This window comes from Collinsella sp. AF36-3AT, assembly GCF_003475205.1.
GTDB lineage: Bacteria > Actinomycetota > Coriobacteriia > Coriobacteriales > Coriobacteriaceae > Collinsella > Collinsella aerofaciens_AF.
The window spans coordinates 1-57,671 of record NZ_QROZ01000002.1 but is presented as its reverse complement, the minus strand read 5'-3'; the positions used below and the strand labels follow the sequence as shown (position 1 = coordinate 57,671).

General features: G+C 62.0%; 47 protein-coding genes, 1 tRNA gene and 1 pseudogene (1 of these 49 running past the window's edge). 22 read left to right on the top strand and 27 right to left on the bottom strand.

Going from position 1 to position 57,671, the window contains the following annotated elements:
- Nucleotides 1-271, bottom strand: partial view of an ATP-binding protein gene (locus DW003_RS02685; protein ID WP_118387399.1) — the beginning only. 1,136 nt of this gene lie to the left of the window's left edge; the window shows 271 of its 1,407 coding nt (coding positions 1-271); its start codon is at nt 269-271; its stop codon lies off the left edge, out of view.
- A 184-nt stretch (nt 272-455) separates the two neighbouring features.
- Between DW003_RS02685 and DW003_RS02680 the strand changes: the two genes are divergently transcribed.
- Nucleotides 456-929, top strand: coding sequence for a hypothetical protein (locus DW003_RS02680; protein WP_118387397.1), 474 nt, complete (start codon nt 456-458; stop codon nt 927-929).
- Between the two features lie 21 nt (nt 930-950).
- On the opposite strand, the gene dnaX is transcribed toward DW003_RS02680, so the two are convergent.
- Nucleotides 951-3,413, bottom strand: a complete 2,463-nt coding sequence (gene dnaX, locus DW003_RS02675; protein ID WP_158573170.1) for a DNA polymerase III subunit gamma/tau — start codon at nt 3,411-3,413, stop codon at nt 951-953.
- A gap of 115 nt (nt 3,414-3,528) precedes the next feature.
- Here dnaX and DW003_RS02670 point away from each other — a divergent pair, with 115 nt between their 5' ends.
- From DW003_RS02670 to pknB, 7 genes are all read left to right on the top strand, one after another.
- Nucleotides 3,529-4,245 carry a hypothetical protein gene (locus tag DW003_RS02670; protein WP_147352174.1) on the top strand — a complete coding sequence of 239 codons (717 nt, stop codon included), beginning with the start codon at nt 3,529-3,531 and terminating at the stop codon, nt 4,243-4,245.
- Between the two features lie 144 nt (nt 4,246-4,389).
- On the top strand, nt 4,390-6,243 hold the full coding sequence (locus tag DW003_RS02665; RefSeq protein WP_117655891.1) for a serine/threonine-protein kinase: 1,854 nt from the start codon (nt 4,390-4,392) through the stop codon (nt 6,241-6,243).
- A complete protein-coding gene (locus tag DW003_RS02660) occupies nt 6,240-7,253 on the top strand; it encodes an FhaA domain-containing protein (protein WP_035136732.1) in 1,014 nt (337 codons plus the stop codon). The genes DW003_RS02665 and DW003_RS02660 overlap by 4 nt, the downstream gene beginning before the upstream one ends.
- 6 nt (nt 7,254-7,259) lie before the next feature.
- Entirely contained in the window at nt 7,260-7,676 is a 417-nt protein-coding gene (locus DW003_RS02655; protein ID WP_006235180.1) for an FHA domain-containing protein, read from the top strand.
- A complete protein-coding gene (locus DW003_RS02650) occupies nt 7,673-9,607 on the top strand; it encodes a Stp1/IreP family PP2C-type Ser/Thr phosphatase (protein ID WP_118387392.1) in 1,935 nt (644 codons plus the stop codon). The genes DW003_RS02655 and DW003_RS02650 overlap by 4 nt, the downstream gene beginning before the upstream one ends.
- Before the next feature lie 16 nt (nt 9,608-9,623).
- Entirely contained in the window at nt 9,624-12,494 is a 2,871-nt protein-coding gene (locus DW003_RS02645; protein WP_117773735.1) for an FtsW/RodA/SpoVE family cell cycle protein, read from the top strand.
- A 132-nt stretch (nt 12,495-12,626) separates the two neighbouring features.
- Complete coding sequence (gene pknB / locus DW003_RS02640; protein ID WP_118387390.1) at nt 12,627-14,588, top strand: Stk1 family PASTA domain-containing Ser/Thr kinase; 1,962 nt, start codon at nt 12,627-12,629, stop codon at nt 14,586-14,588.
- 405 nt (nt 14,589-14,993) lie between these two features.
- Here the strand turns inward: pknB and DW003_RS02635 are convergent.
- The 7 genes from DW003_RS02635 to DW003_RS02605 form a co-directional block, all read right to left on the bottom strand.
- A tRNA-Arg gene (locus DW003_RS02635) sits at nt 14,994-15,069 on the bottom strand.
- A gap of 305 nt (nt 15,070-15,374) precedes the next feature.
- Nucleotides 15,375-15,773 (bottom strand): DUF956 family protein, encoded by a 399-nt coding sequence (locus DW003_RS02630; protein ID WP_006235193.1) that lies wholly within the window; start codon nt 15,771-15,773, stop codon nt 15,375-15,377.
- 120 nt (nt 15,774-15,893) lie between these two features.
- Nucleotides 15,894-16,814, bottom strand: a complete 921-nt coding sequence (locus tag DW003_RS02625) for a PTS system mannose/fructose/sorbose family transporter subunit IID (RefSeq protein WP_117564942.1) — start codon at nt 16,812-16,814, stop codon at nt 15,894-15,896.
- A gap of 16 nt (nt 16,815-16,830) precedes the next feature.
- Complete coding sequence (locus tag DW003_RS02620) at nt 16,831-17,649, bottom strand: PTS mannose/fructose/sorbose transporter subunit IIC (RefSeq protein ID WP_089573274.1); 819 nt, start codon at nt 17,647-17,649, stop codon at nt 16,831-16,833.
- 18 nt (nt 17,650-17,667) lie between these two features.
- Nucleotides 17,668-18,657 carry a PTS sugar transporter subunit IIB gene (locus tag DW003_RS02615; RefSeq protein ID WP_117637934.1) on the bottom strand — a complete coding sequence of 330 codons (990 nt, stop codon included), beginning with the start codon at nt 18,655-18,657 and terminating at the stop codon, nt 17,668-17,670.
- 377 nt (nt 18,658-19,034) lie between these two features.
- Entirely contained in the window at nt 19,035-19,463 is a 429-nt protein-coding gene (locus tag DW003_RS02610; protein ID WP_117637935.1) for a hydrogenase maturation nickel metallochaperone HypA, read from the bottom strand.
- A 96-nt stretch (nt 19,464-19,559) separates the two neighbouring features.
- The gene (locus DW003_RS02605) at nt 19,560-22,337 is read right to left on the bottom strand and encodes an FAD-dependent oxidoreductase (RefSeq protein WP_187361883.1); all 2,778 of its coding nucleotides are present in this window, start codon (nt 22,335-22,337) and stop codon (nt 19,560-19,562) included.
- A 189-nt stretch (nt 22,338-22,526) separates the two neighbouring features.
- Here DW003_RS02605 and DW003_RS02600 point away from each other — a divergent pair, with 189 nt between their 5' ends.
- From DW003_RS02600 to DW003_RS02590, 3 genes are all read left to right on the top strand, one after another.
- Nucleotides 22,527-23,189, top strand: a complete 663-nt coding sequence (locus tag DW003_RS02600; RefSeq protein ID WP_118387388.1) for a TetR/AcrR family transcriptional regulator — start codon at nt 22,527-22,529, stop codon at nt 23,187-23,189.
- Between the two features lie 63 nt (nt 23,190-23,252).
- The gene (locus DW003_RS02595) at nt 23,253-24,260 is read left to right on the top strand and encodes a DUF5692 family protein (RefSeq protein ID WP_035136631.1); all 1,008 of its coding nucleotides are present in this window, start codon (nt 23,253-23,255) and stop codon (nt 24,258-24,260) included.
- Between the two features lie 237 nt (nt 24,261-24,497).
- The gene (locus DW003_RS02590; RefSeq protein ID WP_147352173.1) at nt 24,498-25,994 is read left to right on the top strand and encodes a hypothetical protein; all 1,497 of its coding nucleotides are present in this window, start codon (nt 24,498-24,500) and stop codon (nt 25,992-25,994) included.
- A gap of 73 nt (nt 25,995-26,067) precedes the next feature.
- On the opposite strand, the gene DW003_RS02585 is transcribed toward DW003_RS02590, so the two are convergent.
- From DW003_RS02585 to DW003_RS02570, 4 genes are all read right to left on the bottom strand, one after another.
- Nucleotides 26,068-27,420 (bottom strand): ATP-binding protein, encoded by a 1,353-nt coding sequence (locus DW003_RS02585; protein ID WP_118387384.1) that lies wholly within the window; start codon nt 27,418-27,420, stop codon nt 26,068-26,070.
- Nucleotides 27,421-27,712: 292 nt separating this feature from the next.
- The gene (locus tag DW003_RS02580; protein ID WP_232049598.1) at nt 27,713-27,907 is read right to left on the bottom strand and encodes a hypothetical protein; all 195 of its coding nucleotides are present in this window, start codon (nt 27,905-27,907) and stop codon (nt 27,713-27,715) included.
- Between the two features lie 130 nt (nt 27,908-28,037).
- Nucleotides 28,038-30,665, bottom strand: a complete 2,628-nt coding sequence (gene clpB, locus DW003_RS02575; protein ID WP_118258689.1) for an ATP-dependent chaperone ClpB — start codon at nt 30,663-30,665, stop codon at nt 28,038-28,040.
- A gap of 286 nt (nt 30,666-30,951) precedes the next feature.
- Nucleotides 30,952-31,623, bottom strand: a complete 672-nt coding sequence (locus tag DW003_RS02570; RefSeq protein ID WP_147329350.1) for a hypothetical protein — start codon at nt 31,621-31,623, stop codon at nt 30,952-30,954.
- 234 nt (nt 31,624-31,857) lie between these two features.
- On the opposite strand from DW003_RS02570, the gene DW003_RS02565 reads away from it, so the two are divergent.
- The gene (locus DW003_RS02565; protein ID WP_117583635.1) at nt 31,858-32,526 is read left to right on the top strand and encodes a hypothetical protein; all 669 of its coding nucleotides are present in this window, start codon (nt 31,858-31,860) and stop codon (nt 32,524-32,526) included.
- A gap of 272 nt (nt 32,527-32,798) precedes the next feature.
- Here the strand turns inward: DW003_RS02565 and DW003_RS02560 are convergent, their stop codons facing one another.
- The 5 genes from DW003_RS02560 to dnaK form a co-directional block, all read right to left on the bottom strand.
- Nucleotides 32,799-35,099 (bottom strand): hydratase, encoded by a 2,301-nt coding sequence (locus DW003_RS02560; protein WP_118387382.1) that lies wholly within the window; start codon nt 35,097-35,099, stop codon nt 32,799-32,801.
- Nucleotides 35,100-35,369: 270 nt separating this feature from the next.
- Nucleotides 35,370-35,786, bottom strand: a complete 417-nt coding sequence (locus tag DW003_RS02555; protein ID WP_055250809.1) for a heat shock protein transcriptional repressor HspR — start codon at nt 35,784-35,786, stop codon at nt 35,370-35,372.
- Nucleotides 35,787-35,858: 72 nt separating this feature from the next.
- On the bottom strand, nt 35,859-36,824 hold the full coding sequence (locus DW003_RS02550) for a DnaJ C-terminal domain-containing protein (protein WP_055285310.1): 966 nt from the start codon (nt 36,822-36,824) through the stop codon (nt 35,859-35,861).
- A 108-nt stretch (nt 36,825-36,932) separates the two neighbouring features.
- The gene (locus DW003_RS02545) at nt 36,933-37,775 is read right to left on the bottom strand and encodes a nucleotide exchange factor GrpE (RefSeq protein ID WP_118387380.1); all 843 of its coding nucleotides are present in this window, start codon (nt 37,773-37,775) and stop codon (nt 36,933-36,935) included.
- Between the two features lie 2 nt (nt 37,776-37,777).
- On the bottom strand, nt 37,778-39,670 hold the full coding sequence (dnaK, locus tag DW003_RS02540) for a molecular chaperone DnaK (protein ID WP_118387378.1): 1,893 nt from the start codon (nt 39,668-39,670) through the stop codon (nt 37,778-37,780).
- A 658-nt stretch (nt 39,671-40,328) separates the two neighbouring features.
- On the opposite strand from dnaK, the gene DW003_RS02535 reads away from it, so the two are divergent.
- Complete coding sequence (locus DW003_RS02535) at nt 40,329-40,514, top strand: DUF362 domain-containing protein (protein WP_006235216.1); 186 nt, start codon at nt 40,329-40,331, stop codon at nt 40,512-40,514.
- 91 nt (nt 40,515-40,605) lie between these two features.
- Here DW003_RS02535 and DW003_RS02530 read toward each other — a convergent pair whose 3' ends face one another.
- The 7 genes and pseudogenes from DW003_RS02530 to DW003_RS02500 form a co-directional block, all read right to left on the bottom strand.
- A complete protein-coding gene (locus DW003_RS02530; RefSeq protein ID WP_118387377.1) occupies nt 40,606-41,151 on the bottom strand; it encodes a transcription repressor NadR in 546 nt (181 codons plus the stop codon).
- Nucleotides 41,151-42,011, bottom strand: coding sequence for a carboxylating nicotinate-nucleotide diphosphorylase (gene nadC / locus DW003_RS02525; RefSeq protein WP_118387375.1), 861 nt, complete (start codon nt 42,009-42,011; stop codon nt 41,151-41,153). Before nadC ends, DW003_RS02530 begins: the two co-directional genes overlap by 1 nt.
- Before the next feature lie 3 nt (nt 42,012-42,014).
- A complete protein-coding gene (locus DW003_RS02520) occupies nt 42,015-43,391 on the bottom strand; it encodes an L-aspartate oxidase (RefSeq protein ID WP_233545469.1) in 1,377 nt (458 codons plus the stop codon).
- Nucleotides 43,392-43,447: 56 nt separating this feature from the next.
- Complete coding sequence (gene nadA / locus DW003_RS02515; RefSeq protein ID WP_118387373.1) at nt 43,448-44,473, bottom strand: quinolinate synthase NadA; 1,026 nt, start codon at nt 44,471-44,473, stop codon at nt 43,448-43,450.
- 978 nt (nt 44,474-45,451) lie between these two features.
- Nucleotides 45,452-46,420: an IS3 family transposase gene (locus tag DW003_RS02505; protein ID WP_158550933.1), complete on the bottom strand. Its 969-nt coding sequence runs from the start codon at nt 46,418-46,420 to the stop codon at nt 45,452-45,454.
- A pseudogene (locus tag DW003_RS10095) lies at nt 46,321-46,548 on the bottom strand (transposase); the annotation flags it as partial. The pseudogene DW003_RS10095 and the gene DW003_RS02505, both read right to left, overlap by 100 nt.
- A gap of 82 nt (nt 46,549-46,630) precedes the next feature.
- Nucleotides 46,631-47,737, bottom strand: coding sequence for a hypothetical protein (locus tag DW003_RS02500; RefSeq protein ID WP_233545465.1), 1,107 nt, complete (start codon nt 47,735-47,737; stop codon nt 46,631-46,633).
- A 187-nt stretch (nt 47,738-47,924) separates the two neighbouring features.
- On the opposite strand from DW003_RS02500, the gene DW003_RS02495 reads away from it, so the two are divergent.
- Entirely contained in the window at nt 47,925-48,452 is a 528-nt protein-coding gene (locus tag DW003_RS02495) for a GHKL domain-containing protein (RefSeq protein ID WP_117843688.1), read from the top strand.
- An 18-nt stretch (nt 48,453-48,470) separates the two neighbouring features.
- On the opposite strand, the gene DW003_RS02490 is transcribed toward DW003_RS02495, so the two are convergent.
- Nucleotides 48,471-49,046 (bottom strand): hypothetical protein, encoded by a 576-nt coding sequence (locus tag DW003_RS02490; protein ID WP_117564541.1) that lies wholly within the window; start codon nt 49,044-49,046, stop codon nt 48,471-48,473.
- Between the two features lie 136 nt (nt 49,047-49,182).
- Between DW003_RS02490 and trxA the strand changes: the two genes are divergently transcribed.
- The 8 genes from trxA to DW003_RS02450 all read left to right on the top strand — a co-directional run bounded on the left by trxA (nt 49,183) and on the right by DW003_RS02450 (nt 56,419).
- Nucleotides 49,183-49,503, top strand: a complete 321-nt coding sequence (gene trxA, locus DW003_RS02485) for a thioredoxin (protein ID WP_117564566.1) — start codon at nt 49,183-49,185, stop codon at nt 49,501-49,503.
- A gap of 221 nt (nt 49,504-49,724) precedes the next feature.
- The gene (locus DW003_RS02480) at nt 49,725-49,973 is read left to right on the top strand and encodes a hypothetical protein (protein ID WP_118080198.1); all 249 of its coding nucleotides are present in this window, start codon (nt 49,725-49,727) and stop codon (nt 49,971-49,973) included.
- 1 nt (nt 49,974) lies between these two features.
- Nucleotides 49,975-50,487: a nickel-responsive transcriptional regulator NikR gene (gene nikR, locus DW003_RS02475; RefSeq protein ID WP_199580128.1), complete on the top strand. Its 513-nt coding sequence runs from the start codon at nt 49,975-49,977 to the stop codon at nt 50,485-50,487.
- Nucleotides 50,488-50,589: 102 nt separating this feature from the next.
- Nucleotides 50,590-53,058: a carbamoyltransferase HypF gene (gene hypF, locus DW003_RS02470; protein ID WP_118387369.1), complete on the top strand. Its 2,469-nt coding sequence runs from the start codon at nt 50,590-50,592 to the stop codon at nt 53,056-53,058.
- Nucleotides 53,059-53,189: 131 nt separating this feature from the next.
- A complete protein-coding gene (locus DW003_RS02465) occupies nt 53,190-53,450 on the top strand; it encodes a HypC/HybG/HupF family hydrogenase formation chaperone (protein WP_118288916.1) in 261 nt (86 codons plus the stop codon).
- The gene (hypD, locus tag DW003_RS02460; protein WP_233545463.1) at nt 53,450-54,562 is read left to right on the top strand and encodes a hydrogenase formation protein HypD; all 1,113 of its coding nucleotides are present in this window, start codon (nt 53,450-53,452) and stop codon (nt 54,560-54,562) included. Before DW003_RS02465 ends, hypD begins: the two co-directional genes overlap by 1 nt.
- Nucleotides 54,563-54,610: 48 nt before the next feature.
- A complete protein-coding gene (gene hypE, locus DW003_RS02455; protein ID WP_118387367.1) occupies nt 54,611-55,645 on the top strand; it encodes a hydrogenase expression/formation protein HypE in 1,035 nt (344 codons plus the stop codon).
- A 105-nt stretch (nt 55,646-55,750) separates the two neighbouring features.
- The gene (locus DW003_RS02450) at nt 55,751-56,419 is read left to right on the top strand and encodes an HAD family hydrolase (protein WP_118387365.1); all 669 of its coding nucleotides are present in this window, start codon (nt 55,751-55,753) and stop codon (nt 56,417-56,419) included.
- Nucleotides 56,420-56,894: 475 nt separating this feature from the next.
- Here the strand turns inward: DW003_RS02450 and DW003_RS02445 are convergent, their stop codons facing one another.
- Nucleotides 56,895-57,452, bottom strand: a complete 558-nt coding sequence (locus DW003_RS02445) for a hypothetical protein (RefSeq protein WP_118387363.1) — start codon at nt 57,450-57,452, stop codon at nt 56,895-56,897.
- Nucleotides 57,453-57,671: the final 219 nt, after the last annotated feature.

Here is a 57,671-nt window from a genome sequence, read left to right as displayed (position 1 = left end):
TGAAGGAAAGCGCGTCAGTCCAGGATGAGAACCCGCCAATCGATGTGGGGAGATTGAAAAAGCTGGCGATAGCGCGATTAAAATCCGCAAGGTTGTCGGCATCGCTTTGCTCGAGAGCGGTAAACGAGAGCGTCCTTTTGCCGCGGCAGAACTCGTTAATCAGCGTCGTCTTTCCCACGCGCCGACGACCGTACACGACGGCCATCTGAAATGAACGCCGCTCATAAAGGGATTCAAGTTTTGCAAGCTCTGCTTCGCGTCCGACAAACATTATGCACTCCCGAATTATGCAATGTTGAATAATTCACACTTGCATAATATCTCAAGCTAAATCTAGTTGAGCAGGAATCAGACAATTTATCCGCACGGCTAAATGCCAAGCCGCTGCTCGAGGCGGTGCGCATGGCGGCGGGGTATAATTTGATTGTCATAGATGACAATTTGGAGGTGCCCTCGTGAATGTCCCAGCCGTACTCCAAAACATCCGCTCAAAACACCCCGTTGCATATTTGGCTCTCTATCTCTTTGCCGGCTGGGTATTACTGGTTATCATCACCCATGCCATAGCCTTTGGAGCAGAACTGCTGGTAGCCGGCTCGGACCAGCCCGTCGTCAAATGGGAGACGACCGATGAGTGCGCCGACGGAACCCGAACCATTTACTACAACAGCCCGTCCCTCTACCAAGAGTTCAAGGTCAAGATAAAGGACTCCAAGATTGTCGATGCCGAACTGGGCGACTATTCGGCAATCGGAGCAAGCGTCAGCTCCGAACAAGTCGAGCACACGGACAGCCATGCGACGTATCGTATCGACCTCAGCATCCTAGGCCGACCGTCACGCGCCTGTCTGCTCGAATGCGATATACGCGGCACCACACTACACATGTCCGAAATACAGATGCGCCCGGGCAAGGGGTTCTCTTCCTGAGCAGTATACCCGCCCGTACAGCTACTCCACCGGTTTGAAGATGGTGGACTGGCCGAAGACGCTACGGATGAGGGCTTTGGCCTCGTCCTCGGTCTGCGGGATGCTTGGGGCTGCGCCTTGATGGCCGAAGGGGCTGCCCGCGCCGGGGTTGGACTCCCAGGGAGCCGCAGGAGCGTCCTCCTCTTTGGGGGCAGCTGCAGCGGGCTTGGGCGCGGACGCCGCACCCGGCACGTCGAACGGGGGCAGATCGTCCCCGCCGGCATCGGCAGCAAAACCGCCGACCATGACATCGTCGTAGGGAACCTGCTCGGATTCCCACGGCGCAGACGGCGCGGCGGGCTGAGCCTTGGGAGCGGACGCGCGCTCGGGCGCTCGGGGTGCGGGCTCGGTCGGGAGCTTGCCCGTGGCAGGAGCGCCGGCGGGGTTGTCGGAGCGCAGCCAGGGGGCCTTAGCCAGGTCGGATGACTTGGGCGCAGGCGCGGCGGCGGGCTTAGGCCCGGGGACCGGGGCAGCCGGTTTGGGCGCAACGGGTTCAGGCGCCGACGGGGTCGGTGCCATCACCGGCGTCGCTTGCTGCTGCGGAGCGCTGGCGCTCGAGGATACAGGGGCCGCCGAGGACACGGGTTGCGGGTCCGCAGATACCGCAGCCCGTGCAGATGGAGAATGCTCCTCATGTTGAGGAGCCGGCGTGCCACCCCCATCCAGGACATAGTCGACGGTACGACGACCGAAGACCGCACTGACTGTCGGCAGGACCACCGACTGCGTGTCGGCGCGTCCGAGCATCTTGATGGCAAAGGTCGAGCCCGCGGGGAACGAGACCGTGAGCTTGGAGCCGTCGTCGGCCGTGGCGCGGGCGTTGAGCAAAAGTCCCGCGTAGGAGGCCTGACGAGCCTTGACGCGCTCGACAACCTCGGCCCATTTGCGCTGGAGCTCGCCGGCATCCTCAACCGCAGGGGTCTCGGCGGCGCCGGCGGCAGCAACCTGAGCGGCAGTGTTGGGCTTGGACACCGGCACGGTCGATGCCGCAGGCGCGGGAGCCGCAACGGGTTGAGGTGCAGGCGTTACAGGTTTGGGCGCCGACGCAGGAGCCGCGGACTTGGGCGCAGACTGAGCCGCCGGAGCGGCAGCACCACGGTCCCAAGGCATACCGCCCTGATGCGCGGACGTAGCAGCGGGGGCGGCAGTCGCCGCGGGAGTAGCGGCTCGGGCACCCGAGATCAGCGTCGGCTGCTGAGCAGCAACGGGTACGGACGCCGCAGGCACGGCGGCCTGAGCAGCAGCCACGCTCGCCGGAACGGCAGCGTTGGCAACCATGGCCTCCAAGCGAGCCACGCGCTCAGCCAAAGCTTCGATCGTTAAATCGGCCTCGGGACGCGTCAGGCGGGTGCAGGCGATCTCGAGCACCAGGCGCACGTCGCTCGCGCCCCTCATCTCCAAGGCGGCATCGTCGAGCACCGTCAGCACGCGGGCCAAACGATCGGCAGGATGCTCGCCAAAGGCAGCGGCCTCGGCAGCAAGCGCCTCGGCCTGCTCGGAGCCGCCCTCAAACAGCTCGGCACGGGCACCGGCAACGCAGGCAACGTACACGTCACGCACATGCGCCACCAGGTCGCGCGTCAGTTCCAGCAGGTCGTTTCCTTCCTCGACCTGCGCACGAATCAGTCCATAGAGCTCGGCAACATCGCGATCGGCAATGGCGCGGGAAAACTCGCCCAGAATCTGGTCCGAAACCTCGCCTAAAAGCGAGCGGGCGTCGTCCGCATGCACAGAACCGTTGCCAAAGACGCTCAGCTGCTCCAGCGTGGACAACGCGTCGCGCATGCCGCCCTTGGCATGACGCGCCACGATAGCCAGCGCCTCGTCGTCGTAATCGAAACCCTCCTGCTCGCACACGTATGCCAGGCGATGCTCAATATCCTCGTTGCCGATGCGATGGAAATCGAAACGCTGGCAGCGCGAGAGGATGGTCTCCAGAATCTTTTGCGGGTCGGTGGTGCACAACACAAAGATCACGTGCGCCGGCGGCTCCTCGAGCGTCTTGAGCAGCGCGTTGAACGCCGCCGTCGTGAGCATGTGGACCTCGTCGATGATATAGATCTTGTACTTGCCACGCACCGGGGCAAAGTTGACGGAGTTGATGATTTCCTCGCGCACATTGTCCACACCCGTGCGGGAGGCGGCATCGAGCTCGTAGACATCGGGGTGGTTACCCTCGGCAATGAGCTCGCACTCCTCGCAAGTACCGTCGGGCATGCAGCCGCTTGCACCCTCGGCGCGCGCCGCCTCGGCATTGCGGCACAGCAGCGCCTTGGCCAGAATGCGCGCCATAGTGGTCTTGCCCGTGCCGCGCGGTCCGCAGAACAGGTAGGCGTGGGACAGGCGCCCCTCGGTGATGGCGTGCTCGAGCGTCGAGACGATATGTTGCTGGCCCACCACGGAGTCGAAGGTGAGCGGGCGATACTTTCGATACAACGATTCCATGGGTGCTCCCCCGGGTATACTGAGTCTTGTTGCCGCGACGGCCATGCGGTCGCACGGCATACTGCATTCATAATAACCCGTACGGCGAGCCCGCCGCGATAGGAGTCCAAAGAGCATGGCAGACGCAGAGAGCAACCTCGTTCCCTCCGAAGCAGCCGACCAGGTCGAGGTCGCGCTTGAGGCGCAGGCAGCAGCCGATGACGGCATCCTGTACCTCAACGAGTATCAGTACGAAAACGACCTGGTCACCGATTTCGCCCGCCTGGTCGCCTCGCCCAGACGCCGCGGCTCCCTGTATGTCGCCGCTGCAATTGCCGCGCTGCTGGGTGTTGGCATGCTGGTGGCCGGCGGCAACTGGATCAAGTTCGGCGTCGTCCTCATCGTGTTCGGTGCTTTTTTGGCCTGGTGGAGCAAAAACCTGCACCACACGCTCGCCCGCGATTTTATCGATGCCGTCGAGGCCGACGAGTCCATGGGTGGCCGCTATCGCCGCGTCGCCGCCAACGAGGACGGCCTGATGGTCTGGGGCAAGAGCGGCAAGTCGCAGTTCTTCCCGTTTGAGAAGCTCGACCACGTACTCGATGGCGAGCGCATCTTTGTGGCCATGTTCGCCGACCAGGGCGTGGCGATCCCTAAGGACACCTTTGTGCGTGGCGATGCCGAGCAGTTTGGCTCCTTCCTTAAGGCGCGCATCAACAAAAAACTCCGCATCGAGACCAAACGCAAGAAGATGAAGGCCGAGAAGGCCGCCGCCGAGGCCAAGCAGGGCGACAAGCCCCAGGAGACCAAAGGCAAGCAGCGCAAGCAGAAGAAGAACAAGAAGAAGCGCTAAGACCAAACCAGACAGACAGCCTCGCATCCCGCCATCCTCCCCATGCACCCGAGCGTGCTACACTAGCAGCATCTATGCCACCGCGAATGGCTCGGCCCCACGCCCGCCGCTCGCAAACGAACTTTAAACGCACGAGGGTTGGCCATGCCGCTTTTCTCGCAACATACCGCCCGGTTCTCGCCGGACGTTCCTTTGGAGGGCACCAGCTCTCGCGAGCTGCTCAAGCGGTACCAGCCGCTCGAGACACTTGCGACCGGCGGTTTTGGCTCCATCGAGATTTGCCGCGACACGCACCTGCGCCGCCGCGTCGCCATTAAGCGCATCCCCCTTATCAACGGCGCCGGCATGCCCGCCAGCGACATCATGGATGTCCTGCGCGAGGCGCACACTGCCGCCATGCTTCAACATCCCAATATCGTGCAGGTCATCGACTTTACGCATGACACCGCCTATGCCTACCTGGTCATGGAGTATGTCGACGGTATGTCGCTGGCCGAGTTTTTGCATCGCGTGGACGGCCACTCGCTCACCTTTGACGAGGCCGCGGCCATTGCCGATGCCCTGGGCCAGGCGCTCACCTTCGCCCATAGCAATGGCGTACTCCACCTGGACATTAAGCCCGCCAACGTGCTCATCGACCACTCGGGCAATGTAAAGCTCACCGACTTTGGCATGGCGCGACTGTCGTCCGCCGGTGGCTTTGGCGGCTCGCGCGGCGGCACCATCGGCTACATGCCGCCCGAGCAGCTCGATATCGAGACCGGCACGGTCGACGAACGCGCCGATGTCTTTGCCCTTGCCTGCGTTATCTATGAGGGCTTGTGCGGCAGCGCTCCCTTTATGGCGGCCACGCCCGCCGACTCGCTCGACCGCATCATCGGCGGCGCCACCTATCCCAGCGAGCTGATACCACACTTTCCCCCGGGAGCCGAGGCCGCGCTCATGAGCGCGCTCTCCCCCATGCCGCAGGACCGCCCCAACAGCATCGAGGCATTTTGCGACCAACTCCTTGCCGGTCTGGGCAGCGTGCGCGAGGGCCGTCGCAGTCTGGAGCAAATGGTTGGCGAGCTTTCGGATGACGAGCAGGAGCTCGACGATATCGAGCCGTCGTACTACGAGGACGACGCCATCGAGGTCGACCCCGCGCTCGGCTGGGCGGGCACGCGCTGGAGCCATGCGCGCGACTACACCATGCACGCTATCTCGGCGCTAACGTGCGGCGCCTTTAGCTTTTTGCTGATGCAAACGGCCGGGGTCGCGGCGCTTCCCGGCCTAGTCATTGCGGCTATCGCGATCGGAGCGGCGGCTGGCCTGGCCCCCCAGATCGGCTCGGCCATCTCGGCTGTGGGCTTTTTGGTGCTCATGGCCAACGCCACCATGCAGGCGCAGGGCATCCTGTCGATGTTGCCCGTCGCGGTGATCTTTGCCGCTGCCATGTCCGGTTGGTGGATCGCCTGGGGTCGCACCGAGGCTGCCGCGAGCGCCGCGCTCACCTGTGCACTCGCGCTTGGCTGTCTGACTGGCAATACCTTCCTGGCAGCTGGGGTCGCCGCCGGCGTCGCGTCATTTTGGCTCGGCCCGGCAAGCGCCGCCGCGGCAACGGGCATGGGCGTGCTTTTTGCCCGTCTGGCGACGGTCGCGCTTTCAGCCGGAGGCGTGCTGGGGCTCGGTAACGTTGCCGCAGCGCTGGAAGACCCGCTCCTTTGGGCTGCCTTTGTGCTGGTCGCGACAACTGCCGCAGCGTCATCTGCACTGCTCAATGCCCATGCCAAGCGTGCCGACCAGGGCTCAAACCTTGCCGCAATCGCCGCCATCGCCGTCACCGGCATCGGCTGCGCAGCGGCATCCTGTCTTGCACACCATATGGAAATTGCCAGCCTTGCAGCCGCGGTCGCCGCCAAGGCGGCAGTTGCGGGAACCCTATCCTCTATAATCGTTGGGATATGCCTATATTTGCTCGGATACCAAAGAACCTATACGGAGAGTGATCTTTCGTGAACTTCCTGAACATCTTCGAGGACCACGTGGCCGGCATCTTCGGTGCCACCCGTGCCCCGTTCTCCTTTAAGAAGCTTGCCAAGCAGGCCGCTCGCGACATGGAGGATCAGACTCTGGTGATTAACGGCGTCAACACGGCGCCGGCACTCTATACCATCCTGATCGCCGCCGACGACGATCCCATGCTCGCCCCGTTCTACCCCGAGCTTTCGCGCGAGGTCCGCGAGTTTGTGAAAGCGCAGGCCGAAAAGCGCCGCTATGTCTTTGTCGGCGAGCCCCTCGTGCGCTTTATGATCGATCCGCAGCTGCGCGCCGGCAAGTTCTCGGTCTTTGCCGAGAACGTCGATGCCCCCACGCTCGGCCGCCTGTACGAAGAAGAGCGCGCCTATCAAAACGGCCTGGGCCAGAACAACTCCGCGGCAAGCCGTGCCGCCAGCGCCCCGCGCGCCGGCCAGCAGCAGTTTGCTGCCCCGCAGCAGCAGCGCCCCGCCGCCATGCCCCAGCAGCAGCCGACGCCTCGCGCCGCCGCTCCCGACCCGCTTGCCGTGGCAGACCCCTTCGCGCCTAGCGTCCCCGACCCCGCCGCCGCACCCATCCCGGTGCCGCAGACCGTCTCGCGCGACGCGCTTGCCGGCATGGGCGGAGCCGCCGCGACCGGTGCCGCCGTGGGCCTAGGCGCCGCAGCCGGCATCGCCTCCAACATGGCGAGCACTCGCGCCCCACAGCGCCCGCTCGCCCAGCTCGTCGACGTCGTGAGCGGCGAGAGCCATAGCATCACCTCCGCACAGGTGACTATCGGTCGCGAGCGCTCAGTTTCCGATATTGCCCTGCGCGACCCCAACGTGTCGCGCCGCCACGCCCAGCTCACCTTTACGGGCTCGGATTGGTCGATCGAGGACCTCAATTCCACCAACGGCACGCTCGTCAACAACCGCCGCATTACGCGCTGCCCGCTGCGCAACGGCGATCTGCTGACGTTTGGCCTGAGCACCTTTGAATTTAGGGGATAGTCTCTTATGAACATCGATATCGTCCTTTTTGCAGGCCGCATCGTCCTGGTCGCCCTGCTCTATATCTTCCTGTTCGCCGTCATGAAGACCGGCGTGGGGCTTGTGCGCGGACAGCGCCGCGACTCGGCTATCTGGACGATCGATGTGGACAAGGGTCCGCGCGGTATCCGCGGCATCCACGTAGACATGCTCGGCCCCGTCATCGTCGGTCGCTCGCCGTCTTCGGACATCTGCATCAACGAACCATTCGTCTCGGCCTCGCATGCGCGCTTTTCGCTGCAGGGCCCGGCGCTCATCATCGAGGACCTCAACTCGCTTAACGGCACGCTCGTCAACGGCCGCCAGCTTGTGGAGCCCGCAACGCTGCGCGAGGGCGACGAAGTCCAGATTGGCGATGTGGTCATGAAGGTGAACCGTCGATGAACGACGAGGAGAACAAGTCCGCGACTATGACCGAGGCACCGGCTGCCGCTACAGCTGCGCCGGCCCACGCCGCTCCGGCGGGCTCCGCACCCGTGGAACCCGAGGACACCGTGTTCTCCCTGCCTCTTTCGCATGTAACGCATGATATTTCGGATCTCGCCGATAACGAGGACGAAGAGGATGCCGTAGCGGCGCCCATCGGCGCACATGCTGCGGACCAGCCCACAGCGCCCGAAGCAACCTCGGCGCCGGCTCACTTTGCAGAGCCCGTCGCCGCGGCAATCAACGAGAGCGCTGCGGTGTTTGCGGCACCCGAGCCCGCCGCGCCGGCGTTTCCCATAGCCCCGGCATCCGAGGTTGCGCCCGCGTCTACGCCGGCGCCCGAGGCGGGGCCATCCCCCGAGGACGGCCCTGCACCCACGGCCCCGCAGCCTGCGCCCGCAAGCGAGTCCGATGCCGTGGCCGAGCCCGCCGCCCAGTCGCAAAGCACACCCGCGCCGTCGCACTTTGCGACGCCCGAGCCCATAGACGCCAGCCCGCAAGACGACGAGTCGACCGCCTGCGCGTCCGAAGAGCCCGGCTCCCCGGACACCGGCGATTCCGAATCAAACGCCGAGACCGACACTGTCTCTCCCGGTGACACAGCCGAGATCGACGTTGCCGCCGTTGAGGCCAAGCTCAAAGACCCCGGCTCGACCATGAGCTTTGAGCCCCTGACCGAGGAGCGCATCGAGACCGACTCGACCTATGATGCCGGCACCACCACGCAACTCATGTGGGGCGCCCGCTCTGACGTTGGCTGCGTACGCCCGCACAATGAGGATTCCTACCTGGTGCAGTCGCCGCTCTTTTGCGTATGCGACGGCATGGGCGGTCACGCCGCCGGCGAGGTAGCCTCTTCCATCGCCGTCGAGACTATTGCCAAGACGGCCCCGCAGTCCGCCGACGCAGCACGCCTGGCCGCAGCCGTCGAGGCAGCCAACGCCGCCGTAATCGAGGCCGCCTTGAATGGCCTGGGCAAGCCCGGCATGGGCTGCACAGCCACTTGCGCCTATATCGAAAACGACACGCTCGCCATCGCCCACGTGGGTGACTCTCGCGCCTACCTGCTCCACGAGGGCACGCTCATCCGCGTGACCCGCGACCACTCCTACGTGGAGGAGCTCGTGGACGCCGGCGAGATTACGGCAGACGAGGCTCGCGTCCACCCCAACCGCTCGGTCATCACCCGTGCGCTGGGCTCGGACCCCGCCATGTATGCCGACCACTTCACTCTGCATATCGAGGAAGGCGACCGCCTGATCCTTTGCTCTGACGGCCTTTCGAGCATGATTCCCGATAGCGATATCGAGAACATCGCCACGCAGTCCTCAACCGCGCAAATCTGCGTCGACAACCTAGTGGACGCGGCGCTTGCCGCCGGCGGCCACGACAACGTGACCGTAGTAGTCGTTGACCTGGTTGACGATGGCGTTATGCGCGAGGCGCAACGCGTGCGTCGCCGCAACATTACTATCGCCGCCATCCTGGCCCTCGTCTTTGTGCTGGCAGCTGGCATCTGGGCCTACACGGGTGTCACCGGCTCGTACTACCTGGGTACCCACCAGGGCAATGTCGCCGTCTGGCGCGGCCTGCCCGGCAAGCCGCTCGGACTCAAGCTTCACTGGCTCGAAAGCGAAACCAGTATTAAGCTGTCCGACCTGCCCGAAGACACGCAAAACCGCCTCAAGGCGGGCATTCCGCAAACAAGTGTCGACGATGCGCAGGACACGATATCCAAGTACCGCCACCAGATCGACGAGGAGCAGACCCGCCAGGTGATCGACGCGCAAACGATTCGCGACAACACCAATCAGGGATCGACCTCCGAATCAGATTCCGAGAAAACCGCCGAACAGTCCGCCGAGGCCGAAGCCTCCGAAAAGAACTAGAAAGGGAGTGCCGCTTATGAGTCGCCGCAACACCGAGCTGCTCTTGCTCATCGCCTCGGCGTTCCCCGTCATCCTACTGTATGCGATGTACGTCCTCACCGCGGGCGCTGCCATCTCCTTTGAGACGCTCGCCGTACCGATCGGCCTCTTTGCCGCCTTTGCCGCGGCCCACATTGCCGTGCGCATCTTGGCGCCCGGTGCCGACCCCGCTATCCTGCCCATTGTCTTTGTGCTTTCGGGCATCGGCATCACGTTCGTGACGCGTCTCGCCCCCGCTCTCGCCATCTCACAGCTCATCATCCTGTTTGTCTCGGTGGCGCTCATGGTGGGAACGCTCGCGTTGGTTAAGAACCTCGACGTAGTCATGCGCTACAAGTACACCTTTGGCATTATCGGCATCATTCTGCTGATGCTGCCTATCTTTATCGGCACCACGATCTCGGGCTCCAAGCTGTGGATTCGCATCGCGGGCTTTACCATCCAGCCCGGCGAGTTCGCCAAAGTCTTTATCGTGCTGTTCCTGGCCGGGTACCTGGCCGAGAACCGCGAGCTGCTCTCCATCTCCAACCGCAAGATCCTAGGCTTTAAGATCCCTCGCCTGCGACTGCTGCTGCCGCTGTTTGCCGTGTGGGGCGTGTGCCTACTCGTTGTCGTCTTCGAACGCGACCTGGGTTCGGCCGTGCTGTTCTACACCATCTTCTTGCTGATGCTCTACGTTGCCACGGGGCGCTTTTCGTATGTCGTTATCGGCCTTGCGCTCTTAGCCGTCGGAGCCGTGGGCGCCTACAAGTTCCTGTCTCACGTTCAGGTGCGTTTCCAGGTTTGGGTCGATCCGTTTAAGGACGCCCAGGGCCAGGGCTACCAGATCGTCCAGTCACTCTTCTCGCTTGCCGATGGCGGTCTGGTCGGCGTTGGCATCGGCAACGGCATGGCCAACAACATCCCTGTCGTCGAGTCCGACTTTATCTTCTCGGCTATCGGCGAGGAGATGGGCCTCTTGGGCGGCGGCGCCGTGCTCATCCTGTTTATGCTCTTTGCCGTTCGCGGCCTGACCACAGCTGCCCGCGCTAAATCCGACCTCGCCGCCTTTAGCGCCACGGGCCTTACGGCCGCCATCAGCTTCCAGGCCTTCTTGATCGTGGGCGGCGTTACCCGCCTGATCCCGCTAACCGGCGTCACCCTGCCCTTTATGAGCCAGGGCGGTTCCTCGCTGCTGGCAAGCTTTATCATCGTCGCGCTCCTGCTGCGCGCCGGTGACGAAGCGACCGGACGCGAGGCCGAGCTTACCGGCACCGGCACCATGGCCGCCATCACCGATGATCAGGTCGCATCTGCCGCCGCCCCGACGGGCACGCGCTTTGCCACCTCGTCTTCCTACGGTAGCGGCAGTCATTCCGTCGGCTCGCGCATGCGCCGTCGCCTGCTCGACACGCCTGAATCCGGCGTGCTCGGCCGCGTTGCGCTCGCCAACCGTCTAACCCGTGCGGTGCTCGCCTTTACGGCGCTGTTCGCCATCCTTATCGGCAACCTCACCTATGTCCAGGTCATTAAGGCCAAGGACTATCAGGACATGCCGACCAACAACCACACCATCGCCCGCTCCAAGTACATCCAGCGCGGTTCCATCATCACGTCCGACGGCGTGACGCTGGCCGAGTCGCTGCAGCAGGAGGACGGCACCTACGTACGCTCCTACCCCAACGGCAACCTGGCAGCGCACGTGGTTGGCTACGTGAGCCAGCAGTATGGCACCACCGCCATCGAGAGCGTCATGAACGACACGCTCACCGGCTCCAAGGATTACTCCAGCTGGAACAACGCCATCGCGTCGCTCGCGGGCCAGACCCAGCCGGGCAACACCGCCAAGCTCACCATTGACTCGCGTATCCAGACGGCGGCCGAGCAGGCGCTCAAGGGCTTTAAGGGCGCTGTAGTGGTCATCGACCCGCGTACCGGCGCGGTGCTCGCATGTGCCAGCTCGCCCACCTACGACAACACCAACATCGACGCCCTGCTGCAGGCGGGCGGCGGCGAGGACGGCTCTATGTACAATCGCGCCATGGACGCGCTGTACACGCCGGGCTCCACGTTTAAGGTCGTTACGCTTTCCGCGGCACTCGAGACCGGCACCGCCAGCCTTACCAGCACCTACCAGGCGCCCGGCTCCATGGACATCGGCAACGCGCCGGTCACCAACTATGCCAACGAGAGCTACGGCACCATCAGCCTGCAGCAGGCCTTTGCCGTGTCTTCCAACGTCGTCTTTGGCCAGGTGGCAAACGAAGTTGGCGCAAACACGCTCGTGCAGTTTGCCAACGCCTTTGGCTACGGCCAAAAGCTCGGCCAGGACCTGACCTCCGCGGCCTCCATCATGGCCGACCCGTCGCTCATGACCGAGTGGGAGACCGCCTGGGCCGGCGCCGGCCAGCCTGTCGGCATGGACCACACGCCCGGGCCGCAGACCACCGTCATGCAAAACGCCGTGATTGCCGCCGCCATCGCTAACAGTGGCGTGGTCATGGACCCGTACTTTGTAGCCCAGGTACTCGCCCCGGACGGAACTGTGGTCAAGACCACGCAGTCCCGCTCGCTGGGTCAGGCCGTCAGCTCCGCCACGGCCGACCAGGTCAAGCAGGCCATGCTCGCCGTCGTCCAGTCCGGTACCGGCACCGATGCCCAGGTCCCCGGCGTCAAGGTCGCCGGCAAGACCGGCTCGGCCGAGACCGGCGGCACCAACGTCAACTCGATGTTCGTTGGCTTTGCGCCTTACGATTCACCCACGGTCGCCATCTCGGTGGCCTTGGAGGATTACGACAAGCATGACGTCAAGGCCGCCAAGATCGCCGGTATCGTCCTGACCGCGGCGCTTGCCGCACAGGGAGCGTGATGTCCATGATCGAATCGGACACCCGAGGCGCGCCGCGGCCGAAGAGTTAGCGGCAACGCGCCACACGGCCCCAGCGGCCACATCGTAGGTACTACACACATCGTTGAGCGAATAGTTATGTTAGGAGCAGGAATGGAACAGAGGGTCCTCGGGGGAAGATACCTCCTCAAGGATAAGGTGGGGACAGGCGGCATGGCGACCGTCTTCCGTGCGCAGGACCAGGTCCTCGACCGCACGGTAGCCGTCAAGATCATGCTGCCGCAGTATGCTGGCGACGCAACCTTCGCCGCACGCTTTAAGCAGGAGGCCCAGGCAGCAGCCGGTCTCTCCTCCCCCTATATCGTGGGCGTCTACGATTGGGGCAAGGACGGCGACACCTATTACATCGTCATGGAGTACCTGCGCGGCACCGACCTTAAGAGCGGCATCAAGAGCCACGGCGCCCTCGACCCCAAGAAGGTCGCCCAGATCGGCTCGCAGATCAGCTCCGCGCTTTCGGTCGCCCACAAGCACGAGATCATCCACCGCGACATCAAGCCGCAGAACATCATGGTGCTGCCCGACGGCAACATCAAGGTGATGGACTTTGGCATCGCGCGCGCCAAGAACAGCCACCTCACGCAAGACAACAACGTGCTGGGAACCGCCCACTACGTCAGTCCCGAGCAGACCCGTGGTCAGGACCTCGGCCCCACCTCGGATATCTACTCGCTGGGCGTCGTGATGTACGAGTGCGCCACCGGCCGCGTGCCCTTTGACGGTGATGACGCCATCTCGGTCGCACTCAAGCAGGTCAACGAGCTGCCTATTCCGCCGAGCCAGATCAACTCCGGTGTCGACGCCGACCTTGAGCGCATCATCCTCAAGTGCATGGAGAAGGACCCGGCAAACCGCTTCCAGACCGCCGACGAGCTGCGTCAGGTGCTCAACAGCTACCTGTCGGGCCGTGCCGTCAACATCTCGGAGCCCACGCGCATCATCGGTGCACCCGGTGAGCTGGGCGCCACCAAGACTCGCGAGCTTTCCGATCAGACGCGCGCCATGGTACGTCCCGTCTCGGGCGTGAGCGGCCAGAATACCGCCCGTAGCTCGGTTTCGGGCTCCACCGGCTCCTACGAGGTCGAAAAGCCCAAATCCAACAAGAACAAGATCATCGCCGCCGTGGTGGCAGCCGTTGCCGTCATCGGTATCGTGGTGGCCTTTGCCACAGGACTCTTTGGCGGCGAGCAGGTCACCGTGCCCGATGTGCTGGGCAAGGACCAGCAGACTGCCGTCGAGCAGATCAAGGAAGCCGGCCTCGAGGTCGGCACCATCGACCAAAGCTACAACGACGATATCGACGAGGGCAAGGTCGCCGAGCAGACGCCCAACGGCAAAACCAAGAAGGCCAAGGGCACCAAGGTGAACCTGGTAATCTCCAAGGGCCCCAAGCCCTCCGAGAAGGTTGAGGTTCCCCGGCTTGTCGGCCTGACCAAGGACCAGGCAGAAGCCGCGCTGGCAAGCGTTGGCCTGAAGGGCAACGCCTCCGAGGAGGCCAACGAGGCCGATGAGGGCCAGGTCTTTGAGCAGGGCACCGAACCCGGTAAGGAAGTCGAGAAGGGCACGACCATCTCGTACAAGGTCTCCAGCGGTCCTGACACCACCTCCGTCCCCGATCTGACCGACATGACCGAGGCCCAGGCGCGCAACGCCCTCGATATGGCAGGCTTTGGCGTCGACGTGAGCTACCAGGAGAACGATTCGGTTACCGAGGGCACCGTGATTAGCTGGAACCCCAGCGGCAAGCAGAAGCCTGGCGCCACGATTACCGTCGTCATTGCCAAGAAGTCCGGCAAGGCCAGCGTTCCGGGCAACCTGTACGGCAAGAGCATCTCCGCCGCCGTCACCGCGCTCAACAACGCCGGGTTCTACAACATCGCATTCTGCGATCAGAACGGCAACCCCGTGAGCGGCAACGAAAACGCCACCGTTACGGGCGTCTCCCCCACCGGCAAGCAGTCTACCGACAGCACGATTACGCTGACGGTCGCACTTTCTGGCTCGGGTTCGGGTTCGGGCTCGGGCACGGGCGACGATTCCGGTACGGCCAACTAGTCGCCACCCCACCGCCCATTACGGCTCTCGCCGCAAACATATTCACTCACAGGCGCCCGCTTGCTCCCCCAGCAAGCGGGCGCTTCGTTTTTGACATGGCATGAACCAGAAGAGCCCGGCACCGTGGCGGTGTACCGGGCTCGATCAATCTCTGGTGCCCCCGGGCGAATTCAACCCCCCCCCGCGGGAAATTGGTGACGCGGGTGTCGACGGCTCGAACCCTGCCCTTAGACCAGAAGAGCCCGGCACCGTGGTGGTACCGGGCTCGACAAATCTCTGGTGCCCCCGGGCGGATTCGAAAACTCCCCCCGCGGGGAAATTGGTGACGCGGGTGTCGACGGTCCGAATCCTGCCCTTAGACCAGAAGAGCCCGGCACCATAGCGGTACCGGGCTCGATATTCCTCTGGTGCCCCCGGGCGGATTCGAACCGTCGACACCCGCTTTAGGAGAGCGGTGCTCTATCCCCTGAGCTACGGAGGCATGTTGTATTAGTGTAGCAGATTTACGCCGCTGTAATGCAGCGTATACCCACTCTTCGAAGTTGCGGTGGAACAGCCCTCCGGAAAGTGCGTCCCACTATCCAGGCAAATTCTGGGTCAGACTTTCCCCATGGGACCTCGCTGGGAAACTGTGTCCCAGAATTTCGACTCGAAACGGGACACGGTTTCCCAAACGGGCCCGTTCCGGAAACTACATCCCGCAATCGGCACTCGAACCGGGATGCACTTTCCCGATCGAGCCTCATGGGAAACCGCGTCCCACTTTAGGGGGGCGCTCTTTAATGGCTAGTTGCCTTTGTGGAAGAGGTTTTTGATAACGGAGGGGATGCTCTTGGCGCCCTTAGCCGTCACATCGATAAAGTCAGGCGAACGCACGAGCTTATCCTCGTCGACGTACTTGCGGACCGCGCGCAACGTCTCTTTGTCGTCGCGCGTCGAAAACGTAAAGTGACCGTTGTCCTTGGTGAAGATGGCAAAACGCGTAATCTTCTTGGTGCCGCGCAAAACCTCGGCGGCAATATAGTCGACCTCGTCCCACGGGATTTGGATATAATCCTCGGGATTACGCTCGTTATAGTACTCAAACGCCTTATTGCCCACCATCACGTTACCGTGACTGGTAAGCCCCATCAGGCAGGTTGCCGGCGTTGCCAGATCGACCGTGCTGTTCTGAGATTGCGCCATACGCGCCTCGCCCTCCAATAAAAACAATCGGACCGCATCCAGTGTACCCACCGGGTGCGGTCCGTTTCAATGGCTCAAAAGCCCTTGCCTAGCAACTCTCGGTCTTAAGCCGAAGCGTGCTTACATGAAGCCGCAGACGCGACCGATGATGCCGACGGCGAAGAGAGCCAGGATGATGACGATCGGGCTGACCTTCTTCTTGAGGAGCTTGCAGACCAGAAGGGTCAGGCACACGGCGGCAAGGCCGGGGATGAGCTGATCGAGGTTGGCCTGAAGCGTGGTGACCTTCACCGGGTCGAGTGCGTTGGCACCGACAGAGCTGTACATCGTCAATGCCTGCTTGATGCCCTCAGAACCGGCGGGCAGGTTGGCCCAGTCGATATAGGCGCCAGCGGACTGCGTGACCTTGGAGACGACCGGGGTGAAGGAGATGGACACCCAGCGCTCGACCAGGGCGCCGATGATGAACATACCCAGGATGGAAGCACCCTCGGTGACCTTGCCCATCAGACCGCCGGAGAGGTCCTTGGCGATGGAGGAGCCGACCTTGTAGCCAAACTCCTGCGTGTACCACAGGAAGGCGTAACGGATGATGTTCCACGCGAAGAAGAACAGCAGCGGACCGGCGATGCTGCCGGACAGGGCCAGGGAAGCGCCCAGTGCACCCAGAATCGGGCGAAGGGTGAACCAGAAGGCGGGGTCGCCGACGCCGGCGAGCGGGCCCATCATACCGACCTTGACGCCCTGAATGGCGACGTCGTCAATCGGAGCACCGTTGGCGCGCTCCTCCTCGAGGGCGAGGGTAACGCCAATGACGGGGGCGGAAACATAGGGGTGGGTGTTATAGAACTCCAGGTGGCGCTTAAGAGCGGCAATCTGGTCATCCTTGCTGGTGTAGAGCTTCTTGATCGCAGGGATCATTGCGAAGCACCAGCCGCCGTTCTGCATACGCTCGTAGTTCCACGAGCCCTGAAGGAACTGATGACGGAAGCAAACCTTCTTACGGTCAGCCTTGGTGAGCTGAATCTTGTTCTCTGCCATATGTATCACTCCCCTCCTACTCGTAATCGTTCAGAATGTCGCCGAGCGGGTCACCGGAGCCACCGCCCATGCCGCCACCCTGCTTGGCCAGATCCTTAAGGCCAAGGTAGATGAGGGCAAGGGAGATGCCGATGAGGCCAAGGGCGATCAGCGTGAGCTGAGGGATGGCAGCAAGGACAAAGCCGAGGATGAAGAACGGCCAGGTCTCCTTGGTGGCCATCATGTTGATGACCATGGCGTAACCGACGGAAGCGACCATGCCGCCGCCGACAGCCATGCCGCCGGACAGCCAATCGGGCATAGCGTTAAGCGCGTTGGTAACAGCCTCGGCCGGGATGATGCACAGAAGTACTGCCGGGATGGCGATACGAACACCCTGCATGAGGATGCCGGCGTACTGCCAACGCTCGATGCCGGCGAAGTCGCCCTTCTCGGCGCAGGCGTCCATGCCGTGAACCATAGCGGTAGCCAGGGTACGGCAGATCATGGTCAGGAACAGACCAGCGACCGACAGCGGGACGGCGACGGCGATGGCGGCGGTAACGGCCTTGGCCGAATCGGTGGCGCCACCGTTGAGGGCGAGCACCATGATGATCGAAGAAGCGACCGAGGCCAGAGCGGCGTCAGGCGCGACGGCGGCGCCGACGTTAGCCCAGCCAAGGGCCATCATCTGGAGCGAACCGCCCAGGAGGATGCCCTCCTGAAGGTGACCGGTTACGAGACCGATAAGCGTGCATGCCACGAGCGGCTGATGGAACTGGAACTCATCCAGAATGCCTTCCATACCGGCAAGCAACGCGACAATCGCAACAAGCAGAATAGTGATTGCAGACATGTATCGGACCCTCCTTTACTATGCTTGAGCGGCCAGTTCGGCCTTTGCTTTCTTCAACATGGCGTCGAGATCCTCGGAGGAATCCGAAGGAACCTTGCGGACCTCGAACTTGACGCCCTTGGCCTTGAGAGCCTCGATGGTCTTGACATCGTCATCGCCCATAGCGACAGCGTTGGTGACGACGACCTTGCCCTTGGAGTGGGCCATGGAACCGATGTTGGCTTCCTTGATGTCGACGCCGGCCTCGATGGCCCTGAGCAGATCCTGCGGGTTCTCGAAAAGCAGCATGGCCTTGGTGTCACCAAAGCGCGTGTCCTTGACGACCTCGGCCATCTTCTTGATGGGCACGACGTTGGCATGAACTCCCGGAGGGGCAGCCTGCTCGATCATGGTCTTGCGGAGCTCGTCGTGAGCAACGCCGTCGGAAACCACGATGATGCGGTTGGGGTTGATCTGCTTGGTCCACGTGGTGGCCACCTGACCATGAAGCAGACGGGTGTCGATACGGACGTGGGCGATCTTGATGTGCCCGTCGCCGATGACCGTTCCCGGAGGGATGGCGCCTGCAGGAGCAGCGGCGGCCGCAGCCGGCTTCTTCTCCTCGGGCTCCAGAGACTCGGGCTTGACGCGCACGCCGGCCTTAGCCTCAGTCACGAGATGTTTTGCGATCGCATGTGCAGTGTTCTTTGCGTCAAAGCGCTGCGAATATGCCTCGATGAGCATAGGCAGGTTGACACCGGTGACGATAGCCCAGGAATCATGGCCCTCGATGAGACCGCTGATCTGGTTGAAGGGCGTGCCGCCCCACAGATCAACGAGGAAGAGCACCTGCTCCTGGTCCTCGAAGGAAGCGACTGCTTCCTCGACCTTGGCACGGAAGTCGTCGGGGCCCATGCTCGGCTCGAGCGAGACCACGGCTACAGACGGCTGATCGCCAAAGACCATCGAGCCCGTCTGCTTGATTCCAGCCGCCAAGTCACCATGGCTAGCAAGAACAATACTTACCATCACATAACCTCCTTTTTGTCTACGTATTTCCTACACGACAATAATGGAGTATACCTGTTCGCCTTGTGGATTTATAGCTAAATTCGCAAACGGTTGCATTATTTGTTTAAACGTCTAAGTTTGTTACAAATTGATTACGTTGCTGATTTACAGCTCATTGCCTACTAAAACGTGATTTCCCAATTACTTCCACAGATATATACAGACACGCTGTTCATTAACGCCGCTTTTAGGTTAATCCCAATGCGCCTGCGTGCCGCTATTTTGTTTAAACAGACATAACTTGACTAATTGTATAACTTATGCTCTAGCGCAAGTAGTCGTTGGGGACGTTCTTAAACGACTAGTCAAACAAGAACGTCCCCAACGACTAGGGGCTAGACGATGTGGAGAGGGTTAGCGGCGTCGACGGCGTCGGGGGCGTCAGAGGGGCCGTCGGGGGCAGCGTCTGCCGGGTCCTCGTCGGGGGTCTCGATCTGCTTGATCATGACCTCTTGGCCCTGGAGCAAATAGGTATCGCCACTGCCGCAATGGGGGCAGGTCTTGCCGTGCTCGACTGTCGCATAGTCGCGGCCGCACGCCTCGCAATGCGTCACGGCCTCGACGGGCTCCACGATAAGCTCCGCGCCCTGCGTGATGGACTTTTTATCTGCCGCCCAGCGCCAAGCGTCGAGCAGCAAGTCGGGAACGACGCCCGAGACCTCGCCCAGCAGCAGCGTGACGCTCGAAACGCGACGCACGCCATTGGCGCGCGCCACGTTCTCAACATCGCGAATAATGTGATAAACGATTCCCAATTCATGCAAGGTAGAAACCTTTCAACAACGGTTGATGCGATGCAAACTCAAAGCAAGGGGACGGCGAAATCTAGTCTGCGCCGTCCCCTTACCCGCCATGGTTACCTATTTACGACCGAACTTGATTTTGATTGCACGCTTTAAAGCATACTTGCCAAGGCTCGGGAGCTTTTGCTCGTATTTGACCATCGTGGAGCACTCGGGGCGATCGCGATCCAGATGGATGGCATCGAACGCGCACTTGGTGGTGCACAGGCCGCAGCCGATGCACTTGTTGGGGTCGACGATTGAGGCACCGCAGCCAAGGCAACGGGCGGTCTCGGCGCGCACCTGCTCTTCGGTAAAGGTCTCGACGTACTCGCTGAAGGGCGCGGCCTTCTCGCGCTCGTGGTCCACGTGGGCAACCTCACGGCTCGCGTTGTCATAGCTCTCGATCACGACATCGTCGCGGTCGAGCGCGGCGTAGCGGCGCTGGTTGCGGCCGATGGTGAGCGTGGAGCCCGGCTGCACAAAGCGGTGGATGGACACCGCAGCCTCGTGACCGGCGGCGATAGCGTCGATGGCGAAGCTGGGACCGGTGTAGACGTCACCACCCACAAAGATGTCGGGTTCGGCGGTCTGGTAGGTCTGGGGATCGGCAAGGGCACCCTGACCACGGCCAAGCTCCACCTTGGAGCCAGCCAGCAGGTCGCCCCACACGATGGACTGGCCGATGGACATGACGACACGGTCAGCATCGACACGGCGTAGATCGTTCTCGTCGTACTCGGGCGCAAAACGGCCTTCGTCGTCAAAGACACGCGTGCAGCGCTTGAAGGTGATACCGCACACACGACCGGCCTCGTCCAGGTGGACCTCCTTGGGACCCCAACCGCAGCTGATGTGCGCGCCGTCCTCGATGGCCTCGCGACGCTCTTCCTCGCTGGCGGGCATCTGTGCCTCGCTCTCCAGGCAGAACATCTCAACGTGCTCGGAACCCAGACGGCAGGCGTTGCGGGCAACGTCGATGGCCACGTTGCCGCCGCCCACCACGATGGTGCGGCCGGGCAGCGCGTCAATCTTGCCGCTGTTGACCTCGCGCAAAAAGTCGACGGCCACGGTCACACCCTCGGCGTCCTCGCCCGGAATGTCGGCAAGGCGGCCGCCCTGGCAGCCAATAGCCACGTAGAAGGCCTTAAAACCCTGCGTGCGCAGCTCATCGAGCGTCACGTCACGGCCGACTTCCACGCCATAGCGGAACTCGGCACCCATCAGGCGAATGATCTCGACCTCGGCCTCGATAACATCCTTCTGCAGCTTAAAGCTGGGAATGCCGTAGGTGAGCATGCCACCCGGGCGCTCGTTTTTCTCGAACACGACGGGCTTGTAGCCCTTCTCGGCAAGATAGAAAGCGCAGGACAGACCGGCCGGGCCGGCACCGATGATGGCAATCTTCTGGTCGAAGCCGCCAGCGCGCGTCGGCGTCACCACGGGCGGGACGTAGCGGGTCGCAGCGTCCAGATCGCGCTGGGCGATAAACTTCTTGACTTCGTCGATAGCCACGGCGGCGTCCACACGACCGCGGGTGCAGGCATCCTCACAGCGGCGGTTGCACACACGGCCGCAGATAGCGGGCAGCGGGTTCTCGCGCTTGATGAGTGCCAGTGCCTCGTCATAGCGGCCCTGCGCCGCGAGCTTCAGATAGCCCTGAACGGCAACGTGCGCGGGGCAGGCCGTCTTGCAGGGCGCCGTGCCGGACTCATGCGTCTCGATGCGGTTGTCGTTGCGGTAGTTGGGCGACCACTTGGTGTGGTCCCACTTGGTGGCATCGGGCAGCTCCTGGCGCGGATACTCGGGCACCTTGCCGCCGGCCTTTTTGCTGCAGAGCTTCTGGCCGAGCTTGGCGGCACCGGCCGGGCACACCTCAACGCAGCGACCGCAGGCCACGCACTTGTCCTTCTCGACCTTGGCGACATAGGCCGAGCGCGACAGGTTGGGCGTGTTGAACAGCTGCGAGGTGCGCAGGGCGTAGCACACGTTGACGTTGCAGTTGCAGATGGCGAAGATTTTGTTCTCACCGTCAATGTTGGTGATCTGGTGCACAAAGCCGTTGTCCTCGGCCTGGCGCAGGATGTCGTAAACCTCGTCGCGGGTCACGTAATGGCCACGATCGGTCTCGACCACGTAGTCGGCCATATCGCCCACGGCGATGCACCAATCGGCCGGGTCGTCGGCGCAGCCCTCACCCATCACGCGACGGCTCGCGCGGCAGCTGCAGGTGCTAGCGGCATACTTACCCTCGTATTTGTCGAGCCAATGCTCGATATGCTCAATAGGCACCGAGGTGCTTGCGGCGTCGATGGCCTTCTCGACCGGAATGACGTGCATGCCGATACCGGCGCCTCCGGGCGGCACCATCGGCGTGGCGCGGGACAGCGGCCCCTTGGACGCCTGCTCAAAGAACTTGGCATAGACCGGATGCTCCTCGAGCTGGCTCACGCGCATGTTGAGGAACTCGGCGGAACCCGGCACCAGCATGGGCAGTACCCACTGCTTGGCGCGCTCGGGGTTTTCCCAGTTGTACTCGAGCAGACCCGTGTAGCTCATGTCGTCGAGCATCTTCTCGATATCGGCCTCGGGCATGCCGGTGAGCTTGACCATCTCGGGCAGCGTATAGGGACGACGCATCTTCATCTTGCAGAGCACTTCGGCCTGCTCGTCGGTTGCGGCCTCGGCAAACGACCAGTACTCGTAGCCCAGCAGCTCGTCGCGATGCAGCAGACGGTTGGTGCAGTGCTCGCACAGCTTGACGATTGCCTCGCGCGGATGCTCCGGCAGCGGCGGCACAAACTCCACGCCGATATCGGGCTCGGTGTAACTAATCCCCGGTCCGTTGAGAATCATGGTTGTCCCTTCTCTTGCCGCAGCCCGACGAGGCCGCAGCACCCCTCTTTTTTTGCAGGCCGGGCATGCCCCCATGCCGTTCACCCGCCATTGTTGACATTGTGTCAAAAATAGTATTGACGAACCGTCAACAATATTCAAGACTGTTAGGCGAACGGTCAGGCAAAAGAGGATGAAAGGCGGCAAAACATGGGCAACAACGCAGCAGGTACCTCTGTGGTCGATGCCGTCCCCGCATCCGATAGCGCGGCGAAGCGCTTGACGGGCGACGAACGCCGTCGCGAGATTCTCGATGCCGTGCGCACCGTAAGCTCCGAGCTGGGCGTGTCCCACCTATCGGTATCGGCTGTGACCAAGCGAGCCGGCTGCACGCGTTCATTGTTCTACCATTACTTTGCCGATATGGACGCCGCCGTCACCGCTGTCATGGACGAGGCAATCGACGGCTTCATTGCCGAGCTCGAGCAGTGGAATGCCAGCCGCACGGTTGGCGACATCGAGGGCGCGCTCGACACCGTCGCCCCGCTCTTTAAGCGCCTGGTCGCCAGCGGCCACGAACTGCCGAGCACCCTGACCTCCAGCAGCGGCGCGCTCTACGGCGGCTTTTTGCACAACGTGGTCCAACGCGTGGCGCAGTATATCTGCGACACCACCGTGGTGGATTTTGTCGCCCATCATGAGCTACGCATCGACCATGTCTACGAGACGTTCTACACCCTCATCATGGGGTTGTTGATGTATATCCGCACGCACCCCGATGTGCCCGACGAGACGGTCAAGGAAATCATCGCCTCGACACTCCACATCGAGGGCTATACCGCCAAGTATCCGGAGCGCAAGCCCCAGAACTGACGACATTTGGCCAAACTGCCCGCGATCAGAAGAGGGGCCGCGGGCTTGTGAAAGGAGAGCAGCATGCTGTTCGATGTTTGGGGTAGCGATACCCTTATCCACTGGGCCGGCTGGGCCATGGTCTTTATCGGCCTGATCGTGCTCAACGAGGTCGGCCGCCGCACCAAGCTCGGCGCGGCAATCATCTTTGGCGTGGCTCCGCTGGCCATGACCATCTACTGCGTCGCCATCGCCATCGGCGTTTCGCAGGGTGCCGAGTGGGCGCTCACCAACCCCACCCATGTGTACCAGAACAGCTGGTTCCACTACGCCAAGGTATACGCGGCGCTGGCCGGTTGCTGGGGCTTCATTGCCATTAAGTACCAGTGGGGCAAGATCGGCAAGGCGCATTGGTTCCGCGCGTGGCCGTTTGTGATCGTCGCCATCAACATCATGATCGCCGTCGTATCCGACTTTGAGAGCGCCTATCACTTCTTTGTCCTGGGCGAGTCCACCTGGGTCACCTCCGAAGGTGCTACGCAGCTGGCCGGCTGGAACAACGTGTTCAACGGCATCGCCGGTATCATCAACATCTTCTGCATGACCGGTTGGTGGAGCGTCTACGCCTCCGAGGACAAGACCGACATGCTGTGGCCCGACATGACCTGGGTCTACATCATCGCCTACGACATCTGGAACTTCTGCTACACCTACAACTGCCTGCCCACCCACTCCTGGTTCTGCGGCTTTGCGCTGCTGCTGGCGCCCACCGTCGCCGCCTTTATCTGGAACAAGGGCGGCTGGATCCAGAACCGCGCCTTTACGCTGGCCATTTGGTGCATGTTTGCCCAGGTGTTCCCGTACTTCCAGGAGGAGTCCATCTTTGTGACCCACTCCACGCTCGACCCCGGCGCCGCTACCGCGGTCTCGATCGCCGCACTGGTCGCCAACGTCGCCGCGATCATCTACATCGCCTACCGCGCCAAGAAGCTCGGCCGCAATCCCTACAAGCAGGATGTCTTTGAGGGCACCAGCGATTGGGAGAAGGCCACCGCTCGCCGTGCCAAGGTTGATTACGCGCACGCCGAGTAACGTGTTTATTCCGCCCACATTTGGATGTAGGCAAACTTAGCCGACGCCGCAATCGCGCGTCATGTGCAGCCCCGGAAAGCGATTCGCCCGCTTTCCGGGGCTTTTTGTTGTTGCGCGCATTCACGCACATATGCAAAACCTCTCTCACAGATAAAATCAGATTTCCAACCGACTGACAGCCCTATGTGACCCCAATTTTGGGTACATTGTTGTCCCGATATTGAGCTTGGGGGATATATGAAAGATGAAACGATGGGCCAAGAGGATGCGAACCAAGATGCAGAAGCTTGCGCTGAGGCCTTGGAGAGCTTAGACCGGATTTCACTCGATGAGATTGCGTTTGACGATTCGGGCGTTGGTGTGCAGGATGAGCCGGAAGCCGAGGCGCAGTCCGATGATCAGGATGCAGACGACGTTGAGCCTGCCAAAGATGAGGCAGGTCACGAAGACACCGAAAGCGAGGCCGGCAATCAGCTCGAATCCGACACGGGCGAGGAAACCGTCTTGCTCGACAGCTTGCCGGCCGAGGATTCGCTGACCCGCGAGCTTCCTGGCCTGGGTTCCGCACCAGCCGTGGACGAGACCATCGCCATGGGCGATATTCCCCTTCCGTCCGTCCCCTCGGCACGCGAGGCCGAGGTTCGCCATCGCAAGATGTCGCCCAAGCGCCGCAATCTGATGGTCGCCGGTGTCGTGGCCGTCGCGCTCGTCGCCGGTGGTGCAGGCTATGCTGCCTGGAACGGATATCAGCAAGAGCAGGCTGCCGCTGTCGCCGCCAATGCCCACACGATGATGTCGGTGCAGATTGGCGTACATGCCGCGGGGCTCGACTGTTCCACCGGCTCCAAGATTCCCGTACAGGTAAGTGGCCAGGATTCTGACGGATCCTCCGTAAGCGAAACACTCTATGTTGACGAGCACGGCCGTGGCATCAAACTACTACCCGGTGACTACACGCTCTCCATCGCTGCCTCCCCCATCGCGGCCGACGGCACCATCTATACCGTCCCGACCACCAAGACGCAGGTCACCGTTAAGAGCGATGGACAGGATTTAAGTGCCCAGGTCACCTTTAAGCTCAAGGTGCCTTCGGCCGACACGGTAACCGACGACCAGATCGATGCCGCCGCCAAATATGCCGAGGAGGGAGGCGCGAGCTCCTCCGCCACCGCCAAGGTGCTCCAGCAGGCGGCAACCGCGCGGCGCGACGCCGCCGTCAATGCCGTGAGCGCGCAAAAGGCACAGGCGGCCCGTGATGCCGACGCCCGTCACAAGGCAACCGACCTCTACCAGCTCGATATCCCCGTCGAGTGGTACGGCAAGGTCGAGACTTGGCAAAATGGCAGCACGCTATGCATCTATCTTGCCGGCGACAGCGATACGCCGATTGTGACGCTCGTCGCGGTGCGCGAGGGCGAGAGCTTTACGCCCGATGAAGGCGATACGGTTTTGGGTGCGGCCAACCTAGGCAACGGTTATACCGTCTACGCCAGCGGCCCCGCCTATCCGTACGTGGTGCCCCAGACCATCAACGGACGGACGCAGAATCCCGTGTCGACCTACCCCATGGACACGGCCATTGAGCTTGTCGAGCTCACGACCGGCAACCGCTACACCTATAGCCAGATCAAGAACGTACTGGTCGGCAAAGACGGTAAAGCCGACGCCGCGACCAAACTCGAGACCGACTACCTCGCCCAGATCCTGATGCCGAGCATCAAGGCCCAGGACTAGCCGGGCGCATCATGGTGCTCCCCAACCGTGATGAAGGGGCCAGGAGGTCCTGGCCCCACAGATCCGTAGATGATTAGGCAAGGAGCCACTTCCATGCGGGAACAACGTGTACCACACCGTGCTCGCATGGAATATCGGCCTGCTCATCCATGGTAACGATTGTCGACTCACCAAGATCGAATTGGGCCATCGAGGCATCAAGCGCGGCAATTTCGCGCTCGCGCGTTTTCTCGCTTGCCATATCCGTACTCACCTGAATCAGGCCATAAGCCTGCATAAGAAGCGCATCCCCGGTCACAAAGTCCACCTCATGGCTTTTATTCTTCTCTTTGATCAGCAGGCGGCAGACCGAACCGGACCGCACGGCTGGAGTCCTTCTTCTGAGCGCATTGAACACCGCAGTCTCGAGCCTCTGGCCCTGATCAAATGCCGATGCGGGAGAGAATGCTCCGAACATCGCAGGATCGACAGCGTAGACTTTAGATGCGGACCGCGCATTATTTGCAAGTGAGCGCGTGAACTCCGGCACCGAAAACAACAGGTAGGCGTCCTCGTAATACTCAAGTAAGTCGCCGAGCGAATTGCGACTGACGGGTATCTGCCTACTTTTGAACTCGTTGTACACCTTGTTCACTGACAGCTCTCGTGCCGAAGATGCCATACACCGCGTCAGGAACAGTGAAGCCAAACGAGGGTTCTTGATGTCGTAGCGCTCAACGACGTCCATGGCGACCGTTCGCGACGCATATTCCTGTAGCAGCTGAATCGCATCCGCGGGCGTCTGCTCTAGCGTCGCGATGAATCCCCCTCGCTCAAGATATCCGATCAGATGATGTCGAAGCAGTGCTGCATCGCTCGATGAAAAGGGTGCATCCGGCTCAGGAACGCTCCCCGTCTTATATCGGACGTATTCCGAAAAACTCAACGGAAACAGCTCTCGCACAAGAGAGCGGCCCCTGAACTCGCTCTTAAGTTCCGAGGACAGCATCTTAGAAGAAGATCCCGTCACGTAGACGGTCGCTTTCTCCGTATCGACCACACGCCGCAGAAACGCACCCCATTCGGGAATTTCCTGGATTTCATCGAAGAAAATGTAGGCACCCTCGGTTCGAGCAGCAGGATATAGCGCATAGAATGTATCGAGCACGTCCGCTAGCAGCGACGGCTCATACGGACGCAAGCGCTCATCCTCACAATTGAAATAAAGCATCCGGTCAAGGTCGATACCTTGACCCTGAAGCCGCTGCATCTCCTGATACAGGCGATACGTCTTTCCACAACGACGGGCTCCCACAATCACATTTACGATGTTGTCGCGCTTGGGTTCCTGCGGGTTTCCCAGATCAAGGTCGCGCTCAAAGACCTGTGGAACTCCTTGTTGCTCAAAGTCCTTTATTTTCTGGGCCACCAAGTCGTTGAATGCCATGATTCTCCAATCTTGCTTATATGCTAATCAAGATTATATCGATTCTTGATTAGCAGGAGAGCAAGATTTATGCGTATCTTGATTAATTGGTAAGCAAATTTTTCTGTTACTGATCTCCCGGAGGATGTCGAACGGCTGAGGAGCCACCAAGCTCGAGAGAATGATTTTTCTGGGACGGGGATTTAATAATCATTTTGTACCGAATGATTATTAAATCCCCGTCCCAGAAAAATCATCAGGCAGGCGGGAGGGGGCAAAAGTAGCTAAAAAAGCCCCGTCCCAAATGAGCTACTTAGCGCCAGGGGTCGGCTTCGAAGAGGGGCTCGCGCTCGGGGCGGCGATCGCTGTAGGGATCGTAGCCGTCGTCGTCCTCGTTCTCGGCGCGAATATAGGGGTCGCGCGGCTTGGGTGCCGGCTTAGGCGCAGGCTTGGGTGCGGCGGGTGCGGCATCGGTCGCCGGCGTGTTCGTCTTGTTCTTGTCTGTCATCTGCGCATCTCCTTGCATCGCATCCGTTCAACATCATCGATTGTCGCACGAAAAAGGGCGGCGGATCCAATTGGATCCGCCGCCCTTGGCGTTTTGCGATGGGGGGCGGTTTTAAAGCCGGCCCCAAAATCTACTCGGCGTCTGGAACCTCGTAGGTGGCCGTCGGCGTGTTGTCGCACACGACGGTAAAGCCGCCGTCCTTGTCGGCATCGACCGTCACCTGATCGCCCTCGCGCACCGTACCGTCGATAATAGCGGCGGCAATGGCATCCACGACCTCGCGCTGCACGAGACGCTTGAGCGGACGGGCGCCAAAAACCGGGTCCAGGCCGCCCACGGCGAGCATCTGCTTGGCCGCCGGGGTGATGGCAAGCGTCATGCGCTCCTTGGCCAGACGTGCGCGGACGTCGGCGAGCTGAATATCGACGATCTTTTCGATCTGCGCCATGCCGAGCGGATGGAACACCACGATATCGTCGATACGGTTGAGGAACTCGGGGCGGAAGGTTTGAGCCATGGCCGCGTCGACCTGATGGCGCATCTCCTCCTCGTCCTTGCCGGACAGATCGGCGATAGCCTTGGAACCCACGTTGGACGTCATGATGATAATCGTGTTCTTGAAGGACACTTGGCGACCCTGGCCATCGGTCAGACGGCCGTCGTCGAGCACCTGCAATAGCACGTTAAAGACATCCGGATGAGCCTTCTCCATCTCGTCGAGCAAGATCACGGAGTACGGACGACGGCGCACGGCCTCGGTGAGCTGGCCGCCCTCGTCGTAGCCCACGTATCCCGGAGGCGCACCGATCAGACGCTGGACGCTGAACTTCTCCATGTACTCGGACATGTCGATACGCACGAGCGCGCGCTCGTCGTCGAACAGGCACTCGGCCAGTGCCTTGGCGAGCTCGGTCTTGCCCACGCCGGTGGGGCCCAGGAAGAAGAAGCTGCCGATGGGCTTGTCCGGATCGGAGAGGCCCGCACGGCTGCGGCGCACGGCCGCGGCCACGGCGGAGACCGCCTCGTCCTGGCCGATGACGCGCTTATGCAGCTCGTCCTCCAAGCCCTTCAGTTTGTCGAGCTCGCCCTGCATCATCTTGGACACGGGCACGCCGGTCCAGGCGCTCACGACCTCGGCGATCTCATCGGAGGTCACCTGCTCGTTGAGGCCCTCGCCGTCCTGCTGCTTTTGTGCCTCGAGCGCAGCCTCGGAATCCTGAATCTGCTGCTGCAGACCCGGGATCACGGAATAGCGCAGCTCGGACGCACGGCCCAAGTTTCCGTTGCGCGTCGCGCGCTCCTCTTCACTCTTGGCCTCGTCGAGCTGGCCTTTAAGCTCCTGCACGTGGTCGATGGCGTTCTTCTGGTTGAGCCAGCCGGCCTTTTGCACGTTGAGCTTTTCTTGGACCTCGGCAATCTCCTGGCGCAGGGCCTCCAGACGCTCCTTGGAGGCGTCGTCGGTCTCCTTCATGAGCGCCTGCTCCTCGATCTGCAGCTGGGTGAGCTGACGCGTGGTGGCGTCAATCTCGACCGGCATGCTGTCGAGCTCCATGCGCAGGCGGCTTGCGGCCTCATCGACCAAGTCGATGGCCTTGTCGGGCAGGAAGCGGTCGGCAATGTAGCGATCGGAGAGGTCGGCAGCTGCCACGAGCGCGCTATCGGTGATATGCACGCCGTGGAAGATCTCGTACTTCTCCTTGAGGCCACGCAGGATCGAGATGGTGTCCTCGACGGTAGGCTCGCTCACCATAACGGTCTGGAAACGACGGGCGAGTGCCGCGTCCTTCTCGATGTACTTGCGATACTCGTCGAGCGTAGTCGCGCCGATTGCGTGCAAGTCGCCACGGGCGAGCGCCGGCTTCAGGATGTTGCCGGCATCCATGGAGCCCTCGGTGGCACCCGCGCCCACGATGGTGTGGAGCTCATCGATGAACAGGATGACCTTGCCCTCGGACTTTTGCACTTCCTTGAGCACGGCCTTCAAGCGGTCCTCGAACTCGCCGCGATACTTGGCGCCGGCGACCAGCGCGCTCATGTCGAGCTCGATGAGGTCGCGGTCGCGCAGGGTGCTCGGCACGTCGCCGGCCACGATACGCTGGGCGATGCCCTCGACGATGGCCGTCTTGCCGACGCCCGGCTCGCCGATGAGCACGGGGTTGTTCTTGGTGCGGCGGGACAGAACCTGGATGGTACGGCGGATCTCGTCGGTACGGCCGATGACCGGGTCGAGCTTGCCGGCGCGGGCCAGATCGCAGATGTTGCGACCGTACTGCTCCAGCGCCTCAAACTGGGTCTTATCCTCGGCAGACGTCACGCGGTCATCGCCACGCAGCTCCTCGTAGACCTGCTCGATGCGCTCCTTGGTGACGCCGGCGTCACGCAGTACACGACCAGCCTCGCCCTTGTCCTCGGCAAGCGCCATCAGCAAATGCTCGGTCACCACAAAGCTGTCGCCCATCTTGGTGGCCTTCTTCTCGGCCTTCTCGATGACGCGGACGAGCTCATTGGACAGGCCCATCTGCTGGCCCTCGCCCGAAACCTTGGGCGCGCGGTCGATGGCATCTTGTGTGGAGCGTGCAAGCTGGGCCGGATCGGCGCCGATGCGCTCGATGATCACGGAGATATTGCGCTCGCCGGCACCAAGCAGGGCGGACAGCAGGTGAATCGGCTCCACCGCGCCGGCCTGCGCGTCGGCAGCCGTGCTCATGGCGGTCTGCAGCGCCTCGCGCGACGTCATTGCTAGCTTATCGATTCTCATGGAATCACCTCTCTTGGGGCGGCCGCCCTACGGGGCGGCTTCACGTTGTTCGAGAAGTATTGTTGCCAGCTTTGCGCGATCTTATACACAAATCTAAGTCTCTATATATAAGATTTTCTGAGTGAATTACGGATAGGGTACTGAGATGTCAGCCCGCCGCTGCCCAGGCGCGCTACCGTCTCGATCTGTAACATCTAGCAGCCATTTTTGATCCTAGATGTTACAGATCGAGACAGACCGAAAACCACCACAAAGAGGACAGGCACCTTTGTGGTGGTCGCGGTCTCTACTCCTTCGCCGAACCCGTACTTCCCGATTCGACGGTCCAGGGCATCTCATCCTCGAACAGCCATGTACGGGCAGACCCACTATCGCGTGCAGTCTGCGGGTCAGGCAAGCAGGTCTGTTTATAGGCATCTTGGATACACTGACCCATAAAATCGTTGAGCTCGGTCTGGTCGCCCTCCATGACATAGGCGACATCGCCGTCCATGATGTAGATGCCCGGACCCTCATTGCCCTCGTAGCCCGGATCGTACGAGACATCACATAACTTTGCGCCGTTTGCAGTGTCCAGCTCGATGGACGAGTGGCATCCGCCAACCATGTCGTTCGCTTTTGCCCGATAGGACGCATATCCGTACCAACGCTTAAATGTTTTGCCCTTGAGTAGCTCGGACGCCCTATCGATCAGGCTTGTATCCGTGGTATAGCGCATGGCCCCAAGCTGAATACGCGGATAATTGCTAATACCCAGCACAGCCGGCTGCTCATCAAAATCAACGGTAATGGTCTCGGGCTTGTCGTCGCCGGTCAGAAGTTCGACAGATTGAGTCACAGGCTTGACCACCGGCTCCGTCACCGCAGCAGGTAGAAATGCCATACCGACAGCGCCCGCGCCAACCACAGCGATCGCAAGCGCCAAGACAATCAATCCAATACGGGCAGAACGGCTCACGGCAAAACACCCCACAATGCAAACCTTCGCCACCTGCACTAATGATACCGCCAGCTAACACTATTACCAAAAGAAGCCGCGCGCTCCTCACCACCACAAAGGGGACAGGCACCTTTGTGGTGGTTTTCGACGCTAACGGTCGACCATCTCGCGCAATGAGATTAAACTTGAATTGCTCTCTGAACATATCCATTTCTGCCTATCCTCAACAGATCTTTGTCTCGAGGAGCGCATATGAAGCCGCCTCATTCCACCGGTCGCAACGTCATCGCCATTCTCGCCATACCCATCGTGATGCTCTTCCTTATCGTCATCACGCCCTTTTCCCTTGGTATCACCTCGCCCTTCGATTTATGCGGAATGGTCGACGCCGGCTCGCGTGCCACCTCGCTCTCCTTTATCTGTCGCGGCGTGTTTTACGAAGATGGAATTCCCACCGGAAGTTGGCAGTCAAAGTTGCCACTGCTCGGTCAGATCGACGGATGCTCCCCCTATTTCTGCCTTGGACCTCAGACGCTAAACTATCTAATCGACGACCAGCCACTCGACTTCATCACCCTCGCCTACGACTACGCACCAAACACCGATGAGCGCCACATGAACCAAGTCCTCGACAAGATGCTTGGACAGTGCGGGCTCACCGAGGAGGCCGGTCGAACCATCTATAGCAACCAGAAATTAAAGCGAACAGAACTCCGCCGTGTCGGAAAAATCAAAGGGCGAAACGGGGCCGCCTACTGGGATGCCTGGGCAACACGCGACAAGGGCGAATTCGGACACAGCACCTATATGGTCACTGTCTACACCAAAGACGGAATTAAGGACAATGTTGACGATTTCGCGTCATCCAAACTCGGCATCCCCAAAACAACCAAACCCGCCAGCCCAGATGAAATTCTGTAGAGCCGCCCATTAACATGCCGCTCAACGATCACAACAGCATCGAGCTCGTCCCCACCACCACAAAGGTGCCTGCCCCCTTTGTGGTGGTTTTCAACAAAAAGAAGCCGCCCCGATAACAGAGGCGGCATCAAGCAAGTCTATTTATTAGCGTCCCTCAAGACCCAACGAGAACGCAGAAATGTAGCCCGGGGCTTACCCTTTCCCGAACGCGGCCCTCGCGAAGCGCGTGAGCGGGCGGGAAAGGGTAAGCCCCGGGCGGACAATTAAGTGCGCTACTCGGCAGCGGCCTTGAACTTGTTGTAGTTGATCAGGCAGCCGGCCTTGACGATGGCACGCTCCTCTGCCGTCATGTCGGCAATGTAGAGCTCAATCTGCTCAACAGCACCGTCGGCGCGCACCACGTAGGCGGCGATGTCCTTTAGGTCGCCATCGAGCGCGGCACGGATGCCCGGCACAAAGACGTAGTCGCCCACCTCAAAGTTGGGCTCGGCCTCCATCTGGAAGGGCACCATGCCCCAGTTCATCACGTTGGAGCGATAGCGCTTGGTGGCGTACTCGTGGACGATATTGGCCAGGCCGCCAATTACGCGCTGGCAGCTCGCAGCCTGCTCGCGGGCAGAACCGTCGCCCGGCTTCTTGGCATAGAGCATGGAGCCGTACTCGGTCGCCTTGGCATCGGCCGCGACACCCGCGCCGGCCAGCGCCTCAAACACACCGGCAAGCTCGGCATCGAACGCCGCCAGGTCGCCTGCGGACTCGCCGGCAACGCGACGCTTCTCCACAGCGTCGACCTCCTTGGAGCGACCCACGTAGGCCGGGTCGCGGCGGCTCAGCGTAAACTCAGCCAGGCCCAGCGGGTTGGAGCGGAAGGAGCTCGTCTCGCCCGAGGGAATGAGCTCGTCGGTCGTGGTGACCGGGTCCATGATCTTGGAGCAAACCTTGAGCAGGATGTCGTCGCCGAGCGGCTCCATCGCGGGCCACGGCTTGATGTTGGGGCCTTCGACCAGCTCGTCGGCAGGCTCCGCCTTGCCAAAGCCCCAGTACACGCGCTTCTTGTACGGCGCGTCGTCAAAGGTGTACTCGCAGGCCTCGTCCCAAGTGTCCTCGGGCAGGTCGGTCGCCGGCGTCAGGACGCCGCCGTTGGCAGCCGTTGCCGCAATGGAGCGGGCGTCCATCAGGGCCACGGCGCTCAGCTGGCCATTACCCGGCTTGGAACCCTCGCGGTTGGGGAAGTTGCGCGTGGTGTGACGGATCGAAAGGCCGTTGTTGGCGGGCGTGTCGCCGGCGCCGAAGCACGGGCCGCAGAATGCCGTGCGCACGATTGCGCCGGCCTCCATGAGGTCGTAGATGTAGCCGCGGCGTATAAGTTCGAGCGCCACGGGCTGGCTCGTGGGATAGACCGACAGCGAGAACTCGCCGCAGCCGGTATTGGCGCCCTTGAGCACGCGGGCAGCCTGGACCACGGAGTCATAGTTGCCGCCCGAGCAGCCGGCGATAACGCCCTGCTGCACGTGCAGCTTGCCGTCGACGATCTTGTCGAGCAGGCTAAAGTGCGTCTTGCCCTCGCCGATCTTGGCGGCCTCGAGCTCCACCTCGTGCAGGATGTCCTCGAGGTTCTCGTTGAGCTCGTCGATCTCAAAGCCGTTGGAAGGATGGAACGGCAGTGCGATCATGGGCTTGATGCTCGACAGGTCGACCTCGACGCAACCGTCGTAGTAGGCGACATCGGCGGGCTTGAGCTCGCGATAGTCGTCGCCGCGGCCGTGCATGGTCAAAAACGCGTGCGTGTCCTCGTCGGTGGCCCAGATGCTCGACAGGCAGGTGGTCTCGGTGGTCATGACGTCAACGCCGTTGCGGTAGTCGGTCGTCATGCTCGCGATGCCCGGGCCCACAAACTCCATGACATTGTTCTTGACGTAGCCCTTGGCAAAGACGGCGCGAATGATGGCGAGCGCCACGTCGTGCGGGCCGACGCCGGGGCGCGGGGCGCCCGTGAGGTAGATGGCCACGACGCCGGGATAGGCGACATCGTAGGTGTCGCGCAGCAGCTGCTTTGCCAACTCGCCGCCGCCCTCGCCCACGGCTATGGTACCCAGGGCACCATAGCGGGTGTGCGAGTCGGAACCCAGGATCATCTTGCCGCAACCGGCGAAGTTCTCGCGCATAAAGGAGTGGATGACGGCGATGTGCGGCGGAACGAAGATGCCGCCGTACTTCTTGGCTGCGGAAAGGCCAAAGACGTGGTCGTCCTCATTGATGGTGCCGCCCACGGCGCACAGCGAGTTATGGCAGTTGGTGAGCACGTAAGGCAGCGGGAACTGCTCCATGCCCGAAGCGCGCGCCGTCTGGATGATGCCGACAAAGGTGATGTCGTGGCTCGCCATGGCATCGAAGCGAATCTTGAGTGCCTCGGGGTCGCCCGACGTATTGTGTGCCTGGAGGATCGAATACGCGATGGTGCCGCGCTTGGCATCCTCGGGTGTCTGCGTAATACCGCGCTCGGCAGCCTCGGCCGCAGGCACAACCTCGCTGCCGCCGCGCAGGTAGATGCCGTCCTCGTACAGCTTGACCATACTGTCTCCCACTCTGCCCAAAAGATTTGGGCGCATAGCATACATTCGTTCAATATCGTGCCATAGAACGGTTGCGAGTGGGTTACGAATCTCTGCGTTCACTTTATCTCAGTAAAGCAGAGGACGAGTTAGGTCCTGGGGAGGCAGACTTAGACGCTCAAATGACGAGAGTGGATAATCTCCCACTTTGAGCCTGCAAACAGGCAAAAAACGGGAGATTATCCACTCTCATTCTGCAGGTACTCATTTAAGTCTGTCCCCAATGAGTGCCTACAGGTCGCCGCCCGTGCCCAGCAGTTTGCGCATGACTTGCTCGGGGTTGACCGAGCCGTCGCGCGGGGCCAGGGCGGTGATCTTCTTCTGCATCTTGTACTCGTGCAGCTCGTCCTCGAGCTGGCGCACGCGTGCGCGGAGTTTTTCGTTCTCGCGCTCGCGCTCCTCGGCACGCTCCTTCATATCGAGGATGCGCACCACGCCGGCAAGGTTGATGCCCTCGTCAGTCAGCTGGTTGATGAGCTCCAGGCGCTCGATATCGGCACGCGAATACAGACGCGTGTTGCCGCCCGAGCGCTGGGGGTTCACCAGGCCCTTGGACTCGTAGACGCGCAGAGTCTGCGGATGCATGCCGGTCAACTCGGCCGCCACGCTGATCATGTACAGCGGTTTATTCCTATTGTCCTCGGCCATGCTACCTGACCCCTTTCCGTCTCGTTATCGTCCATCATAAGCCCGCGGGCGCGGGTGTGCGCCACGACCGCCCTAGTACGTCGCCTTGTAACGGTTGACCTTCTCGCGATAATCGCGCGTGTCGGCCTCGCGCAGCTTGGTCATGGCATCGCGCTCGTCATCGGATAGGTTCGTGGGGACCTGCACCTTGATCTCGACGAGCAGCGCGCCCGTACGGCCACGGTGCTTAACGTCGGGCGCTCCCATCTCCTTAAAGCGGAACTTCTTGCCCGTCTGGGTACCCGCGGGCACTTTCAAACGGACCGTCGCACCGCCGGGTGTGGGCACGTCCACCGTGCAGCCGAGCGCCGCCTCGTAGACCGAGACCGGTACCTCCATGGTCACGTCGGCGCCTTTGCGCTTGAACAGCGGGTGCTCCTCCACATGCGTGGTCACGACCAGGTCGCCGCGCTCGCCACCCGCAACGCCATACTCGCCGCGACGCTTGTAGCGTAGCTTGCCGCCATCGACCGCGCCCGCGGGCACCGAGACCGTGATGGTCTGCTGCTCGCCTGTCGAGGGAATGCGATAGGTGACCTTGTGCGTCACGCCGCGAAACGCGTCCTCGGCCGTCACATCGACGGTCAGCGATAGGTCGCCGCCCTTGCGAGCGCGGCTGCGACCCGCGCCGGCACCGGCAGCGCCCGCAGCCCCGGCAAAGCCCGAGCCCCAATCGCTACCCCAGGCGCCATTGCCGCTGAAGATGCTGTCGAAGATATCGCCCCAGCCGCTGGCGCCCGCGCCGGCACCGTAGCCGCCGCCATACGCGCCGCCCGCGCCCGGCATGCCGCCGAACATGAGCATCTGGTCGTACTCTTTGCGCTTCTTCTCGTCCGAAAGCGTCTCGTAGGCCTCGCTGATCTCCTTAAACTTGGCCTCGTCGCCGCCGGCATCGGGGTGATATTTTTGCGCGAGCTTGCGAAACGCGCTCTTGATCTCTTTGTCGGAGGCGCTCTTGGATACGCCCAGGATGTCATAGAAGGTTTTGCCTGCAGCCATCGTAGCTCCTCTCCTGTTACGTCCGCCGCCCATGCAGACGACGGCTCATGTTTTCATATGGCACTAGGCCAGAAAGGGCCCCGGGTGTTGCCCCGGGGCCCTTCTCAATTACTCCTCGGTGCTCTCGGCCGTATCGGCCGCAGCATCCTCGGGCGCCGCTTCGGGCTCCGGTGCGGGGCGCTTCTCGCCACCGTAGGTCACCGTCACCATCGCGGAACGCAGGATGCGGTCCGCCATGCGGTAGCCCTTCTGGTACACATCGTTGACGGTCTCGTCGTACTGCGATGCGTCCTCGACGCGACCCACAGCCTGATGCTCGAGCGGATCGAACGCCTCGCCCTTGGGATCGATGGGCTCAACGCCCTCGTGCGCAAACACATCGAGCAGCTTGGCATGCACCGCGTCGACGCCATCGACGAACTGCTTAAAGTCGTCGGAAAGCTCCTGGCTACGGGCATGGTCGATTGCACGCTCGATATCGTCAATCACCGGCAACAGCGCGGTGACAAGCTTCTCGGTCGCGCGCTCGCGCTCGGCGATACGCTCATTGGCGGTGCGGCGACGGAAGTTCTCCCAGTCGGCCTGTAGACGGGCGGTGCGCTCGGTGGCGTCCTTCGCCTTGTCCTCGGCGGCCTTCTGAGCCTCTGCCGCAGCATCGAGCTCGCTACGCACGTCGGCAAGCTCCTTCTGGGCCTGCTCGAACTTGAGCTTAAAGTCGTTGTCGGCGGCTTCCTCACCGGCGCGGATAGCGGCTTCCACCATCTCGTCCTCGGTCATCGTCGCCTCCTTGTTGCAATCCTCTACCTGGTTCTCGGCAGCCTCGGCGGCCGGGGCCTCACAGGCCTCGGTATCGTCTGCGGCCTCTACGGGAATCTTCACGTCCTTCTCCTCAGAGTCAACGGGGGCAGCGCCAGCGGCGGCCGCCTCCGTGCGAGCTTTACGGGCGGACATGATTACTTGTCCTCGTCGTCCACAACCTCGTAGTCGGCGTCGACAACGTCATCGTCGGCAGGCTGGGCACCGGCGGCGCCGTCGGTCTGCTGCTGAGCGTCGGCGTAGACAACCTGGGCCAGCTCGTAGGCCACAGACTGCAGGGACTCGCCGGCGGCCTTGATGGCCTCGACGTCAGAGCCCTCGAGCGCCTTCTTGGCGTCGGCGATAGCGGCCTCGGCCTTGGACTTCACGTCGGCGGAAACCTTGTCGCCCAGCTCGTTGAGGGTCTGCTCGGTGGAGTAGCACAGGCTGTCGGTCTGGTTGCGGACCTCGACCTCTTCCTTCTGCTTCTTGTCCTCCTCGGCATGAGCCTCGGCGTCCTTGACCATACGATCGACTTCGTCGTCGGAAAGCGCGGTGGAGCCGGAAATGGTGATCTGCTGCTCCTTGCCGGTGCCCTTATCCTTAGCGGAGACCTTGACGATGCCGTTGGCGTCGATGTCGAAGGTGACCTCGATCTGCGGCACGCCGCGGCGGGCAGCCGGGATACCGGTCAGCTGGAACTTACCGAGCGACTTGTTGTCGCGGGCAAGCTCGCGCTCGCCCTGGAGCACGTTGATCTCGACGCTGGTCTGGTTGTCGGCAGCGGTGGAGTAGACCTCGGTCTTGGAGGTCGGGATCGTGGTGTTGCGGTCGATCATCTTGGTCATGATGCCGCCCATGGTCTCGACACCCAGCGACAGCGGGGTAACGTCGAGCAGCAGGATGCCCTCGACGTCGCCGGTGAGCACGCCGCCCTGGACGGCAGCGCCGTCGGCAACGACCTCGTCGGGGTTCACGGACATGTTGGGCTGCTTGCCGGTCATGGTCTTGACGAGCTCCTGGACGGCGGGCATACGGGTGGAGCCGCCGACGAGGATGACCTCGGTCAGATCGGAGAGCTTAAGCTTAGCGTCGCGCAGGGCGTTGGTGACAGGCTGCTTGCAGCGCTCGAGCAGGTCGCGGGTGATCTTCTCGAACTCGGCGCGGGTCAGCGTGTAGTTGAGGTGCAGCGGGCCGGACTGGTTCATGGTGATGAACGGCAGGTTGATGGTGGACTGCTGGGCGGCGGAGAGCTCCTTCTTGGCGTTCTCGGCGGCCTCCTTCAGACGCTGCAGGGCCATGGGGTCCTGACGCAGGTCGACACCGTTCTCCTGCTGGAACTTGTCGGCCATCCAGTCGATGACGCGCTGATCCCAGTCGTCGCCGCCCAGGTGGTTGTCGCCCGAGGTGGACAGAACCTCAAACACGCCGTCGGCGAGGTCGAGGATGGAGACGTCGAAGGTGCCGCCGCCCAGGTCGAAGACCAGGATGCGCTGATCGGAGCCCTGCTTGTCCAGGCCATAGGCCAGAGCAGCAGCGGTCGGCTCGTTGACGATACGCTTGACGTTGAGACCGGCGATCTTACCGGCGTCCTTGGTGGCCTGACGCTGGGCGTCGTTGAAGTAGGCCGGGACGGTGATGACGGCGTCGGTGACGGTCTCGCCCAGATACTTCTCGGCGTCGGCCTTCATCTTTGCGAGCGTCATGGCGCTCACCTGCTCGGCGGTGTAATCCTTGCCCTCGATATCGACGACGGCACGGCCACCCTGGCCCTCCTTGACCTCATACGGCACGGTCTTGATCTCGGAGGTGCACTCGGAGTACTTGCGGCCCATGAAGCGCTTGATGGAGAACACGGTGTTCTTGGGGTTGGTGACCGCCTGGTTCTTAGCGGCCTTGCCCACGACGCGGTCGCCGTCGGCACGGAAGCCCACGACGGACGGGGTGGTGCGGTCGCCCTCGGCGTTCACGATAATGGTCGGAGAACCGCCCTCGAGGACGGCCATAGCGGAGTTAGTAGTACCAAGGTCGATACCAAGAATCTTACTCATTAGAAATTCCCTCTCTCTTTTGCGTTCGCGCCGCCTCGACGGTCTGTCGCGCGGCGCTTCGGCTTGTCTTTCAGGATGTAGTGTATCCCCTTATGGGCCGGAATATACAAAATCTAAGTCAATTCATATAAGATTTCTTATTGCTGAGAGTTTAGGTTCGTAAAAGCGCAGGTAGAAGCGCTATTTGAGTTCTCGGAAAATCTATTGAGATCTATGTAGAGATGGCTGAGGTTTGCGTCCGGGGGTGCCTGGGGGCCGTCTTGCGGCAAGCGCATCCCGGTTTGAGCGTGGATTCCGGGTCGCAGTTTCCGTCTGAAGGCTCAACCGGAAACCGTATCCCGTTTTGAGAGCTGATACCGGGTCGCAGTTTCCGCTAGCGGGCCCAACCGGAAACTGCGACCCGGTTTTCGGCCAAATAACGGGATGCCCTTTCCGCAGGCGCGCTCAATAGGTCAATATTACAAGTCACCTATAGCTAACATTTGCGCAGCTCAACGGCCCCACCTGCGCGTTTTTTAGTAAACCTTGGCATACTCGGCGAACGGTATGAAGATGCCGGCCAGAGGGTATTGCAAACGGTCGCTCCCGTGGTATGTTTTTGCCCGAATCAAACCGACGCGCATCGCCTGTAGCGTCGGTCAACAGAGAGGAAACTACCATGGCTCATCCCGTAATTGATGCCGACGAGTGCATCGCTTGTGGCGTTTGCGTCGACTCCTGCCCCGCTGGCGTTCTGGAGCTCCAGGACGTCGCTACCGTCGCTGACGAGGATTCCTGCGTCGCCTGTGGCGCTTGCCAGGACGCTTGCCCCGCCGGCGCGATCACCGAGATCGTCGAGGAGTAACAACTCCCCCACTTGCACACTCACAAGTACACCGTGCACAAAAAGGAGGCCTCCGCATCGCCGCGGAGGCCTCCTTTTGCATTCGTCGTTACTAGGACAGGTCGTCCTCGTAGGGCATTAAATCGGCAAGGTAGCCCTTCTCCTTGAGCATGGCCTCGATCTCGTCGAGGGTCTGCTCGTCTTCCGCGGCGATGCGATGGAAGTGGTAGCCGCTGGTCACCGTCAGCAGCGGGAAGCTCTTGCCGCTGGCGATGCCCTCTAGGTAGCGCTCGACATCGCGTCGGTTGCGGATGTCCAGGTCGGCCGTGATCTTGCCATACACGCGGTGGTTGACGATCACGTTGAGCACGGCGCCGCCTGCGTCGACGATGCTCGTGAGCTCATCACCCGCCTGCTCAACGCCATGGTGCACCTTGACCAGACGCGTGGGCACCGCCGGGCTGCTCGGAGCCTCCTGCAACACGTAGCCGCGATTGGTGGCCACGATGTCGTGCCCATCGGCACGCAGTAAGGCAATGTCCTGCACGACAACCTGGCGGCTTACGCCCACCTCGCGCGCAAGCGCACCGCCCGATACGGGGCCTTTGGCTCCCTCGAGCACGCCCATGATGGCACAGCGACGCTCGCGGGCGTCCATTATTTACCGTCCAGCAGACGCAGGTGCTTAAGCGAGAGATCGAGAATCGGCGCAGAGTGCGTCAGCGCTCCCGAGCTAATAAAGTCGACGCCCAGATCGGCCAGAGCACGGATATTGCTGGCATCCACGTTGCCCGAGCACTCGGTCTTGGCGCGGCCGGCGATAAGCTCAATCGCGGCAGCCATGTCATCGTGGGTCATGTTGTCGAACATGATGATATCGGCGCCAGCATCCACGGCCTCGCGCACCATGTCCAGGTTCTCGCACTCAATCTCGACCGTCGTGGTAAACGATGCGTGGGCGCGTGCCATCTCGATCGCACGAGTCACACCACCGGCGGCGTCGATGTGGTTGTCCTTGAGCATGACAGCCGTCGACAGGTTATAGCGGTGGTTGCTGCCACCGCCGATCTCGACTGCGGCCTTCTCGAAGACACGCATGCCCGGCGTGGTCTTGCGCGTGTCGACAAGCACGGTCTTGGTGCCCTCGAGCGCAGCCGCCATCCGATGCGTGTAAGTAGCGATGCCGCTCATGCGCTGCAGGTAGTTGAGCGCCACGCGCTCGCCCGAAAGCAGCACGCGCGCGTCGCCGCGTACCTGGCCCACGTGGTCGCCGGCGTGCACCTCGTCGCCGTCCGCGACATCGAACAACACGGAGCTCTGCGGATCCAGCAGCTCAAAGGTGCGGGCAAACACGTCCAAGCCGGCGATGATGCCATCGGCCTTGGCGATAAGCTCCACCGTGGCGGGGCGCGCCGCGGGGCACACGCTCGCCGTGCTCACGTCCTCAAATGTAATGTCCTCGCGCAGAGCCTGCAGAATCAGATCATCGACGACGAGTTTCATGGTAATGGGATTCATGGTCTACTCCTCCACGGCCTGCGTGCCGGCGGCACGGGCCAAATCATCGATTGCCAGGGTGTCGACGCTCAGGGCGCGATGACGGCCATCGAGCGCGGGATCGCCCGCCTGCTCCACGGCCAGCGACTCGCCGGTACGCATGTACCACGCGGCGCGACGACCCCAGACCAGCGCCTCGAGCAGGCTGTTTGATGCAAGGCGGTTCTTGCCGTGAACGCCGTTGCAAGCCGTCTCGCCCGCGGCGTAGAGCTCGGGCATCGAGGTGCGGCCGTCCTTGTCGACCCACACGCCGCCCATAAAGTAGTGCTGTGTGGGCGTAACGGGGATGGGCTCGTCCAAAATATCGCGGCCGTCCTCCAGGCAGCGTGCGCGAATGTTGGCAAAGTGCCCGGTCACCACATCGCGCTCGACGGGGGCAAAGCTCAGCCACTCGTGCTCGGTGCCGTCCTGCTTCATCTGCTCGCGAATAGCGGCGGCGACCACATCGCGCGGCTGAAGCTCATCGGTAAAGCGCTCGCCGGCGGCGTTGAGCAAAATCGCGCCCTCGCCGCGGCAGCTCTCGCTGATCAGGAAGGTGCGACCCGGCTGCGGCGAGAACAGTCCCGTGGGGTGAATCTGCACGTAGTCCAGGTGCTCCATCTTAATGCCATGCTCCTGAGCGATGTAGCAGGCATCGCCTGTGAGCTGCGGGTAGTTGGTCGAATGGTCGTATACGCCGCCGATACCGCCCGTCGCCCACAGCGTGTGGCGGGCATGGATCTTAAACGGCTCGCCAGCATGCACGCCCTCGGCGGCATTTGTCAGCTCGTCGGCGGGACGAACCGAGTTGTCCTCGTCCACGGAAACGGCGACGACACCGGTGCACACCGTGGCGCCATCACGCTCGCCCGTCAGGATGTCGGTCATGGCCACGTGCTCCAAAATCTGCACGTTGTCCAGCTTGCGAACGGCCTGGAGCAGCTTGGTCGTGATCTCCTTGCCCGTAATATCGGCATGGAAGGCAATGCGTGGGCGGCTGTGTGCGCCCTCGCGGGTAAAGTCGAGGCTGCCGTCGGCCTTGCGCTCAAAATCCACGCCCATCGCCAGCAGGTCGTTGATGACCGAGCGGCTCGAGCGGATCATGATGTCGACGCTCTCGCGACGGTTCTCGTAGTGGCCGGCATGCATGGTGTCCTCAAAGAAGGCATCGTAGTCAGAGCCCTCGGGCAGCACGCAGATGCCACCCTGCGCGAGCATCGAATCGCACTCGTCGACAGCGCCCTTGGAGAGCATGATCACGCGCGTGCTCGTCGGCAGATTGAGAGCCGCATACAGGCCCGCCACGCCGCAACCGGCAATGACGACGTCACACTCCATATCGGGGTATTGTTTGGTTTCCACTGGAATCCTCTCCCTTGTAATGTGGCATAGGGGATGGTCCCTCATGTCACATTGGCTTAGCGCGCCGCGTACTCGAGCATGCGGTCGAGCGTGAGCTTGGCCTGATCGGCGGCCGTATCCGACACGCCAATCTGCACCTCGCCCTCGCCCGTCTCCAGGCAGTGCACGAGCTTTTCGAGCGTGATGAGATCCATGTTGACGCAGGTGGGCTGCACCGCAGGGAAGTAGAACTTCTTGCCGGCACCCTGGCAGCGGCGCTCGAGTTCGTAGAGCACGCCGCGGACCGTCACGATGATGAACTCGCTCGCGTCCGACTCCTCGGCATACGTGATGATGCCGGCGGTAGAGCCGATGTAGTCGGCCTCGGCCAGGACGTCGGCCTTGCACTCGGGGTGTGCCAGCACGAGCGCGTCGGGGTGCGCCTCCTGCGCGTCGACGATCTGCTCGACGGTGATGATGTGATGACGCGGGCAGTAGCCGTTGTTGAGGATGACGTGCTTTTGGGGCACCTGCTCGGCCACAAAGCGGCCCAGGTTCTGGTCGGGAATGAACAAGATGTGCTGCTGCGGCAACTCGGAGACGATCTTGACGGCGTTAGAGCTGGTAACGCACACGTCACTCCAGCTCTTGATTTCGACCGTCGAGTTGACGTAGCACACCACGGCAAGGTCGTCGCCATACTCGGCGCGCGCCGCGTCGACCGTCTCACGCTTGACCATGTGCGCCATGGGGCAGTCCGCGCCCGGCTCGGGCAACAGCACGGTCTTGGTGGGATTGAGCAGCTTGGCGCTCTCGCCCATAAACTCCACGCCGCACAGCACGATTGTCTGCTGCGGCAGGCTCTTGGCGAGCTTGGCCAGGTAGAAGCTGTCACCGACGAAATCGGCAACGGCTTGGACCTCGGGCGCCACATAGTAGTGCGCCAAGATCACCGCGTCACGTTGGGTTTTTAGTTGCTGAATGGCCTCGACGAGCTCTGCGGGCACCAGTGCCGCGCGCTCCGTTGCCGTCGTTGCCGATGCCAGGCCGGCCGCAATGTCGCGTGCAAGCTCCGATGCATCCATGTTCGCGCTCTGTGCCATCAAGGCCCCTCTCTTTTGGCGAATCTTGGGGCTTTAGTATGACACCTAGGTTTACAGCTGACAAGACAGCTGTAAACCTAGGTGTAAAGTTGAAATAAAGATTCAATCATGCAGCAGGTCCATTTTCGAACTGGCAAGCTGAGGATAGTCGAAAATGGACCCGCCCCAAGATTCGAGCGGCCCGCATTGTCCTGAACCAAGGGGCAGTGGTCAAAAAAGGCCAAATATGAGTACTGTCACCAAATTAGTAGCAGCGATTTTCCGGTCCAGATCAGCAAAATCGCCTTGTTTGGAGCCCGATCGTGACTCTGACGGACGAAAATCGATGCGCTTTTGGCCGCTGGCACCGATTTTTGAGGCCATTTGGCTGCCACTAAACTGGTAACAGTACTCATATTTGGCCTTTTTTGACCACCGGGCTTCCGGCAGACCCCAAAAGCGGGCCCGAATCGCTCGATCCGGGCCCGCTGGGGGTAGCGAGCACAATCGAGGTGTAAGAAGCAAGAAAGGGCCAGCGCCTAGATATTCAACGAGAGGAAAGACAATGGTCCGCAGCGACATGCTACCCCAGCCGGACCGGGGGCTCGGCCTCGACCGGCCCCAGACCGAGGCATTTCACCGACGAGTTCAAGAGGAAGATAGTCGATCTCCGCAACGCCGGAAAGCCCAGGCGCGAGGCCATGGACGAGTGCGACCTCGACAAGAGCACCGTGGAGAGGCGGGTCAAGTCGATAAACGAGACCGGCTCGCCGCGCGCCGCCGACAACCGCATGCCCGAGTAGAACCGGATCCTGGAGCCCGAGCGCGAGAACCGCAGGCTCCGGATGGAGGTCGACGTCTTAAGACGAGCGGCGCCAGCATACGCTCGGAAGTCAGGGCCATGGCGGCCAACGGGGGGCCGCTGCCCCATATCGGCGCAGCGCTGGCATCGAGGCCTTCTGACCTGTGTCAAGATTTCGGACACGAATGCTCGAGAAATCAAGCGGCCATAGGCATGGCCTCGAGCTTGGGCTCGGTTCTCTCGAAGAAGGCCGCCATGGCCTCGGCCGGCACCTTGTAGCCGATCGTCGAGCGGGGCCTTCGGCGGTTGTAGTACGCCTCGATGAACTCGGCCACCGCGTTGTCGTGGCAGTTGCCGGCGCGGCTGCAGGACAGCCGCACGTCGTTGTCGCGCGCCCATTCGGCCAGAAGCCTGCTGGTGTACTGGGCGCCGCGGTCGGCGTGGAATATCGCGTTGCCGGCCACGTAGCCGCGCGATTTGGCCGACGCCAGCGCCGAAACCACGATGTCGGCGGTCATGCGCTCGGAGAGCGACCAGCCCACCACCATGCGGGTGTTGAGGTCGATGACCGTCGACAGGTACAGCCATCCCTCGCCGGTGCGCAGGTAGGTGATGTCGCCCACGAGCTTGCAGGTTGGAACGGGACTGGTGAAGTCGCGGCGCACCAGGTCGGGCCGGGGCCTGGCCTTCGGGTCGGGGATGGTGGTGCGCTTCCTGGCGTTGGGCGTGCAGCCGCGTATTCCCAGCTCGCGCATCAGCTTGCGCACCCTGTACAGGGTCAATCCGGAGAACTCGCCGGGCAGGAAGCATTTCACGAACCGGAAGCCGAACCTGCGGTCCGACTCCAGCCACACGCGCCGGACCGCCTCGCGCTCGGCCGACCAGTCTTCTCGCGGGCAGCCGTTGGAGAGCCACGAGTAGAAGCCCGATCGGCTCACGCCGAGCACGCGGGCCATCATTTTCACCGGGAATTCGGCCTTCTCCGCCAACATCATCCGGTAGCATGCGGCTACGCCTGGCTTTTGGCGAAGAAGGCCGCGGCTTTTTTCAAGAAGGCGTTCTCCATCTCGAGCTCGCGTATGCGCCTTTTCGCCTCGCGAAGCTCGCGGTCCTCGGCCTTGGGGTCGGGCCCGCCGGCAAGCTCGCGCCGGCGGCTCTGCACCCACTTGTTCACGGTCTTGGAATTCAGGCCCAGTTCTGCGCAGCATTCCGTTATCGGCCTGCCCATCGAGATGATGTAGTCGGCGGTCTCGCGCCTGAACTCGTCGGTGTACTTGGCGGCTGGGTTGGACATAGCATACCGTCCTCTCGGTCGTCGATGAATGCATTCTAAAGGATTGGGCCTCTAGCATGCGTGTCCGAAAAGACGATACAGGTCAGACAACCCAATCAGACGTCGTCTCGAGCACGTCCTCTGCACGGTCGAGCGTGCTTCTGGCCTTGGCACCCTGTTTGAACCACGAGCGCAGGTCCTCGAGCGTGCTGCCCGCTGCGTACACCTTGATTTTGCGACCGCCTTTCGTGGTAACCGTGCAACGGTCGCCGCTCTCGCTATCCTCGTGCGCCGTGACCTTCTTGAGATAATCGCGGCGGAACGCCACGACGCGGGCGTTGCTGATCTCGATGAACCAATCGTCGTCGACAAGCGAGGTGCCCGTGGCACCTCGGCTCGCCATCTCCTCGGCGAAGGAGAAACCGAGTTCGCGCTCCTGTCTGCCGATCTCGTAGATACCACGGGCGGGCATGCTGAGCATGAGCAGAGGCAGGAGTCCCCCTATGAACAGGAAGAGGCATGGGACGAGCAGGAGCAGACGAGCACCGGCGTCGGTGAAAACAGCCATGAAGGCGATCACGAGCGAGAAGACGAGCGCCATACCGTTGAAAACAATCGTCAACGGCTTGATGGCAGACCAACACAGACCCGCCTTGGTCATCGGGCCGTCAACAGCGTCCGAGACCTCGATGCCCTCTTCCTCCAGACGGGCGAGGAGGTTGAGCGAGCACACCCCCTCGAGGCTTATCGAGCAGAACTTCCGGTCGCCCTCGAACAGGTCGATCCTCATCATCTGCGTGTGAAGCGTTGCACGGGTGATGTTGCCAAACGTCGTCTCCTTGCGGATGCCGAAGGCGTTACGCGAGAGAATTCGCTCACCGTCCACGTCGATGCGCGGGATGCTCAGCAGGGCCCAGATGGCCATGCCCGCGAGCGCCATGGCGTGACCGAACCACACAAGTTCGTGGTCCCACTCGCCCAACGAGACGCCCTGCCAGACGTAGACACCCAGCATGAGCAGTTCGAACGCGACGGCGCAGCAGGCGATGATCGTGCGAATGGCAGCGGGCATGCGCACCGTGAAGCGATCGAGGCTGTCCGTCGCCTCACTGCGCTCGCGCGCGCCGCGACGGGCGACCCATGCAGTGAGCGGACCGACGATGAACACCACCATCGCCACGCGCAGGAACGATTCGAGCATGTCGCCCATATTAACCACCATCCCAATAGAAAACGTGAATTTGGGAGACTATAGCAGAGCGAAGCGATCTGCACGGCATCGTCCGGGTGTTTTCGGCATACGGTGGAAACCAGCGGCAGCGGACGTTGAGAACTCACCCAAAAGACGCGATTCGACCGAAGCGATTCTTCTTGACTTGGTCTCAATGTGATACGACATGCGCCACTACCTGCGCGGTCTAGCGGCCCTGATCGAAGAGGGTCACACCGATGAGGCACTCGAGCGCATCGACGCGCTCTGCGAGACCAACGACCGCACCGCCGTGCGCCGCTACTGCGCCAACGAAACGGTCAACATTGCGCTCTCGTCGCTTTCCGCGGACATCAACGCGCACGGCATCACCGCCGACCTGCACGCCGCCGTGCCCGAAACCGTCCACGTGGGCGATGTCGATCTGTTCAGTGTGGTATCGAACGCCCTGGACAATGCCATCGCCGCGGCGAGCGCCGCCCCCGAAGGCAAGCGGTTTGTCGACCTGGACCTTCGCTACGAAGACGGTCAGCTTCTATTGCTGGTTTCCAACACGTTTGGCCGTGCGCCGCACATGGTCGACGGCATGCCCGTGGCTCAGCACACTGGGCACGGCTTTGGCACCAAGAGCATTATGCTTGCCGTCGAGCGCATGAACGGCAACTGCCAGTTCCGCATTAACGGCGACCGGTTTGAGCTGCGCGCCGTGATGTAGGGGCTGCCGCCAACCTCGCTACAGCGGTGCAGCCGCCGGGGTCAGCTGCTTAATGTAGGCCCACATGCGCTGCTTGGCGGCCTTGTCGGTGAGCGCCGCCTCAAAACCGTCGAGCGCCAGCACGCGGCGCCCCTGCACATGGGCGACCAGGCCGGGCTTGAGCATGGCGGTGTCAAAGTCATCAATTGCCACAAGCATATCGGCATAGGTCTCGCGCATGACATCGGCCGCACTGTTGTCCAGCAGCAGCACCGCCTCGGGGTCCAAGGTCTCCAGCGCCTCGCGGAACAGGTCGCACGTCAGGGCCTCGCCCGCCGCGACCGCTCCGTCGCCCGCGCCGGCGACGCTTGCCAGCACACAAAAATCCTCGGGGGCATATCCGATGGCACCGAGCGCCTTGCGCAACGCGGCGCCATCCGCGCCGGCGGCCAGCTCGCCGCCCGAGCACTCGGCTTCATCCAAATCGCCTTTGACCAGCACAATCGGCGAGCACGCGTTGCCCGCGATACGCACACCGCGATCTGCAAGCGACGCGAGCTCCTGCTCGGTCGCCTGAGCGATGGCTTCTTTTTTCTGGCTTTGTGACGTGGGCATGCGCTCTCCAATCGTTTGCGTGCCCACCATTATATAAAAGAGCCGCCCGCGAGTGGTTGCTTTGCGGGCCGCTGGGTATAAGCACGGTCGTACTGAGTTTTACGCGGCCGAGCCGCGTCGTATTATGGAGGTCACCATGGCTGACATTAAGCAGATTACCCCCGAGAACTTCGGCGCTGTCGTCAACGATAGCCTGCCCGTACTGGTTGATTTTTGGGCCCCGTGGTGCGGCCCCTGCCGCTCGCTCTCGCCCATCGTAGACGAGGTTGCCGACGAGCTGGCCGGCAAGTTGGCTGTGGCCAAGTGCAACGTCGACGACAACCAGGACCTGGCCATGAAGTATGGCGTCATGAGCATCCCCACGCTGATTGTGTTTAAGAACGGCGAGGAGATCGACCGCTCGGTCGGCGCTCTGCCCAAGGCGAGGCTGCAGGCGCTGCTGGAGAAGCATCTGTAATACGCTTGTTACTTACCCGCCGTCCATGAGCGGTTTTGTACCGCTCGCCGGACTGCCGGGTGCGGCGCGTGCGACCACGGATAGTATGGTAGTCACAAACAGCCCCCAGTGAACGGGTGCGAGTCGCACAGACTCGCACCCGTTTTCTTATGCAGTGGCGCGCAGAGCGGGCGTAGTAAAATCTGAACCGCCGGATTACCGCCTACACAAGGAGATTTCCCATGCATGATGTTGGAATGAACATGAGCCAGCTTGCCATGAGCGTCAAGCAGGTCGACGACACCATCGAGCTCGCTCACGAGTGGAGCCATCAGCTGCTGCATGCGACCGAGAATTTTGACATGGAGCGCATCGGCGCCAAGCTCGAGGCAGCCATGACCGCGCTGCACGAGGCCCACGACGCACTCGAGGGCTACGAAGAGGCCATCGAGGCCGACCACAACTCCGTCGGCTCCGTGAAGCTGGTGTAACGTGGCCGAACACGAGCACGGCTGCGGGTACGAGCACGAGCATCCGCACGGGGCGGACGGCGACGCGGGCTGCCGCTGTAGTGGCTCCGGCTCCGAGCTGGTCCGTTTTTCGGTCACCGCGCCTGACGACCTGCTGCGCCGTTTTGACGAACAGATCGCGCGCCGCGGCGACGTGGCCAACCGCTCCGAGGCAGTCCGCGATTTGATTCGCGCCTCGATCGCCAAAGAGCAGATGCGCACGCCCGATGAGCACGTTATCGGGTCGCTCACCATGATCTACGACCATCACACAGGCGACCTGACACGCCGCCTGGATGAGGTGCAGCACGACTACACCGACGAAATCGTATCGACGATGCACGTGCATCTGGATCACCACAACTGTCTGGAGATTCTGGCGCTCAAGGGTCGCGGCGAGCGCGTCTACGAACTAGCCGACCGACTGCTGGGCCTGCGCGGCGTTAAGCACGGCGAGCTCACCTGCGCCGCCACCAAGCAAAGCCTGGGGCTATAGCGCACCTGCCAAAAAGGGACAGGTTTGTTGTGGCAGGTTTAGAAGTTTTACCGACCAAAATAAACCTGTCCCTTTTTGGTCGGTTTTGATGAGGGGTGTCGCATGCGGCATGTGCATATTCATGTGACGGGCATTGTGCAGGGCGTTGGCATGCGACCGTTTGTGTATCGCGAGGCTATGGCGCATGGCATTTGCGGCTGGGTGCTCAATGCGGGCGACGGCGTGCACATCGAAGCGCATGCTCTGGCCGATGCGCTCGATGCTTTTGTTGACGCGCTTTCTGAGCATGCGCCTGCGGCAGCCCGCGTAGAGCATGTCGAGGTTGTGGACCTGGCAGCCAACGGTTGGGATGCCGACGATGAGCGGGCCTTTCGTATCGTAGCGTCGCAGGATCAGACCGTGCACACGACGCTCATCTCTCCCGATATCGCCACCTGTGACGACTGCCTGCGCGAACTGTTCGACCCCACCGACCGACGCTATCACTACCCCTTTATCAACTGCACTAACTGCGGGCCGCGCTTTACCATCATCCGCTCGCTGCCTTACGATCGAGCGGCCACCTCGATGGATTGTTTTCCCATGTGTCCCGAGTGCGCCGCGGAGTATGCCGACCCACTCGACCGGCGTTTTCACGCGCAGCCCGATGCCTGCTTTGATTGCGGGCCGCATATTACGTGGAGCGAGGCTGTGAACGGCAATGCGTGCGGGAATTCGTCCGCGACACCGGCCGTCGGTACCACACGCGAGGCCAGCGACGCTATCATCGAGCGCTGCGTTGAGCTGCTGGCCGACGGTGGCATCGTCGCCATCAAGGGTCTGGGCGGATTTCACTTGGCATGCGACGCCTCCAACGAGCAGGCGGTAGCCGAGCTTCGCCGCCGCAAACGCCGCAGCAACAAACCGCTTGCCGTTATGGTGCGCGACCTTGCCGACGTTGAACGCCTGTGCCATGTCAACGACATTGAGCGCGGCTTGCTGGCCGGCAGCATTCGCCCCATTGTGCTGCTGCGCCGACGTGCCGCTTGCGAGAGCGGCGGCTCCCCCGACGCCCTCGCGCTCGCGCATTCCGTCGCGCACGACCTTCCCGAGCTCGGTGTCATGCTCCCCTACACCCCGCTTCAGCATCTGTTGCTTGCCGCGGCAGAAACCCGCGGCATGCACGCGCTCGTCATGACCAGCGGAAATCTGAGCGAAGAACCCATCGAGACCGACGACGACCTTGCCTGGGAACGCCTCGTTGCCGCCGGCATCGCCGACGCGTTGCTCGGTAACGACCGCGCGATCCTCTCGCGCTACGACGACTCTTTGGTACGCGTGGTCGACGGCGCTGTTATGCCCGTTCGCCGCGCTCGCGGATATGCACCCCAGCCGCTGCCGTTGCCGGCGCTCGACGGCACTCCGTCCTGCGTGCTCGTCTGTGGGCCACAACAAAAAGCCACGATTGCACTCACGCGTGAAGGGACGAACGGCGAGACAACCTGTTTTGTGTCGCAGCATATCGGCGATGTTGAAAACGGCGAGACCTTCGATGCCTGGAACGCCGCGCGCACGCGCTTGGAAGATCTCTTTGACTTGGCACCCGCCGCCTTGGCCTGCGATGTACACCCCAGTTATCTATCGGGTCAGTGGGCGCGCGAGCAGGCACGGGAGCACAATCTGCCGCTTATCGAAGTCCAGCACCATCATGCGCACATCGCGAGCGTGATGGCAGAAGCGATTGTCACAGGCCAGCTTGCGCCCGAGGCGCGCGTCCTCGGCATTGCCTTCGATGGCACGGGCGCCGGCACCGATGACACCATATGGGGCGGCGAGTTTCTTGTCGCTGGCCTTGCTGACTTTGAGCGCGCAGCGCATCTGCGCACTTGGGCCCTACCCGGTGGCGTAGCGTCCGTACGCGACGCCCGCCGCAACGCCTTTGCCCTGCTCAGTGAGCTCGGCCTGCTCGAGCACCCAGGTGCCGCTCGGCTTTTGGACAGCCTCGACGAGCAAACGCGCCGCGTGACAGCCACCATGATCGAGCGCGGCATCAACAGCCCGCGTACCAGCAGCATGGGGCGTCTCTTTGATGCCGCGGCAGCAATTCTGGGCATCTGCGACAAGGCAACCTACGAGGGCGAACCCGCCATAGAACTCGAAGCCGCCGCCTGGCGCGCGCTCAGCAGTGAAAGTGCCTGCCTCACCGGCAATATAGCCGGCTTTTCCGTAACCGAATCATCCCGTCCGGACGCCCACCATGTTCTAAACTCCAGATCGCTTATTGAGGCGCTTTTGGAGGGAATCAGGGCCGGCGCTGCGGCCTACAGGCTCGCGCTCGATTTCCATATCGCCATCGCGCGCTCTTCGGCACGAATCGCACGCGAAATCTGCGCGCGCGAAAGCATCGATACCGTCGCGCTCTCGGGCGGCGTGTTCATGAACCGACTTTTGCTTCAGCTCCTTACCCACGAACTCAAAGACGCCGGTCTTGCCGTCTTGGTCCCCCACTCCGTGCCCGTCAACGACGGCTGCATCGCCTACGGTCAGGCCGCCATCGCTCGCGCCCGCCTTGCGCAGACAGCATCGCGATAGGCCGTTTTGCCAGCCTGCGCGCCGCCGTCTCACAGGTGTAACGCGTTTGCTCGTGACTTCCGCGAGCGCTACCATCAACTGATGGGTAATTAGGCGCCTATCCAGCGCAAAACGTATAAAAGGGGAACATTATGTGCCTTGCCGTTCCCGGTAAAGTGGTCAAACGCGACGACGACCTTAAGGCGACCGTCGACATGATGGGCATCGAGCGCCCCGTTTCGCTGCGCCTCGTGCCGACGGCACAGGTAGGCGACTATATTCTCGTGCACGCCGGCTTTGGCATTCAGATTGTCGACGAGCAGGAAGCCCAAGAGACGCTCGAGCTCGTCAATACCATGACCGAACTGGTCGAAGAAGACCAGCTGGCCACCAACCCGGCGGAGGCTTACTAGTGGCGGCCGGACAGCCGGCTCGCTCCGGTATCGACTTCTCGGCATTCCGCGATCCCAAGCTGGCTCGCGAGCTCATCGAGCGCATCCGTGAACTCGTCGGCGACCGCACCATCAACCTTATGGAAGTCTGCGGCACGCACACCGTGAGCATCGGTCGCTATGGCTTTCGCTCCATTATGCCTGCCGGGCTCAAACTGCTGAGCGGTCCGGGTTGCCCCGTCTGTGTTACCGCCAACCGCGATATCGACCATGCAATCGCGCTCGCCAAGATGGACGGCGCCATCATCACCACCTTTGGCGACATGATGCGCGTGCCCGGGTCGTCTACCTCGCTCGCCGCGCAAAAGGCGGCGGGGCGCGATATTCGCATTGTGTACTCCCCGCTCGATGCACTCGATATCGCCGAACACAACCCCGATCGCCCGGTCATCTTTATGGGCGTCGGCTTTGAGACCACGACGCCCACCATCGCCGCCGCCATTTTGGAGGCCGATGCACGCGGACTCCAGAACTTCTCGGTCTACTGTGCCCATAAGACCACGCCGCCGGCCCTGCGTGCGATCTCCAACGACCCCGAGACGACCATCGACGGCTTTATCCTGCCTGGTCACGTCGCTACCATCACGGGCCTGGCACCCTTTGGGTTTTTGGTCGATGAGTTCAATACCCCGGGTGTGGTCACGGGATTTGAACCGGTCGATATCCTGCAGGGCATCTGCATGCTGGTCCAGATGGTTGTCGAGAACAGGCCGGCGATCGACAACGCCTACCGCCGCGGTGTCAATGCGAACGGCAACCCCGTGGCGCGCCAGCTGGTCGAGCAGGTGTTTGAGCCGTGCGACACCACATGGCGCGGGCTGGGGCCGATTGCCAACTCGGGCCTTTCCATCCGCCCCGAGTTCTCGCGCTTTGATGCCCGCACCCGCTTTGACGTGCCCATCGAGCCGACGGTCGAGCCACACGGATGCCGCTGCGGCGACGTGCTGCGCGGAGCCATTACGCCGAGCGACTGCCCTCTGTTCGGCCACGCTTGTACACCCGAGCATCCCGTCGGCCCCTGCATGGTGAGCTCCGAGGGCAGCTGCGCGGCGTACTTTAGATACCGTAACTAGCCCGGACGCACCCGCACACTGGCACCACCCACGATTGGAGTTTTCGATATGTCCCATAGCGTTACCGATAGCACCGTCCTGCTGGGTCACGGCTCCGGCGGCCAGATGATGAAACGCATCATCGATGAGGTCTTTTTGGATGCCTTTGGGTCGCCCGAGCTGCTCGAGGGCAACGATGCCGGCGTCGCCGCGCTGCCCACGAGCGGGCGCATCGCCATGTCGACCGACAGCTTTGTAGTCTCGCCGCAGTTCTTCCCCGGGGGCAACATCGGCCGCCTCGCTGTATGCGGAACCGTCAACGACGTCGCGACCTCGGGCGCCAACGTACGCTACCTATCGTGCGGCTTTATCCTCGAAGAGGGCTATCCCATGGATAAGCTCCGCCAGATTGTGCAAACGATGGCCGAGACGGCGCACGAGGCGGGCGTGGCGATCATCACCGGCGACACCAAAGTGGTCGAGCGCGGCGGGGCCGACGGCGTCTACATCAATACCGCCGGCGTGGGCGAAGTGCCCGTGGGCGTAGCGCTCAGCGGCGCCAACTGCCAGCCCGGCGATGTCATTCTGGTATCGGGTACGCTGGGCGACCACGGTATCGCCATCATGAGCCAACGCGAGGGCTTGGCGTTTTCGAGCACCATCGAAAGCGATGCCGCGCCGCTCAACCACCTGATTGCCGATGTGCTTGCCGCAGCACCCGAAACACGCTGCTTCCGCGACCCCACGCGCGGCGGCCTGGCGTCCACGCTCAATGAGTTTGCCCAGGCCAGCGGCGTTGCCATGGAGGTCGACGAGGATGCCGTGCCTGTGCGCCCCGACGTGCAGGCAGCCTGCGAGATGCTCGGCTATGACGTGCTGCAGGTAGCAAACGAGGGCAAGATGGTTGCCGTGGTGCCGGCCGAGCAGGCCGATGCCGCGCTGGCAGCCATGCGCGCCGCGCGCTACGGCGAGAATGCCGCTATTATCGGTCGCGTGCTGCCGCTTGCCGAGGACGCCCGCCCCGCCGTGCGCGTGCGCACCGGCTGGGGCTCGACCCGCATCCTCGACATGCTCGTAGGAGAGCAGCTGCCGAGGATTTGCTAACGACAAAGGCTCAGGGCTATTAAAGATATTCAGATTCCAAACATGCCCGGCACGCATGCCAAGTATCATGGGGTGCGTTTTACAACTCAAGCGGCAGGAGCACCCATGGCAGCAGCTTTTTCCCATGTGATCTTTGATCTGGATGGCACCATCCTCAACACGCTCGAGGACCTGGCGGCCGCCGGCAACCATACCTGCGAGACGCACGGCTGGCCCACGTTTGCCGTAGACGAGTACCGCTACAAGGTGGGAAACGGCATGCTCAAGCTGGTCGAGCGCTTTATGCCTGCCGAGTATGCGGGCGACGGCCGTATGTTTGAGCAGACGCTTGCCGAGTTTAGGGCTTACTACGGCGAGCACAAGGAGGACCACACCGCACCGTACGCCGGTACGATCGAGATGCTCGACCGCCTGCGCACCGCGGGCGTGCAGCTTGCCGTGCTCACCAACAAGGACCATGTTTCGGCCGCTCCGCTTATCGAAAAATACTTTGGTTCCGAGCGCTTTGCGCTGGTGCAGGGCCGCGTCGATGCGTTTCCTCCCAAGCCCGAGGCGCCTGTTACGCTGCATGCGATGGAAGAGCTAGGCGCCGACCCGGCAACCACGCTCTATGTGGGCGATTCCAATGTCGATGTTCTGACCGGTCACAACGCCGGCCTCAAGAGCGCCGGTGTCAGCTGGGGCTTCCGCGGCCGCGCAGAGCTGGAGTCCGCCGGCGCCGACTACGTGGTGGACAGCCAGGCAGAGCTCGCGGCGCTGATTCTGGGCGAGTAGCGGGGCTGTCGCTCAACACGGCTGCATAGATTCTGTCGCGCGGAAAGCGCATCCCGTTTTGCCGCCCCAGAATGGGATGCGCTTTCCGGTTGAGCCTTGTCGGGGAAACGGCATCCCGTTTCAGAGCAATATTCCGGGTCGCACTTTCCACAACCCACCCCATCCGGAAACCGCGACCCGCTATTCGGCCAAATACCGGCTCGTATTTTCCCGAGCATTCGATGCAACGCTGGCGCAAGGAGTGTCCCCAACTGCCGGCAGAAAAGGAACGTCCCCAAGTGCCGCCCCAATGACTACCATGGCAACGCCGCAGGTAGAGGACGGACAGCGAGCGGGCACCAGAGCGAACAAATTGGCATGAAAAGAGGACGGCATAGACCTTCTGGTCATGCCGTCCTCTTTGAATGACAAGTTGTCGCTCTGGTGCCCGCGCAGCGTCGAGCAGTTGCGGCGTTTGGTAAAACGCCGCAACAAACTAGCTCAGCATTGCATCCATCATCTCGGAGTTGACGGAGTCGTCGGCAGACCACTCGCCGTCGTCGTTGCAGGTGTACTTGAAGATAACCGTGGTCTTCCTGGGCTCGGTGGCCTTGGTCACATCGACCATAACCTGACCGGCCATCTTGTACAGCTCGTCATCGGAAGGAACCGTGTCAAGCGCAGCGACCTTCTCCTGATACTGGGTGGAGAAGTCCTCGACGATCTTGTTCATAGACTTGCATGTGATAGAAACCTCGGCGGTCGCGACACCCTTGTCCTCGTCGACCGTCACGTCGCCGATCTTGTAGTCAAAGCCCTCGAGATAGGTCTTGGCATACTCCTTGGGATCGATACCCAGCTGCTCGAACTCGTCGCCCGAAGCCTCCTCCAGACCAGAGAGGAAGTCGTCGCCACCGTTTTTGACCTCGTCAAACTGCGTCGTAAGATCCTCGGTGATGAGCTCCTCAACCGAAGGACCTCCACAGCCGGAAAGCACGACCACGCATGCAACCAAGACGGCCATGAGGGGCGCAAGCAGCGGCTTCTTTTTCATGTTGTTCCTCCCAATGAGCGGCACCGCGCTTCCCGGACGCGGCGCACGTTGTAATAAGTAAGCCCATTCTATCCACTTATGAACGCCCTCGGCAACGCGAAGGCGCGGTCGGTTCGTTTTAGCGTCCGAACGGTTTGCAAGCCCGCCCAACGTGCAATAAAACGCTTCCCCGCGGTGCAATCAGAACCACCCTTAAAAAGGGTGGTTTGCTCTTAGGGT

What these genes read in the sequence shown, in the direction of transcription:
- nadC (WP_118387375.1), bottom strand. Translation starts at nt 42,011, where the DNA reads ATGAATCCCATTACCATGAAACTCGTCGTCGATGATCTGATTCTGCAG.
- DW003_RS02615 (WP_117637934.1), bottom strand. Translation starts at nt 18,657, where the DNA reads ATGGTAAGTATTGTTCTTGCTAGCCATGGTGACTTGGCGGCTGGAATC.
- DW003_RS02595 (WP_035136631.1), top strand. Translation starts at nt 23,253, where the DNA reads ATGCTGTTCGATGTTTGGGGTAGCGATACCCTTATCCACTGGGCCGGC.
- DW003_RS02605 (WP_187361883.1), bottom strand. Translation starts at nt 22,337, where the DNA reads ATGATTCTCAACGGACCGGGGATTAGTTACACCGAGCCCGATATCGGC.
- dnaX (WP_158573170.1), bottom strand. Translation starts at nt 3,413, where the DNA reads ATGGAATCGTTGTATCGAAAGTATCGCCCGCTCACCTTCGACTCCGTG.
- DW003_RS02580 (WP_232049598.1), bottom strand. Translation starts at nt 27,907, where the DNA reads ATGACAGACAAGAACAAGACGAACACGCCGGCGACCGATGCCGCACCC.
- clpB (WP_118258689.1), bottom strand. Translation starts at nt 30,665, where the DNA reads ATGAGAATCGATAAGCTAGCAATGACGTCGCGCGAGGCGCTGCAGACC.
- DW003_RS02495 (WP_117843688.1), top strand. Translation starts at nt 47,925, where the DNA reads ATGCGCCACTACCTGCGCGGTCTAGCGGCCCTGATCGAAGAGGGTCAC.
- DW003_RS02655 (WP_006235180.1), top strand. Translation starts at nt 7,260, where the DNA reads ATGAACATCGATATCGTCCTTTTTGCAGGCCGCATCGTCCTGGTCGCC.
- DW003_RS02585 (WP_118387384.1), bottom strand. Translation starts at nt 27,420, where the DNA reads ATGGCATTCAACGACTTGGTGGCCCAGAAAATAAAGGACTTTGAGCAA.
- hypE (WP_118387367.1), top strand. Translation starts at nt 54,611, where the DNA reads ATGTCCCATAGCGTTACCGATAGCACCGTCCTGCTGGGTCACGGCTCC.
- DW003_RS02620 (WP_089573274.1), bottom strand. Translation starts at nt 17,649, where the DNA reads ATGTCTGCAATCACTATTCTGCTTGTTGCGATTGTCGCGTTGCTTGCC.
- DW003_RS02600 (WP_118387388.1), top strand. Translation starts at nt 22,527, where the DNA reads ATGGGCAACAACGCAGCAGGTACCTCTGTGGTCGATGCCGTCCCCGCA.
- pknB (WP_118387390.1), top strand. Translation starts at nt 12,627, where the DNA reads ATGGAACAGAGGGTCCTCGGGGGAAGATACCTCCTCAAGGATAAGGTG.
- DW003_RS02490 (WP_117564541.1), bottom strand. Translation starts at nt 49,046, where the DNA reads ATGCCCACGTCACAAAGCCAGAAAAAAGAAGCCATCGCTCAGGCGACC.
- DW003_RS02530 (WP_118387377.1), bottom strand. Translation starts at nt 41,151, where the DNA reads ATGGACGCCCGCGAGCGTCGCTGTGCCATCATGGGCGTGCTCGAGGGA.
- dnaK (WP_118387378.1), bottom strand. Translation starts at nt 39,670, where the DNA reads ATGAGTAAGATTCTTGGTATCGACCTTGGTACTACTAACTCCGCTATG.
- DW003_RS02500 (WP_233545465.1), bottom strand. Translation starts at nt 47,737, where the DNA reads ATGGGCGACATGCTCGAATCGTTCCTGCGCGTGGCGATGGTGGTGTTC.
- DW003_RS02645 (WP_117773735.1), top strand. Translation starts at nt 9,624, where the DNA reads ATGAGTCGCCGCAACACCGAGCTGCTCTTGCTCATCGCCTCGGCGTTC.
- nadA (WP_118387373.1), bottom strand. Translation starts at nt 44,473, where the DNA reads ATGGCACAGAGCGCGAACATGGATGCATCGGAGCTTGCACGCGACATT.
- trxA (WP_117564566.1), top strand. Translation starts at nt 49,183, where the DNA reads ATGGCTGACATTAAGCAGATTACCCCCGAGAACTTCGGCGCTGTCGTC.
- DW003_RS02625 (WP_117564942.1), bottom strand. Translation starts at nt 16,814, where the DNA reads ATGGCAGAGAACAAGATTCAGCTCACCAAGGCTGACCGTAAGAAGGTT.
- DW003_RS02670 (WP_147352174.1), top strand. Translation starts at nt 3,529, where the DNA reads ATGGCAGACGCAGAGAGCAACCTCGTTCCCTCCGAAGCAGCCGACCAG.
- DW003_RS02565 (WP_117583635.1), top strand. Translation starts at nt 31,858, where the DNA reads ATGAAGCCGCCTCATTCCACCGGTCGCAACGTCATCGCCATTCTCGCC.
- DW003_RS02560 (WP_118387382.1), bottom strand. Translation starts at nt 35,099, where the DNA reads ATGGTCAAGCTGTACGAGGACGGCATCTACCTGCGCGGCGGCAGCGAG.
- hypF (WP_118387369.1), top strand. Translation starts at nt 50,590, where the DNA reads ATGCGGCATGTGCATATTCATGTGACGGGCATTGTGCAGGGCGTTGGC.
- DW003_RS02555 (WP_055250809.1), bottom strand. Translation starts at nt 35,786, where the DNA reads ATGGCCGAGGACAATAGGAATAAACCGCTGTACATGATCAGCGTGGCG.
- DW003_RS02665 (WP_117655891.1), top strand. Translation starts at nt 4,390, where the DNA reads ATGCCGCTTTTCTCGCAACATACCGCCCGGTTCTCGCCGGACGTTCCT.
- DW003_RS02545 (WP_118387380.1), bottom strand. Translation starts at nt 37,775, where the DNA reads ATGTCCGCCCGTAAAGCTCGCACGGAGGCGGCCGCCGCTGGCGCTGCC.
- DW003_RS02445 (WP_118387363.1), bottom strand. Translation starts at nt 57,452, where the DNA reads ATGAAAAAGAAGCCGCTGCTTGCGCCCCTCATGGCCGTCTTGGTTGCA.
- DW003_RS02650 (WP_118387392.1), top strand. Translation starts at nt 7,673, where the DNA reads ATGAACGACGAGGAGAACAAGTCCGCGACTATGACCGAGGCACCGGCT.
- DW003_RS02535 (WP_006235216.1), top strand. Translation starts at nt 40,329, where the DNA reads ATGGCTCATCCCGTAATTGATGCCGACGAGTGCATCGCTTGTGGCGTT.
- DW003_RS02590 (WP_147352173.1), top strand. Translation starts at nt 24,498, where the DNA reads ATGAAAGATGAAACGATGGGCCAAGAGGATGCGAACCAAGATGCAGAA.
- DW003_RS02465 (WP_118288916.1), top strand. Translation starts at nt 53,190, where the DNA reads ATGTGCCTTGCCGTTCCCGGTAAAGTGGTCAAACGCGACGACGACCTT.
- DW003_RS02630 (WP_006235193.1), bottom strand. Translation starts at nt 15,773, where the DNA reads ATGGCGCAATCTCAGAACAGCACGGTCGATCTGGCAACGCCGGCAACC.
- DW003_RS02550 (WP_055285310.1), bottom strand. Translation starts at nt 36,824, where the DNA reads ATGGCTGCAGGCAAAACCTTCTATGACATCCTGGGCGTATCCAAGAGC.
- DW003_RS02480 (WP_118080198.1), top strand. Translation starts at nt 49,725, where the DNA reads ATGCATGATGTTGGAATGAACATGAGCCAGCTTGCCATGAGCGTCAAG.
- DW003_RS02450 (WP_118387365.1), top strand. Translation starts at nt 55,751, where the DNA reads ATGGCAGCAGCTTTTTCCCATGTGATCTTTGATCTGGATGGCACCATC.